Annotated in this window: 54 protein-coding genes and 2 pseudogenes (2 of these 56 only partly in view); 41 read left to right on the forward strand and 15 right to left on the reverse strand. The window is 45.9% G+C overall.

The genetic code is table 11. The features are described 5' to 3' along the window. The 3 genes in view from prmC to AAX10_RS04140 are tightly spaced (at most 22 nt apart) and all read left to right on the forward strand, a layout consistent with a single transcriptional unit that may run on beyond the window. Positions 1-833 carry the 3' portion of a peptide chain release factor N(5)-glutamine methyltransferase gene (gene prmC, locus AAX10_RS04130; protein WP_036362303.1) on the forward strand. The gene continues 7 nt to the left of window position 1, outside the view, so the window shows 833 of its 840 coding nt (coding positions 8-840); the start codon falls outside the window, past its left edge; its stop codon occupies positions 831-833. Then, the gene (locus tag AAX10_RS04135) at positions 826-1,611 is read left to right on the forward strand and encodes a HesA/MoeB/ThiF family protein (protein ID WP_046699914.1); all 786 of its coding nucleotides are present in this window, start codon (positions 826-828) and stop codon (positions 1,609-1,611) included. Before prmC ends, AAX10_RS04135 begins: the two co-directional genes overlap by 8 nt. 22 nt (positions 1,612-1,633) lie before the next feature. Further along, positions 1,634-2,920 (forward strand): ABC1 kinase family protein, encoded by a 1,287-nt coding sequence (locus AAX10_RS04140; RefSeq protein ID WP_226997818.1) that lies wholly within the window; start codon positions 1,634-1,636, stop codon positions 2,918-2,920. A gap of 118 nt (positions 2,921-3,038) precedes the next feature. Here AAX10_RS04140 and AAX10_RS04145 read toward each other — a convergent pair whose 3' ends face one another. Beyond that, complete coding sequence (locus tag AAX10_RS04145; RefSeq protein ID WP_080947034.1) at positions 3,039-4,427, reverse strand: DUF3482 domain-containing protein; 1,389 nt, start codon at positions 4,425-4,427, stop codon at positions 3,039-3,041. A gap of 211 nt (positions 4,428-4,638) precedes the next feature. On the opposite strand from AAX10_RS04145, the gene nspC reads away from it, so the two are divergent. From nspC to AAX10_RS04180, 7 genes are all read left to right on the forward strand, one after another. Then, entirely contained in the window at positions 4,639-5,838 is a 1,200-nt protein-coding gene (nspC, locus tag AAX10_RS04150; protein ID WP_046698096.1) for a carboxynorspermidine decarboxylase, read from the forward strand. Between the two features lie 72 nt (positions 5,839-5,910). Continuing rightward, entirely contained in the window at positions 5,911-7,152 is a 1,242-nt protein-coding gene (locus AAX10_RS04155; RefSeq protein WP_046699917.1) for a saccharopine dehydrogenase family protein, read from the forward strand. A gap of 78 nt (positions 7,153-7,230) precedes the next feature. Then, entirely contained in the window at positions 7,231-7,827 is a 597-nt protein-coding gene (locus AAX10_RS04160) for a 6-pyruvoyl trahydropterin synthase family protein (RefSeq protein ID WP_046698098.1), read from the forward strand. Next, positions 7,824-8,255 carry a tRNA (adenosine(37)-N6)-threonylcarbamoyltransferase complex ATPase subunit type 1 TsaE gene (gene tsaE, locus AAX10_RS04165; RefSeq protein ID WP_046699918.1) on the forward strand — a complete coding sequence of 144 codons (432 nt, stop codon included), beginning with the start codon at positions 7,824-7,826 and terminating at the stop codon, positions 8,253-8,255. Before AAX10_RS04160 ends, tsaE begins: the two co-directional genes overlap by 4 nt. Beyond that, positions 8,252-9,403, forward strand: coding sequence for a tRNA (adenosine(37)-N6)-dimethylallyltransferase MiaA (gene miaA / locus AAX10_RS04170; RefSeq protein ID WP_046699919.1), 1,152 nt, complete (start codon positions 8,252-8,254; stop codon positions 9,401-9,403). Before tsaE ends, miaA begins: the two co-directional genes overlap by 4 nt. Positions 9,404-9,463: 60 nt before the next feature. Continuing rightward, positions 9,464-10,126, forward strand: coding sequence for an RNA chaperone Hfq (gene hfq / locus AAX10_RS04175; RefSeq protein WP_046698100.1), 663 nt, complete (start codon positions 9,464-9,466; stop codon positions 10,124-10,126). A gap of 106 nt (positions 10,127-10,232) precedes the next feature. After that, positions 10,233-11,723, forward strand: a complete 1,491-nt coding sequence (locus tag AAX10_RS04180; protein WP_046700606.1) for a SulP family inorganic anion transporter — start codon at positions 10,233-10,235, stop codon at positions 11,721-11,723. A gap of 119 nt (positions 11,724-11,842) precedes the next feature. On the opposite strand, the gene AAX10_RS04185 is transcribed toward AAX10_RS04180, so the two are convergent. Further along, positions 11,843-12,259, reverse strand: a complete 417-nt coding sequence (locus AAX10_RS04185) for a phospholipase D-like domain-containing protein (RefSeq protein WP_226997819.1) — start codon at positions 12,257-12,259, stop codon at positions 11,843-11,845. A gap of 276 nt (positions 12,260-12,535) precedes the next feature. Between AAX10_RS04185 and sodA the strand changes: the two genes are divergently transcribed. Further along, entirely contained in the window at positions 12,536-13,150 is a 615-nt protein-coding gene (gene sodA, locus AAX10_RS04190; protein ID WP_036362337.1) for a superoxide dismutase [Mn], read from the forward strand. A 65-nt stretch (positions 13,151-13,215) separates the two neighbouring features. Here the strand turns inward: sodA and mnmC are convergent, their stop codons facing one another. The 4 genes from mnmC to lon all read right to left on the reverse strand — a co-directional run bounded on the left by mnmC (position 13,216) and on the right by lon (position 18,645). Then, positions 13,216-15,111 carry a bifunctional tRNA (5-methylaminomethyl-2-thiouridine)(34)-methyltransferase MnmC2/FAD-dependent 5-carboxymethylaminomethyl-2-thiouridine(34) oxidoreductase MnmC1 gene (mnmC, locus tag AAX10_RS04195; RefSeq protein ID WP_046699921.1) on the reverse strand — a complete coding sequence of 632 codons (1,896 nt, stop codon included), beginning with the start codon at positions 15,109-15,111 and terminating at the stop codon, positions 13,216-13,218. Next, positions 15,104-15,409: a YciI family protein gene (locus tag AAX10_RS04200; protein ID WP_036362343.1), complete on the reverse strand. Its 306-nt coding sequence runs from the start codon at positions 15,407-15,409 to the stop codon at positions 15,104-15,106. The genes mnmC and AAX10_RS04200 overlap by 8 nt, the downstream gene beginning before the upstream one ends. Positions 15,410-15,448: 39 nt before the next feature. Further along, positions 15,449-16,072: a septation protein IspZ gene (locus AAX10_RS04205; protein WP_046699922.1), complete on the reverse strand. Its 624-nt coding sequence runs from the start codon at positions 16,070-16,072 to the stop codon at positions 15,449-15,451. A 143-nt stretch (positions 16,073-16,215) separates the two neighbouring features. Further along, entirely contained in the window at positions 16,216-18,645 is a 2,430-nt protein-coding gene (lon, locus tag AAX10_RS04210) for an endopeptidase La (RefSeq protein ID WP_046699923.1), read from the reverse strand. A gap of 273 nt (positions 18,646-18,918) precedes the next feature. Between lon and AAX10_RS04215 the strand changes: the two genes are divergently transcribed. Continuing rightward, a complete protein-coding gene (locus tag AAX10_RS04215) occupies positions 18,919-20,244 on the forward strand; it encodes a Na+/H+ antiporter family protein (protein ID WP_046699924.1) in 1,326 nt (441 codons plus the stop codon). 50 nt (positions 20,245-20,294) lie between these two features. On the opposite strand, the gene AAX10_RS04220 is transcribed toward AAX10_RS04215, so the two are convergent. From AAX10_RS04220 to AAX10_RS10485, 3 genes are read right to left on the reverse strand one after another with little or no spacing between them, the layout of a single operon-like run. Continuing rightward, positions 20,295-21,737, reverse strand: a complete 1,443-nt coding sequence (locus AAX10_RS04220; protein ID WP_158580312.1) for a M16 family metallopeptidase — start codon at positions 21,735-21,737, stop codon at positions 20,295-20,297. Between the two features lie 15 nt (positions 21,738-21,752). Beyond that, entirely contained in the window at positions 21,753-23,150 is a 1,398-nt protein-coding gene (locus tag AAX10_RS04225; protein ID WP_046699926.1) for a M16 family metallopeptidase, read from the reverse strand. A 37-nt stretch (positions 23,151-23,187) separates the two neighbouring features. Continuing rightward, the gene (locus AAX10_RS10485; RefSeq protein WP_264673701.1) at positions 23,188-23,319 is read right to left on the reverse strand and encodes a hypothetical protein; all 132 of its coding nucleotides are present in this window, start codon (positions 23,317-23,319) and stop codon (positions 23,188-23,190) included. Between the two features lie 236 nt (positions 23,320-23,555). On the opposite strand from AAX10_RS10485, the gene AAX10_RS04230 reads away from it, so the two are divergent. The 7 genes from AAX10_RS04230 (at position 23,556) to AAX10_RS04260 (ending at position 30,056) form a co-directional block, all read left to right on the forward strand. Beyond that, entirely contained in the window at positions 23,556-23,771 is a 216-nt protein-coding gene (locus tag AAX10_RS04230) for a hypothetical protein (RefSeq protein WP_036362360.1), read from the forward strand. 47 nt (positions 23,772-23,818) lie between these two features. Beyond that, the gene (ftsY, locus tag AAX10_RS04235) at positions 23,819-24,754 is read left to right on the forward strand and encodes a signal recognition particle-docking protein FtsY (RefSeq protein WP_036362363.1); all 936 of its coding nucleotides are present in this window, start codon (positions 23,819-23,821) and stop codon (positions 24,752-24,754) included. A gap of 53 nt (positions 24,755-24,807) precedes the next feature. Beyond that, positions 24,808-25,335 (forward strand): methylated-DNA--[protein]-cysteine S-methyltransferase, encoded by a 528-nt coding sequence (locus AAX10_RS04240; protein ID WP_046699927.1) that lies wholly within the window; start codon positions 24,808-24,810, stop codon positions 25,333-25,335. Positions 25,336-25,492: 157 nt separating this feature from the next. Beyond that, positions 25,493-26,521, forward strand: a complete 1,029-nt coding sequence (locus tag AAX10_RS04245; protein ID WP_046699928.1) for a quinone-dependent dihydroorotate dehydrogenase — start codon at positions 25,493-25,495, stop codon at positions 26,519-26,521. After that, positions 26,518-27,048: a CvpA family protein gene (locus AAX10_RS04250; RefSeq protein ID WP_226997820.1), complete on the forward strand. Its 531-nt coding sequence runs from the start codon at positions 26,518-26,520 to the stop codon at positions 27,046-27,048. Before AAX10_RS04245 ends, AAX10_RS04250 begins: the two co-directional genes overlap by 4 nt. 16 nt (positions 27,049-27,064) lie before the next feature. Continuing rightward, positions 27,065-28,585 (forward strand): amidophosphoribosyltransferase, encoded by a 1,521-nt coding sequence (gene purF / locus AAX10_RS04255; RefSeq protein WP_046699929.1) that lies wholly within the window; start codon positions 27,065-27,067, stop codon positions 28,583-28,585. A 151-nt stretch (positions 28,586-28,736) separates the two neighbouring features. After that, complete coding sequence (locus tag AAX10_RS04260) at positions 28,737-30,056, forward strand: lytic murein transglycosylase (RefSeq protein WP_046699930.1); 1,320 nt, start codon at positions 28,737-28,739, stop codon at positions 30,054-30,056. A 65-nt stretch (positions 30,057-30,121) separates the two neighbouring features. On the opposite strand, the gene AAX10_RS04265 is transcribed toward AAX10_RS04260, so the two are convergent. Continuing rightward, the gene (locus AAX10_RS04265) at positions 30,122-31,042 is read right to left on the reverse strand and encodes a transaldolase (RefSeq protein ID WP_046699931.1); all 921 of its coding nucleotides are present in this window, start codon (positions 31,040-31,042) and stop codon (positions 30,122-30,124) included. 224 nt (positions 31,043-31,266) lie between these two features. Between AAX10_RS04265 and pheA the strand changes: the two genes are divergently transcribed. The 6 genes and pseudogenes from pheA (at position 31,267) to AAX10_RS04295 (ending at position 37,156) form a co-directional block, all read left to right on the forward strand. Further along, a complete protein-coding gene (gene pheA / locus AAX10_RS04270) occupies positions 31,267-32,376 on the forward strand; it encodes a prephenate dehydratase (RefSeq protein WP_046698109.1) in 1,110 nt (369 codons plus the stop codon). A gap of 69 nt (positions 32,377-32,445) precedes the next feature. Then, the gene (locus AAX10_RS04275) at positions 32,446-34,758 is read left to right on the forward strand and encodes a bifunctional prephenate dehydrogenase/3-phosphoshikimate 1-carboxyvinyltransferase (RefSeq protein ID WP_046699932.1); all 2,313 of its coding nucleotides are present in this window, start codon (positions 32,446-32,448) and stop codon (positions 34,756-34,758) included. Beyond that, positions 34,758-35,654 (forward strand): annotated as a pseudogene (gene rarD, locus AAX10_RS04280) (EamA family transporter RarD). Before AAX10_RS04275 ends, rarD begins: the two are co-directional and overlap by 1 nt. 10 nt (positions 35,655-35,664) lie before the next feature. Then, on the forward strand, positions 35,665-36,018 hold the full coding sequence (gene folB / locus AAX10_RS04285) for a dihydroneopterin aldolase (RefSeq protein ID WP_036362389.1): 354 nt from the start codon (positions 35,665-35,667) through the stop codon (positions 36,016-36,018). A 17-nt stretch (positions 36,019-36,035) separates the two neighbouring features. Then, positions 36,036-36,455: a 2-amino-4-hydroxy-6-hydroxymethyldihydropteridine diphosphokinase gene (locus AAX10_RS04290; RefSeq protein WP_158580314.1), complete on the forward strand. Its 420-nt coding sequence runs from the start codon at positions 36,036-36,038 to the stop codon at positions 36,453-36,455. 47 nt (positions 36,456-36,502) lie between these two features. Then, positions 36,503-37,156: pseudogene (locus AAX10_RS04295) on the forward strand (IS1595 family transposase). Between the two features lie 70 nt (positions 37,157-37,226). Here AAX10_RS04295 and AAX10_RS04300 read toward each other — a convergent pair. After that, positions 37,227-38,207, reverse strand: coding sequence for an LpxL/LpxP family acyltransferase (locus AAX10_RS04300; protein ID WP_226997833.1), 981 nt, complete (start codon positions 38,205-38,207; stop codon positions 37,227-37,229). A gap of 103 nt (positions 38,208-38,310) precedes the next feature. Next, the gene (locus tag AAX10_RS04305) at positions 38,311-40,254 is read right to left on the reverse strand and encodes an ATP-binding cassette domain-containing protein (protein ID WP_046699934.1); all 1,944 of its coding nucleotides are present in this window, start codon (positions 40,252-40,254) and stop codon (positions 38,311-38,313) included. A 78-nt stretch (positions 40,255-40,332) separates the two neighbouring features. Here AAX10_RS04305 and AAX10_RS04310 point away from each other — a divergent pair, with 78 nt between their 5' ends. The 6 genes from AAX10_RS04310 to AAX10_RS04335 all read left to right on the forward strand — a co-directional run bounded on the left by AAX10_RS04310 (position 40,333) and on the right by AAX10_RS04335 (position 44,317). After that, entirely contained in the window at positions 40,333-40,548 is a 216-nt protein-coding gene (locus tag AAX10_RS04310) for a SlyX family protein (RefSeq protein WP_046699935.1), read from the forward strand. Between the two features lie 186 nt (positions 40,549-40,734). Continuing rightward, positions 40,735-42,132 (forward strand): outer membrane protein transport protein, encoded by a 1,398-nt coding sequence (locus tag AAX10_RS04315; protein ID WP_046699936.1) that lies wholly within the window; start codon positions 40,735-40,737, stop codon positions 42,130-42,132. Between the two features lie 113 nt (positions 42,133-42,245). Next, the gene (gene rpe, locus AAX10_RS04320) at positions 42,246-42,944 is read left to right on the forward strand and encodes a ribulose-phosphate 3-epimerase (protein WP_046699937.1); all 699 of its coding nucleotides are present in this window, start codon (positions 42,246-42,248) and stop codon (positions 42,942-42,944) included. Continuing rightward, complete coding sequence (locus AAX10_RS04325) at positions 42,944-43,276, forward strand: hypothetical protein (RefSeq protein WP_046699938.1); 333 nt, start codon at positions 42,944-42,946, stop codon at positions 43,274-43,276. The genes rpe and AAX10_RS04325 overlap by 1 nt, the downstream gene beginning before the upstream one ends. After that, positions 43,276-43,587, forward strand: coding sequence for a hypothetical protein (locus AAX10_RS04330; RefSeq protein ID WP_036362411.1), 312 nt, complete (start codon positions 43,276-43,278; stop codon positions 43,585-43,587). Before AAX10_RS04325 ends, AAX10_RS04330 begins: the two co-directional genes overlap by 1 nt. 61 nt (positions 43,588-43,648) lie before the next feature. Beyond that, a complete protein-coding gene (locus AAX10_RS04335) occupies positions 43,649-44,317 on the forward strand; it encodes a hypothetical protein (protein WP_080947036.1) in 669 nt (222 codons plus the stop codon). A gap of 55 nt (positions 44,318-44,372) precedes the next feature. Here AAX10_RS04335 and AAX10_RS04340 read toward each other — a convergent pair whose 3' ends face one another. Then, positions 44,373-45,014 (reverse strand): response regulator, encoded by a 642-nt coding sequence (locus tag AAX10_RS04340; RefSeq protein WP_046699939.1) that lies wholly within the window; start codon positions 45,012-45,014, stop codon positions 44,373-44,375. 392 nt (positions 45,015-45,406) lie between these two features. Between AAX10_RS04340 and AAX10_RS04345 the strand changes: the two genes are divergently transcribed. From AAX10_RS04345 to AAX10_RS04360, 4 genes are all read left to right on the forward strand, one after another. Beyond that, positions 45,407-46,540 (forward strand): serine hydrolase, encoded by a 1,134-nt coding sequence (locus tag AAX10_RS04345; protein ID WP_046699940.1) that lies wholly within the window; start codon positions 45,407-45,409, stop codon positions 46,538-46,540. Positions 46,541-46,648: 108 nt separating this feature from the next. After that, a complete protein-coding gene (locus tag AAX10_RS04350) occupies positions 46,649-47,293 on the forward strand; it encodes a thiamine phosphate synthase (RefSeq protein ID WP_046698119.1) in 645 nt (214 codons plus the stop codon). 11 nt (positions 47,294-47,304) lie between these two features. After that, a complete protein-coding gene (gene mfd, locus AAX10_RS04355) occupies positions 47,305-50,847 on the forward strand; it encodes a transcription-repair coupling factor (protein ID WP_080947189.1) in 3,543 nt (1,180 codons plus the stop codon). A gap of 84 nt (positions 50,848-50,931) precedes the next feature. Further along, positions 50,932-51,369 (forward strand): HIT domain-containing protein, encoded by a 438-nt coding sequence (locus AAX10_RS04360; RefSeq protein WP_036362425.1) that lies wholly within the window; start codon positions 50,932-50,934, stop codon positions 51,367-51,369. A gap of 208 nt (positions 51,370-51,577) precedes the next feature. Here AAX10_RS04360 and AAX10_RS04365 read toward each other — a convergent pair whose 3' ends face one another. Then, complete coding sequence (locus tag AAX10_RS04365) at positions 51,578-51,964, reverse strand: septal ring lytic transglycosylase RlpA family protein (protein WP_046698120.1); 387 nt, start codon at positions 51,962-51,964, stop codon at positions 51,578-51,580. Positions 51,965-52,229: 265 nt separating this feature from the next. Between AAX10_RS04365 and AAX10_RS04370 the strand changes: the two genes are divergently transcribed. The 4 genes from AAX10_RS04370 (at position 52,230) to ruvA (ending at position 55,876) form a co-directional block, all read left to right on the forward strand. After that, a complete protein-coding gene (locus AAX10_RS04370) occupies positions 52,230-53,435 on the forward strand; it encodes a phosphoglycerate kinase (RefSeq protein ID WP_046699941.1) in 1,206 nt (401 codons plus the stop codon). Between the two features lie 237 nt (positions 53,436-53,672). After that, entirely contained in the window at positions 53,673-53,978 is a 306-nt protein-coding gene (locus AAX10_RS04375; protein WP_046699942.1) for a hypothetical protein, read from the forward strand. Between the two features lie 165 nt (positions 53,979-54,143). Beyond that, complete coding sequence (fba, locus tag AAX10_RS04380) at positions 54,144-55,181, forward strand: class II fructose-bisphosphate aldolase (protein WP_046699943.1); 1,038 nt, start codon at positions 54,144-54,146, stop codon at positions 55,179-55,181. 65 nt (positions 55,182-55,246) lie between these two features. After that, positions 55,247-55,876, forward strand: coding sequence for a Holliday junction branch migration protein RuvA (gene ruvA, locus AAX10_RS04385; RefSeq protein ID WP_046699944.1), 630 nt, complete (start codon positions 55,247-55,249; stop codon positions 55,874-55,876). A gap of 63 nt (positions 55,877-55,939) precedes the next feature. On the opposite strand, the gene AAX10_RS04390 is transcribed toward ruvA, so the two are convergent. Beyond that, on the reverse strand, positions 55,940-56,812 hold the full coding sequence (locus AAX10_RS04390) for a LysR family transcriptional regulator (RefSeq protein WP_046699945.1): 873 nt from the start codon (positions 56,810-56,812) through the stop codon (positions 55,940-55,942). A gap of 349 nt (positions 56,813-57,161) precedes the next feature. Here AAX10_RS04390 and AAX10_RS04395 point away from each other — a divergent pair, with 349 nt between their 5' ends. Both AAX10_RS04395 and leuC read left to right on the forward strand, forming a co-directional pair. Further along, positions 57,162-57,464: a hypothetical protein gene (locus tag AAX10_RS04395; protein WP_046699946.1), complete on the forward strand. Its 303-nt coding sequence runs from the start codon at positions 57,162-57,164 to the stop codon at positions 57,462-57,464. A gap of 143 nt (positions 57,465-57,607) precedes the next feature. After that, on the forward strand, positions 57,608-57,671 hold the 5' portion of the coding sequence (gene leuC / locus AAX10_RS04400; protein WP_046699947.1) for a 3-isopropylmalate dehydratase large subunit. Its footprint extends 1,355 nt past the window's final position; the window shows 64 of its 1,419 coding nt (coding positions 1-64); its start codon is at positions 57,608-57,610; the stop codon falls past the right edge of the window.

Below are 57,671 nucleotides of genomic sequence, written 5' to 3' on the forward strand. Positions count from 1 at the left end.
ATCAATCCATCAAAACCATCAAGCAACAATGTCGCACCATGAGCAGTGAGGCATTGCCTTATCAGTGGCTCGAAGGATGGCTCATGTCTGTGCTAGATAAAGACAAGCTGTTTTTAATAATGCATGATGATTATATGCTGACTGCGGATGAATACGACAGATTCATGCAAGGCGTGGCGCGAATGAGATCAGGCGAGCCGTTGGCATATCTGGTGGGTGAGCAGGATTTTTTTGGGCGTACGTTTAAGGTGAATCCCAGTACGCTGATTCCTAGACCTGACACCGAAAGGCTCATTGAAGCTGTACTTGATTGGCTAAGCGCCCAAACCATAGATTCGCCCAGTATCTTGGATCTGGGTACTGGTTCAGGGTGTATCGCGATCACGCTCGCTAAAGAATTACCAACCTCGGACGTACTGGCAGTGGATATGTCGGTAGATGCGCTTGCGGTAGCGACACAGAATGGGCAGAGATTGGCTGCGGATAATTGTCGTTTTGTGCAGTCGAATTGGTTCGGTGCGGTACAGGGTGAGTTTGATACAATTGTATCTAATCCGCCATATATTGATAAAGCTGATAAGCATCTAAACGCGCTTCATCATGAGCCAATGACGGCGCTCGTGGCGGATGATCTGGGGTTGTCTGACATTATGATGATCATTGGTGGTTCGGTAGAGTATCTAAAATTAGGTGGTCTTCTTGCCATCGAACATGGTTATGATCAGGGGCAAAGTGTGCGTGAATTATTCATACGCCAGGGCTTTGATGATGTGCAGACCATCAAAGATTATGGTGGTAACGATCGGCTAACGATGGGGGTATGGCATGGCTGACCAAAATACACAAGCAAACACTGAGCTGACAGACAGCGAACTCATGCGCTACTCTCGGCAAATTCTACTAAATGATTGGGACATGGATGCGCAAATCCGCCTAAAAAATAGCACCGTTTTGATCGTGGGTGCGGGCGGTCTTGGCTGTCCTGTATCTCAAATATTGGCGCGTGCTGGGGTGGGCAGGCTGCACCTGATCGACCATGATGTGGTGGATGATAGCAATCTACAGCGCCAAACATTATTCACCAAAGAAGACATTGGGCAATCCAAAGCCGAAACCGCCTGCCATAAGCTACGTGAACAAAACGAGCTCATCAGCATTGATTATACGGATGTCAAGCTGAATGATGAAAATATCAGTGGCCATCTCGAGCAGGTATCGCCTGATTTGGTGATTGATTGCACGGATAATTTTGCCGTCAGGGATCTATTAAATCACGCCTGCCGTCAGCGTGGACTGCCTTTATTGTCCAATTCAGCGATCGCGGAGACGGGGCAGATTGCGCTATTTACCAAGGAAACCGGCTGCTATCAATGCCTGTTCGGTGCCGACAGGGGTGATGAACTCAACTGCGCGACATCTGGTGTTCTGGGGAGTACGGTATCCATCATCGGCTCGATGAGTGCTCAGGTGGCACTGGATTTTTTGGGGCGTGGAAATAATCCGATCGCTCATGAACTGGTGCTGTGGCAGGGGCGCAGTATGAGCCTGCGCAAGATGAGATTTGCCAAAGATGAGACTTGCGCCATCTGCTCTGCTACCAATGTTATCTAAACTAAAATTATCAATAAAAACCATGCTAAAAAAATCACCACTATCCTTAGTCAAATCCTCTGTCAGTACATCGCTCAATGTCCTTGGGCGCATCCAAAAAACCGCAAGCGTGGCAGGGTTGTCAGCGCTTAGGGTGGCTCAAGGCGAAAAGATGGATGCACAGCTACTCAAAGAATCATTTGAGCAGATGGGCGTGACTTACATCAAGCTTGGGCAATTCATCGCAAGTACACCGTCTATTTTTCCCAGAGAGTATGTACTTGCCTTTCAAGACTGTCTAGATCAGACCACGCCTGTGCCGTTCGATGAGATTTTGGCGGTGCTGCGCGAAGAACTTGCGATTGATGAGCGTGGTCTGGGCGATATTTTTAATTATATTGACCCAAAGCCCATCGCGTCGGCAAGTATTGCACAGGTGCATAAGGCGGTACTGAGTGACGGCAGGCAGGTCGCCCTAAAGGTGCAAAAACCTAAAGTCGCTGCGATCATTCATACGGACCTGACTGTATTGCACAGCAGTTTTTGGGTGGTGGAGAAAATCATACCGTCGATGCGTGCGGCGAATCTTGCACCTATCTTGGATGAGATGCGTGCGCGCATGCTGATGGAGACGGATTTTTTGGCGGAGAGTCGCCATATTGAACGCTTCACAGATTATCTAAAGAAAATTGGCAATGCTAAAGTTACCGCACCTACCGTGCATAAAGAGTTAACTACCAAGCGTGTATTAACGATGGATCTTTTGGTGGGCAAATCCTTGGTGGATGAGAGCTTAGGACTTGCCAATAATACCGAACACGCCAAGCAGGTGATGAGTGATGTGCTAGACACCTGGTTCTTGTCATTGATGGTGACGAGCGAATTCCATGCCGACCTGCACGCGGGTAATCTGATGATGCTTGAGGACGGTCGGATTGCGTTTCTGGATTTTGGTTTGGTGGGACAGATTGAGCCTAAGAGTCTGCAGGCGTGCTTTATGTTGGTGCAGAGCCTTCAGGTGAGCGACTATCTGGGCATGGCTCAGGCCATGGTAGATATCGGCATGACAGGCAACAAAGTGGACGTGAATCGACTCGGTGAGGATCTGCATCGGATGCTGGGTAAGGTCGGTAAAGACAATCAACCAGAGAGTCTAAATGTAATGATGCTAGAATTGGCCGAGATTGGCAAACGTCACGACATTCATTTTCCTAGAGATTTTGCGCTACTGCTTAAGCAGCTGTTGTATTTTGATCGCTTTATGGTGACACTTGCGCCTGATATGGAGTTATTTGAGGGTGAGCGTCTAAAGATTGTTGGTGATGGTTAAGTGAGCTTCACTAAGGTGCTTACCATTGAGAATTTAACCAATAATAAAGCGTTTAATTTTTACATAACACAACAGAAACCGGCGATATCTTTCGCAGTTTCTGTTGTGTTTTAATTTATCAGCCTAATTTTTCTAGGTGCTCAAGTAGTATTGTGCTGAGTTTATCACTTAAATCTTGGCGCAGTCCCATGTTGTCCTCATAGCGACCATCTAGGCTAGAATAGTGCGGATTGGCGCGCGCTTTTTTTAGGGGGCTTGGCAGTTTATCGGTTTGCCATGGTAGGGTGTTGTCAGGGTTATCCGTTGCGATGGCATTTAGACTGGCATGGCCGCGGTGTCGTAGCGCATGATGTAAATTCTGCGCGCGTGTGGCAAGTAGCGTGAGCGTGGCAGCATCGATGGTCAGTGTCTGAATGCCCATTGCCTTATCCTTGATGGCGCCCGTATTCGGCAGAATTCCGCCAATCACGCCGCCCAGCGCTGTACCCAGCCCCAGACTCGCTCCTAATGTGGCCACGTCAATACCCGCGCCTACGATCATGCCCGTCACGCTGCCGCCAGCCGTGCGAATCCCGTAACGCGTCAATAGATCGGTGTCAAATACGTCCTGTTCTCGACCTTTAACCTCAATATCCACCTCGTCAACGGCGGCGTTATAGAATTGATATAGGTGCAATAATTTGCCCTGCATGATGCCCTCAGACTGGCGCACCGCTGTCTGCATGGCGCTTAAGGTTGGCGCAGGATCTTCATCTTCATCGATTTTCTTACTAAAGCTTGCAACATTCACTAGGAAGTCAGCGATGATGGCAGAGCCTGACTCGGCCATGTCCTGCCAACTGTCTCGTCTGTTGTTTTGTAGGCTAGTGAATGCGTCATCGTGCGTGCTTAGAGTGGCAAGGTTCTGCCAAAGATGCATCTCGCCATCAAAGTCAAACGCCACAGTATCAAAGGCATTTACCACGTGAAGTGCGCGCCGAGACAGCATGTCGCGCCAAGTTGCCATGTTTTCTTCATTGCCTTTAATGAAGTTAAACACAGGCAGGACAGGCGTGCCGCTGCTGGCGAGAATGGCAAGTTCGTCTTTATATTTTGATAGCACAGGTTCGCGAGCATCGATGACATAGATGGCGATATCAGCATCGATGAGGCTGCGGATGACCTTGGTTTCTTGGCTAAAATCATCGCCAAGTCTGGGGTCGTCATTGTCCACCGCTGCTAAGAATCCTTGGAGTCTCTCAACGCCATCGGTGCGCCCATCGGTATGTTCTTGGATAAAATCCATCACGCCTGTCGCATCCTCCAAGCCTGGGGTATCATGCAGCGTGATCAGTGGCTGACCATGAGCGTCCATGATCTGCACTGCAGCGACATGACGTGTGGTGGCAGATTCGTTCTTAACCTCGCCAAATTGTGCATCGCGAAGTAGGGTACGCATGAGAGAGGTTTTGCCGACATTGGTATGTCCGATGACGGTGATGCTGGCTGTGTTCTTAGTGGTGGTCATGATGTGATGATTTTTAGGGTTTTGATTATTATAAGTGCATCAACAGCGAAATAAAAGCTAAAAAATACGGCGAGCTCATTCAGGCTGATTAAAATTAAGTCTAAACATGTGTTTGGGATGAGCTGTGCGGTCAATTTGGCAGTCAATGCATTGGTTTTTGTAAAATTTATGTTACAATGACGGCACTTTATTTTAAGCCTAAGATTATCTCATGAACGATACGAAACTTAATATAAATCCACCACAGATATCCACTCAGCAGGCTTTGCTGTTGCAAGGTCTAACCACGCCTTATTATCTCTTAGATGAACAAAAAATCACCCAGAACCTTGCCATCATAGACCGCCTGTGCCAACTGTCGGGCGCTAAGGCTTTGCTTGCACTGAAGTGCTTTGCGACTTGGGGTGTGTTCGAGGCGATGCGTCCTTATCTGCATGGCACGACATCTTCATCGCTCTTTGAGGTGAGATTGGGTGCTGAGAAGTTCGGCGGCGAGACGCATGCTTATAGCGTTGCGTACAGTCATGGCGAGATTGATGAAGTGCTCGACCATGCTGATAAGATTATCTTTAATTCTATTAGCCAGCTTCACGCCTTTAAAGACAAAGCTATTGCCAAAGGCGTGCCTGTCGGACTAAGACTTAATCCCAATACGAGTAATTCTGCGTTTATTTTGGCGGATCCAGCACGTCCTTTTAGTCGCCTTGGTGAGCACGATGCCACAAAGGCGATGGCGGTGGCTGATGACATCACAGGCGTGATGCTGCATTATAATTGTGAGAATGAGAGCTTTGAGGCGTTTAGCGCAAGCTTAGATGACATCGAACACAAATTCGGTGAGCTGTTTTATCATCTTGATTGGGTGAGCTTGGGCGGCGGTATTCATTTTATCGCAGAAGATTATCCGCTTGAGAAATTGGCGCAGCGATTAAAGGATTTCGCCCAAAAATACAATGTCCAAATCTATCTAGAGCCAGGCGAGGCATGCGTGCATGATGGTGCGGTGCTTGTATCTAGCGTGCTCGATGTCATGGAAAATGGCAAATCGCTCGCCGTCGTAGATGCCGCCACAGAAAGCCACATGCTAGATTTGCTCATCTATGGGCAGTCAGCCAATCTGCAATCCATCAATGGCAAGGATATTAACCTAGCGCCACACACAAGTGATGACAGCACCATCGTCTATGGTAAGACCTGTCTGGCAGGCGATATTTTTGGTGAATATCGCTTGGCTGAGCCACTAAAAGTGGGCGATCAGGTGGCATTTGGTAACGCGGCTGCCTACACGATGGTAAAAAAGAACTGGTTCAATGGCGTGGACATGCCATCCATCATCATTAAGAAACTAGATGGTACGATTGCGATTCAGCGCTGTTTTGATTATGAAGATTACAAAAACAGCTTGTCTTAATACGTGTGATTTAAATAGCCAATCTGATTAAACGACATAAGAGCTGTGTGATGGCTCACAAAAGGAGAGAAAATGTCTAAACCCAACATTTTAATTCTAGGTGCAGGCGGTGTGGCGCAGGTGGTCGCGCACAAGGTGGCAGAGTATCGTGAGTATTTTGGCGACATTCACCTTGCCAGTCGCAGCATTCATAAATGCACCGCCATCACTGATGATGTGGCGACTAAGCGGGGTGTATCCATACACACTCATGCGATAGATGCATTGGATACGGAGGTATTGATAGAATTCATGCGCTCGATAGATGCTAATATCGTGATTAATGTTGGTTCGACATTCATTAATCAAAGTGTGCTAAAGGCCTGTATCGCGGTGGGCGCAGACTACCTAGATACCGCGATTCACGAAGATCCTGCCAAAATTTGTGAGACGCCGCCGTGGTACGAGAATTATGAATGGAAGCATAAAGACGCCTGTGAGCAAGCGGGCATCACCGCCATCTTGGGTGTTGGATTCGACCCTGGCGTAGTGAATAGCTACGCGCGCCTTGGGGTTGATTATTTTGATAAAGGAACAACGACCGATATTGACATCATCGACATCAATGCTGGCAACCACGGCAGATATTTTGCGACGAATTTCGACCCTGAGATTAACTTTAGAGAATTTACAGGCAGGGTTTATACTTGGCAGAATAATGCTTGGCAGACCAATCAGATGTTTGAGGTCAAGCGCACCGATGATCTGCCTGTGGTCGGCATCCAGAACAGTTATCTAACAGGGCATGATGAGATTCACTCATTGCATAAGAACCTAGACGTGCCGAACATTCGTTTTTGGATGGGATTTAGCGATCATTATATCAATGTCTTTACCGTGTTAAAGAATCTAGGCTTGCTGTCAGAGCAGTCTGTGACGACAGCAGAGGGCTTAGAAGTTGTCCCGCTAAAAGTCGTCAAGGCAGTACTGCCAGACCCAAGCTCACTTGCGCCAAATTACACCGGCAAAACCTGCATCGGCAATAAGATGCGTGGCAAAAAAGACGGCGTGGAAAGTGAGATTTTTATTTATAACGTTGTCGATCATCAAGAGGCCTATGCGGAGGTTGGTAGTCAGGGCATCTCGTACACCGCAGGTGTGCCGCCAGTTGCAGCTGCCATTTTGATTGCCAAAGGCTTATGGCGCACACGCAAAATGGTCAATGTCGAAGAGCTTGATCCACGTCCATTTATTAATCTTTTGAACACCATGGGGCTGGTGACGCGCATTGTCGATGATGGCGGTGATCGCTTACTTGAATTTGATGGGGTGTGATGGGCGCAGGAAAATCGTTTCATAAAAAAGGTGCTTTATGTTAGAATAAAAAGTTATCCTAATAAATAATACATTATCATGCGTATCCGTAAACTTTTTAAATTTGAAAACGCCCACATCGTCCGCAACTGCACGTCCGACCGTTGCAGTCGCTCCATCCATGGGCATAGCTATCAGGTCGAACTTATCCTAGAAGCCCATGCCCTTGATAACGGGCAAATGGCCTATGATTTTGGGCTATTAAAGTCGCACATTAAGGACTTGATTGACAGTTTTGATCACGCAATTACCTTTTGGGATAAGGACGATGGCGATTATATCCGTGCGTGCAAGGACTTTTCGGCTCGTTGGATAAGCCTGCCTGTGTCGCCGTCTGCCGAGCAGTTTAGCCGTGTGATTTTTTATTGGGCGGACAAAGTCATGCAAAACACCACCACTCAAAATGGCGAAACAGACGTATCAGTCTATTCGGTCATCGTCCACGAGACCGCCACAGGGTACGCCCAGTGCTTTCGTGAAGATGTTGAAAGCGAACGCATGGGCAAATTGTCGCTTGATATGTTTGAATTTAGCGAGCAAGTCAAAGCCGAGTGGGGCGATAGTGAGCTGTTTGATAAGCTAAAACGTGGCGAGAAATTTGTCAATCCAAAGCCGTTAAGACAGGTTGAAGTATGACAATCATCTTAAAAGACGAAACCGACACCCAGCGCCTTGCCAACGCCCTTGCCAAAACCAACCCCGCAGGCAGTTTGTGGCTATCGGGCGATTTGGGGGTGGGCAAGACGACCTTTACCCGTTATCTTTTGCGTGCATTGGGACATACAGGGGCGGTAAAAAGCCCAACTTATACCTTAGTTGAGCCGTACAATATCAAGGGTAAGCCTGTGTACCATGCCGACCTATATCGGCTAAATGACCCAGAAGAGCTGGATTTTATTGGTTTTTTTGAATATTTTGACGAGACAGATTCGCTGATTATCATTGAATGGGCAAGCCGTGCCGAGACTGTCTTGCCAAAGCCTGATATAACGATAAACATCACAAGAAAAGCCGATGAAAGGCGGGTGGTAGAGATTACTGGGGTGGATTTGGATTTGTCATGAATTTACATTATAAATCCCTGCCTGATAACACTGTCCTATCGCTTATCGCTCCAACGGCAAGCGGTAAGACTGATTTGGCGTGCCGTCTGTATGAGACAGGGCGGTTTGAGCTGATTTCAGTGGACAGCGCGTTGATTTATCAGGACATGAACATCGGCACGGCAAAACCGACCGATGACGAGCTTGCTCGTTTTCCGCATCATCTCGTTAATATCATCAAGCCCACCGAAACTTATAATGTCGCAACTTTTGTGGCGGACGTGGAGCGACTGATTACAGGCATTCACGCACGGGGTAAGATTCCGCTACTTGTGGGTGGTACGATGATGTATTATATGGCACTCCTGGACGGCCTGTCCGCCGTGCCTGACACCGACCCTGCCATTCGTGGGCAGGTCATGGCGTGGCTGTCTGACAAAGGCATTGGCGAGCTGTACGTCTATCTACAAACGCACGACCCCAAGATTTGTGAACGTCTAAAAATCTCTGACACCCAGCGTATCACAAGGGCGGTGGAAGTGCATATGCAAACAGGCACGCCCATGAGCGCATGGCAAGATACGCCCAAAGTCGCCCCTTGCCATAATACACGTCAGCATTGGCTGACCCTATCGGTTGAGCCTGAGCGTGCGTGGTTACATGAGCGTATCGCCAAACGCCTTGGTATTATGTGGGAGCAGGGCTTGGTGGATGAAGTGATTTATATTTTGCAAAAATACCCCGATTTAACGCCTGACATGCCGTCCATGCGGTGCGTGGGCTATCGACAGGTATTGGAATTTTTGGCGAAAATCAATCACAAAGCCATGCAAGTGAACCCTGCAATGGCAGAGTTTAGCGACAAAGTGCGTTCTAAGATGACTGATAAAGATAGATTGTTTTTTGATCAAGGGGTGAATTTGGATGAGTGTTCACCTTTTTTGGTTAATAAATCGACAGATTTGACAATAAATTTACAAAAACAACAGCCAAATCTCTTACAAATGGCTTGTCAAGATATGAAAAATAAGGCATTATATGCAACAAGACAGTTAGCAAAACGCCAATCAACTTGGCAGCGTAGCCTTGCTCGTCTGAATGTTTCATCGCATGATGCGGTGATTATACCATTTTCTAGCATACAACAAGTAGAAAAGCAGTTATTATAAAATCCAATCCTGCTTACGCATTGCATATTTGCATTATTTACTTTCGTTCGGAGAATTTTTATGTCAAAAGGGCAAAGTTTACAAGATCCATTTTTGAATGCGCTGCGCAAAGATCGCATTCCTGTGTCGATTTTTTTGGTTAATGGCATAAAGCTACAAGGACAAATTGAGTCTTTTGACCAATATGTAGTACTTCTAAAAAACACCGTCAGTCAAATGGTTTATAAGCATGCCATCTCGACGGTGGTGCCAACGCGTAACCCGCGTACAGACGGCGCACCTGCTTCTGGCTCACCGACAGGATACCCAAATGCCCCGATCGGTGTGATGTCATCGAGCAGCTATCAATCGGGCTCTATGTCTGGTGGCATGAATCCAGGTTTTGACCGTGGTATGAATCAGGGCTTTGAGCGTCAAGGTGGCTTTAACAATCGTCCTGCTGGTGGTTTTACACGCACGCCGCCCGCTGATGGTTTTGGCTCTCGCGGTGGATTTGATCGCGGCGGCTATCCACAAGGCGGCGGCATGAATCAAGGCTTTGACCGCGGTATGAATAATACAGGTTTTGATCGCAGCTTCGATAGAGCGGCATTTGATGAGCGCGGCTTTGATGGCAAAAACTTTGAAAAGAAAGAAAACCGCAATCTAGATCGCGGTGGATTCAATGATAAAGGATTTGATGCCAAATTTGGCAACGAAGGTGATGACAAATTCAATGGCTAAATGATAATTCACAAAAACCGCATGGCAAATCATGCGGTTTTTTTTGTTTTTCCATACTGGTCTTTGTGATAAGATAGCTGATTTTTTTATTGTCGGTTGGTTGATTATGAATTTTGAAAATATCAAGCAAGCATGGTTTTCGAATGTGCGAGGCGATGTGCTATCTGGCTTGGTGGTGGCGCTTGCACTCATTCCAGAGGCGATCGCCTTTTCGATCATTGCAGGCGTTGATCCTAAAGTTGGGCTTTATGCGTCGTTTTGTATTGCGGTGGTGATTAGTTTTGTCGGTGGTCGTCCTGCCATGATATCGGCAGCGACGGGCGCGATGGCACTTGTCATGGTGAGTCTAGTGCGATATCATGGTTTGCAATATTTATTGGCAGCGACATTACTAACCGGTGTGATTCAACTCGTTGCGGGATTTTTCAAGGTGGGATATTTGATGAAGTTCGTCGCCCGAGCTGTGGTGGTGGGCTTTGTGAATGCTTTGGCGATTTTGATTTTTATGGCGCAGTTGCCTGAGTTTTTGAATGTCACTTGGCATACTTATGCGCTTGTCGCAGCAGGCCTTGGTATTATTTATCTGTTCCCATACCTACCTAAGATTGGCAAGATTATCCCATCACCTCTGGTAACGATCGTGACTTTGACGGCTGTTACGGCAATATTGGGTATTGATGTGCGAACAGTTGGTGACATGGGCGCGCTGCCTGATACATTGCCTGTGTTTTTGCTGCCTGACATTCCATTGAATCTTGAGACGCTTTTGATTATCTTACCTTATTCTGTGAGTCTGGCGGCGGTGGGCTTGCTTGAGTCTTTGATGACGGCGACCATCGTTGATGAGATGACTGAGACGGACAGTGATAAGAATCGCGAAAGCAAAGGTCAGGGCATTGCGAATATTGTCAGTGGTCTGTTTGGTGGTATGGCGGGCTGTGCGATGATTGGGCAGTCGGTGATTAATGTTAAATCAGGCGGTCGCACGCGCCTATCGACATTGCTGGCGGGTATAATTCTACTGATTATGGTGGTGTTTTTGAGTGATTTGATTTCAATCATCCCCATGCCTGCGCTTGTCGCTGTGATGATTATGGTGGCGATCGGTACGTTTAACTGGCAATCCATCAAGGAGCTAAAGACGCATCCGCTTGGGTTTAATGTGGTGATGCTGGCAACAGTTGCGATCGTTGTATATACGCATAATTTGGCGCTGGGTGTGGGCGCTGGTGTGCTGCTGTCTGCATTGTTCTTTGCCAATAAGATTGGTAGATTCATGACGGTGCAAAGCCTGCCGACAGGTCGTGATGACAGTTTGGCTTATGGCGTCCTTGGGCAAGTGTTTTTTGCGTCTGCGGATCGCTTTATGGATCAATTTGAATTCCACCCACAAGTTAGGTCAGTCAGCATCGATGTCAGTCATGCGCACTTTTGGGACGTGACGGCGATATCAGCACTTGATAAAGTGGTGTTAAAATATCGTAAAATGGGTGCAGATGTGGAAGTATTCGGGCTAAATGAAGCCAGTCAGACGCTGGTTGATAAATTTGGTCAGCATGATAAGACCGAAGACGTGGATGTGATCTTTAAGCACTAAACATCTAATTATTTAAAACCATCTTGTCGGATGGTTTTTTTATTTAAAGTGGCCATTCGATGGGCAGCTACTTTAACAGCCAGACGCCAACGCGTTTGTGCCAAGATGCAGCGGGGTCTTTATGGTAGGTTGTTTAAGATGTGCTCATCAGCAGCCTGCGCCATCTCTGGGCTGTTGATGATGCCCATCTCGTTATTATGAATGGCGGAACGTGGGTCTAGATTGTACGAACCCACGAACATATATCGACCATCAACGGTAAAAGTTTTGGCGTGAAGGCTTGAGCCACTACCGCCACGATAGATACTTGCCAGACCTTGTTTTTTCTTTTGGGTGATGGGTGCGGCATCGGGCTTTAGTTCAAATAGCTTGATATCTGCCTTTAGTAGCGGTTTTCGGTATTTGGCGTAGCCACTATGCACAGCAGCGACATCATTCGCCGCCAGTGAATTGGTGAGAATATGAATGGATGTGCCTGATTTTGCAATATCGACAAGCAGCTTTTGACCGTATTTGGTCGGGACGAAATAATGCAATAAACAGTACGCCGCATAATAGATAGGCAATGATCATGATGGTCCGCCAAAAGGTTACTAGGATTATAAAATAATCGCAAATTTTTTAAAAGTGAATTTAAGATACATACATCAAAATACGCCAAATCCTTGGTATGTGCTCTATGTAACGCTTGTGTTGATTTTACGCAACTTTTGGTTTTTTACTTGATTTTGTCATACTAAACCCTTATATTACAATGAACAGTTAAACACTGTTGTAACATCATTCATCATTAATTTATAAGGAATACCGTTATGGCATTTGTATTACCAGAATTAGGCTATGCATACGACGCTCTAGAGCCACATTTCGATAAAGAAACCATGGAAATCCACCACAGCAAACACCACCAAGCTTATGTAAATAACGCCAATGCTGCGCTAGAAGGCACTGAGTGGGCGGATAAATCTGCTGAAGAAGTAATCGCAAATCTTGACAGGATTCCTGCTGACAAGCAAACCGCAGTCCGCAACAACGCAGGCGGTCATGCGAACCACAGCCTATTTTGGACCATCTTAAAAACTGGCACAGAGCTTAGCGGTTCACTAAAAGAAGCCATCGAGCGTGATTTTGGTTCTGTAGATGCGTTCAAAGAAGAATTCGAAAAAGCAGCGCAAACTCGCTTCGGTTCAGGCTGGGCATGGTTGGTTAAGCAGGGTGATAAGCTGGCTGTTGTCTCTACTGCTAACCAAGATAGTCCATTGATGGGCAAATCAGTAGCAGGCTGCGAAGGTCAACCGATCATCGGTCTTGACGTTTGGGAGCATGCTTACTACCTAAAATACCAAAACAAACGCCCAGACTACATTAAGGCATTCTGGAACGTGGTAAACTGGGATGAAGCACAAAAACGCTTTGAGGCGCTATAATCATTAAGTTGATTCCAAATAAAAAAACGGCTAGTAAATCTGGCCGTTTTTTTGTATTTGACGAATTATTCATTGTCCGATAAAGGGGTTTGAAGTCGTGGACGATTTGGGCTGATTTTATTCAGCAGGATTTCACTGATGGGCAGAACCTCATCACAGATCATGCCTGCGATCATCTCACCGCATAGTGGCGCGAAAGTAAAACCCTTTGATCCCATGCCATACATCGCATAGACGCCACCTTCAACCTGTCCGACGATGGGGTGGTAGTCAGGTGTTTGCGCGCGAATGCTGGCACGCCCAGATAGGCGATCAGGAGATGGATTTAGATGCTTAGAAATCGTTGGCAGTCCTTGGGAGAATTTATCAATATTAAATTGGTGTTCTTCATTATTAACGTCCGTATCTGTACAATTACGCACAAAGCTGGCACCCATCAAGAAATAATTCTCATCATCATTGAATTTGGCGCAGTAGCCATCGTATTTGATCGGCTGATTTGGCAGCTTGGAGTTAGTATCATCATCAATGGCTAGCCATGAGACTTGACCGCGAATTTTACGTGGGTTAAACAGCTTGTCATGCAGTAGATGGCTTTCATAACCTGATGCGATGATGACGCCATCGGCAAAATGAGTATTGTCGCTTGCGTCTAATATCACGTCGCTATCGGCACCAGCTATCTTTGTGATTATCTCTTGTTTAAATGAGATGAGCGGATGGGATAGGATGGCTGTAGCAAGGTTCTTGGGATGGATGAGACCTGCCTTTGGCACGAGGGTATGGATTTTCTGATTTGGATAGACTGATGTGATCTCATGGATGAGTTCGTCAGGGTAAGGACTGATCAGCGCTTGTAGCTTGTCCGTGCTTTTTTGGGTGGGTAATAAAAAATCCATCACGCCCGACTGCACGAAGACATCGCCATGTTTATTTAATGCTTGATAAAACCGCTCGGCATATAAGAATGAAACCGTGGATAGATGCTCCTTGGCGTGTTCGATGAGTGAGAGCTTGGGGGCGAACAGCGCTCTGGGATTTGCCGATGCACCTGTTGGTGGTGTGTTCTTATCAAAAATAGTCACCTGAATACCGCGTCTGGCAAGTGCCAAAGCGGCACACAGCCCTGATACACCTGCGCCAATGATGGCGATGTGATTGTGAATTTGCTTAGGTTTACCGTCTTGACAGGATAATTTACCTGTCAGCATTTCGCGCTTACGACCAAATCCTTGGCGCTTAGTCATCTCAAAGCCGGCAGCTTGCAACCCACGTCTGACAAAGCCTGCTGCGGTGAATGTCGCGAGCGTCGCACCTGAATTAGACAGCTGACTGATGGCGCTAAACAGCTCATCTGACCATAGGTCACTATTCTTGCTGGGAGCAAAGCCATCTAAGAACCACGCATCAACCATCAAGGTAGGCTTATTCTGTACACATCGAGATTGAATTAAGTGGTCAAAGCTCTCTTGGGCATCACCTAGCCACAGATCAAGAGTAATGTCATCTTGAATGTGAATGCGATGACAGCCTGGCAGGGGTAGCGGGTATTGATGGATGAACTGATCGATGAAGTGTTGAATTTGTTTATCATCTTGCCATGCTAAAAGAGCGGTGCGCAAATCATCTTGGCTTAGGGGGAACTTTTCAGTACTAATGAAATGCAGTCTGGCACTGGCATTTAGTTGTTGATTTTGTTTTAAGGTTATCCAGAATTTGCACAATGCCAAGAAGTTTAGCCCTGTGCCAAATCCAGTCTCGGCGACGACAAAGGTCTGCCTGTCGCCAAGGTTGGCCAGTCTATCGGTAAGGTCATTGCCTTCGATGAATACATAATGACTTTCGTGTATTCCACCTGCATGCGAAAAATACACGTCATCAAATGCGTGCGAGACTGGCACGGTGTTGCCCAGATGGTCAGTTTGCCATGTGATGTCGGCAACACTCAGCGTGTTAGTCATTGCTGTCTTTGGGCAGTGCTTGGATGAAAGGCTTAACATCGACGTGACTGTAAACGCCACTGTGTAGGTATGGTTCATCGCCCGCCCATGTGCGCGCTTGTTCGATGTCGTCAAAATGCGCGATGATCAGGCTGCCACTCATGGCAGGTTCACCGTGATTGATGGGTGTAGGACCTGCGATAACGAGGCGGTTCTGAGCGTGTAGGGCAGTCAGTCGCTCTAAGTGAGCAGGGCGAATCTCGGCACGCTTGGCGGTGCTGTCGGCGACGTCATGACCGATGATGGCGAATAATGGCATGGTGTATTCCTTGTGTGATTGATGTTGTGATAAAAGTTATTATTTAGTAGTTGTTTCTTCAAATTTAAAATGCTTACGCAGCACGACAAACATACCCACCATAAAGCTCATCATGACAATAATATCACCAAAAGCGGTAAATTCACCCCAGTACTCGCCGTTCATTAATACAAAGGCAAAAAAGGCGTGTAGGCTTGCCATAAGCGTGAATAGCCCAACCCATGCCCAGTTCAATTTCATCCAGCCCTGAGCGGTTAAATTTAATACAGGGTCTAGCAGCTTACGAATGATTGGCTGGCGTGCTTTATTAAATAATGGCGAGATGGCAAGACCTAGGGCGAAGGCAAGATTAATCAATATCGCCTTTAAGCGGATGTAATAATCGTCACTAAGCGCAAGGGTTAGCCCACCAAAGACGACAGTCATCAGCAGAACGAACCATTGTTGTTTTTCTAGGCGGAATTTTTGACTAAAAAACAAATAACCATAAATGATAGTCGTCGCAAGTATGAGCCCAAGTGTACCTACCAAGATGTGATTATTATCCACACCACCAGACAGCCCAAAGATTGACAACAGGGGGTGGTTGGCGTCTGTCTTATCCGTGTTCTTATAAAGAACATAAAAGATGATGAGCGGTAGGAAGTCGAGTAGGGATTTCATGAGTTTAACTGTTTTATTTAAACGTCATATTTTACATGGTTTTGGCCGAAAAATCAGCCTTTAGTTGCTGGTTTCGCCGTAATTAAACCATCGAATCTAAAATAACAAATAAGCCCAAATCAATTGGGCTTATTTATCGTTCATTAGCTTCTTAGTGTCTTATCGTTCGCATCAACGACCACACTCGGCTTTAAAGGCATAAGTGGGGCGACTAGGGCGACTTTTAGGACTTCGTCAATGGTCTCAACCGCTTGAATGGTCAAGCCTTCTTTGACGTTGTCAGGAATGTCGGCAAGGTCAGGTTCATTGGATTTGGGGATAAGCACGTGCTTGATACCGCCACGATGTGCGGCAAGTAGTTTTTCTTTTAGACCGCCAATTTTTAGCACCTTACCACGCAAAGTAACTTCACCCGTCATGGCGATGTCGGCACGAATGGCAATGCCTGTAAAGGCGGACACCAAAGCGGTGGTCAGAGCAATACCTGCGGACGGACCGTCTTTTGGCGTGGCACCTTCGGGCATATGCACATGAATGTCGGTGTCTTTGAATTTGTCATAGCTGATGCCAAAGCGTTCGCCCCCAGCGCGCACCACGCTCATGGCGGCACGGATAGACTCTTTCATGACATCGCCAAGCGACCCTGTAAAAACAAGCTCGCCCTCGCCCTGCATGGTGGCGGTCTCAATGGTGAGTAGCTCACCGCCCACCGAAGTCCACGCAAGCCCTGTAATCCGCCCGATTTCAGGTTCTTTTTCGGCAAGTCCAAAGTCAAAGGGTTTAACGCCCAGATAGTCAGCGATGTTATCGTCCGTTACCGACAACGGCTCAATTTTCGTGCCTTTTTTGGGTTTAATGCCATAAGTCTCAACTTGCGAACGCACCGCTTTACGGCTGATTTTGTTAATCTCACGCTCCAAGTTACGCACGCCTGCTTCACGGGTATAGTGGCGGATAATGCTAAGAATGGCATCATCGGTAATGTCTAGCTCATCTTTACCAAGCCCATTTTGTTCTAGGGCTTTGGGGGTGAGATAGTTGTGAGCAATGTTCATTTTTTCGTCTTCGGTATAGCCGGGCAGACGAATGACTTCCATGCGGTCAAGCAGGGCAGGCGGTATGTTCATGCTGTTGGCAGTGCAGATAAACATCACCTCCGACAAATCCAAATCTAAGTCAAGATAATGGTCATTAAAGCTGTTGTTTTGAGACGGATCAAGCACTTCTAGCAGGGCAGACGCAGGGTCGCCACGATAGTCCTGTGCCATTTTGTCAATCTCATCAAGCAAAAACAGCGGATTTTTGACTTCTACTTTTGCCAAAGACTGCACGATTTTGCCGGGCATGGCTCCGATATAGGTGCGTCTATGCCCACGAATCTCAGCTTCATCACGCACACCGCCCAACGCCATACGCACAAACTTACGCCCTGTGGCACGAGCGATACTCTCGCCAAGCGACGTTTTACCAACCCCCGGCGGGCCTACTAGGCATAGGATAGGACCACGCAGTTTTTTGACGCGAGATTGTACCGCTAGGTACTCAACAATGCGGTCTTTAACATCATCTAGCCCATAGTGGTCTTTATCAAGAATATCTTTAGCTTTATTTAGGTCAATGGATACCTTGCTTGCTTTTTTCCATGGGGTGTCAAGTATCCACTCCACATAGCCGCGCACGACAGATGCCTCAGACGAGCTTGGGGGCATTTGCTTTAACTTTTTAAATTCGGTTTCGGCTTTTTTGCGAACATCATCAGGTAGGTTGGCTTCTTTTAGACGTTTTTCAAGTTCGCCATCTTCTTCGTCGGCGCCATCGTTTAGGTCAGAAAGCTCATTTTTGATGGCTTTCATTTTTTCGTTCAAGAAGTACTCGCGCTGATTATTTTCCATCTGTTTGCGTACAGTGTCTTGAAGCTCGTGCTCTAAGGTGCGCTCTGCTTTATTACTGGTGAAATATTCAGTCAGCGCGGTGTAGTACGCCATCATATCATCGCGCTCTAGGATGTTTTGTTTGTCCTCGAGCTTCATGGAGATGCGTGTGGCGATAAAATAAGTCAGCTCAAGAAAATCATCAATGCGACTGGCAACACGAATAATCTCACGCGCATTACGCAATGAGGTCTCAGCATAATCGGCAAAGAAATCAAGCAATACAGCACGATGCGCATCGCTCTCGTCATCACTCATCGGGCTCTTGACAGGCGCTTCGTGGAAGCGAGCGATGAATGTATCGGCATCAATGTCGTCGATTTTGGCGCGGTATAGACCTTCAATGAGGACTTTTAGGCAGCCATCATCATTGTCGTGTGGCATGGTGCTAATCACACGGCAAACTGTGCCGTACTCGTACAAGTTATCAATGTCCACCTCTTCGCTCAGAGAGTCTTTTTGAGAGACGACAAAAATCTTCTCGTCGTATTCATCTTGGGCAGTCTTAATGGCGGCCAGTGACTGCTCACGACCGACGAACAGGGCGATCTGCATGTGCGGATAGACCACGACATCGCGCACCGCCAATAATGGCAAAGTGTTTTCGTTTTCGTTGTCAGAAGTTAGGACTTCATCAGTCATGAAGTTCTCCTTAATATCGTTAGTTATCGTGCTTTGGTTTATGGTGGCGATATTTTAAAAATGCAAGCAAGTTGGTTAATTTTTACTAAAATGAAATCAAAAACTTCTCAGATTTATTGAGTTATCATGAGTTATATTTTTGCTATTTTGTTAGTTTTTGTAATTTGTCTAGACCAATATAATTGATAACTTATTGATTTTTATTATTTTTTAATTAATTTAAAAAATCAAAAATCCGCTATAATTAACGACTTTTCTTATTAGGAGTTAATCATGAATGCAGTATTGATTGCTGTTATTGTCATGGTCGGTCTGTCATTGGCACGCGTGCATGTCGTGCTAAGCTTAATCATCGGTGCGCTCGTTGGTGGTTTGATGGCAGGGCTTGGGGTGGCAGACAGCTTAAACGCCTTCCAAGAAGGCATCAAAAATGGCGCGCAAATCGCGCTTTCCTATGCGATCTTAGGTGCGTTCGCGATGGCAATCGCTCATTCAGGCGCACCAAAGTTGCTTGCGGACAGTCTGACTGCACGCCTAAATGGTGCTGGCACAACTGGTGCGGTGAAGTGGGCGTTATTTGGGATTATCCTTGTGATGGCGGTGTTTAGTCAGAACTTGATTCCTATTCACATTGCTTTTATTCCGCTGATTGTGCCGCCGCTGCTGTTGCTATTTAATGGCTTGCAGGTGGACAGACGATTGGCGGCGTGTATCATTACCTTTGGTCTGGTGAACACTTATATGTTCATCCCTTATGGTTTTGGTGATATCTTCTTAAACCAAATTATCCTAAAAAATGTCGGCGATGCAGGCATGGATACCACAGGCGTATCGATCATGCAGATCATGATGATTCCTGCTTTAGGTATGCTACTGGGTCTGCTGACGGCTATCTTTATTAGCTATCGTAAGCCAAGAGTTTATAAAAACATCCAAGTTCAAACCAGTCAAGAGCATGATAATACAGCATCTGATAAGCCAAGCACTTACCGTGCAGTGGTGGCGCTGATTGCCATTGTGATCGCGTTCGTGGCGCATCTATATACAGACTCGCTGCTAATTGGTTCGATGGCAGGCTTTGCGGTGTTCATGGCATCTGGTGTGGTCAAATGGCGTGAAGCGGATGGTGTGTTTAATGACGGCATCAAGATGATGGCGATGATTGGCTTTATCATGATTAGCGCGCAAGGCTTCGCCGAAGTGATGAAGGTGACAGGGCAGATCGATGCATTGGTGGCAGGTGCGATGGACATCTTTGGCGGTAATAAAGGTGTGGCAGCGCTCGTGATGCTGATCATTGGTCTTGTTGTGACTTTGGGGATTGGCTCGTCATTCTCTACTGTGCCGATTCTGGCGGCGATTTATGTGCCATTATGTATGGCGATGGGATTTAGCATGCCTGCGACTGTGGCGCTGATTGCGACAGCTGGCGTGCTTGGTGATGCTGGTTCTCCTGCTTCGGATTCAACACTGGGTCCGACCATGGGTCTTAACATCGATGGACAGCACGACCACATCAAAGACACGGTTATCCCGACTTTCGTGCATTATAATATTCCGCTGATCATTTTTGGCTGGATTGCGGCGATGGTATTGTGATGCCTTATGTTTATAATAAAAAGCGGATGTCATCATCCGCTTTTTTGTTTTTATTCTTGGAACAAATGAGATAAATCAGGCTTATCTTGACCCACTGTTACGATGATAAAATCATCGGGCTTGATGGTGCTTTTAAGCGCTTGATTGGCGTCGTCTAATTCTGTGCTTTGGATGCGTTTGATTTCATCGGTTGCATAGCTGTCAGGGAGGTTATGCAAGTTTAGCGTCGTTGCTATGCCATGAATGGCGGCATTACTGGCAAAGCTCATTGGATAACGATGCGTTTGTTGGTTTTTTACCAGATTTAGCTCATCTTCGCCGATGCCTTGGCTGATCGTGTCATTAACTATTTGTAAGGTATCATTGATGGCATTGATAGCTTGATTGCTGGCGGTTGAGAAGCTGATTTGATAACTGCCGGCATTCTTAAGCGATGTGCTTCGACCGTAGATGCCGTAGGTGTAGCCGCGTTTTTCACGAATCTCATCCATCAGACGCGCATTGAAGCTACTGCCTGCTAGGGCATTATTTGCCAGACCAAACTGCGTTTTTTGGACGAATTCTTGCTCATTGGTGGCGAATTTTGGGGCGAGATGTCCGATGATGATGCTCGTCTGGGTGCTGTCATGCGGCACGTGTATGTGAGCTTTGGTCGGATTAGTCGGTGTGGCTATCGCGCTAGATGCTGTGCCATTTGGTAGGCTGCTTGCGATGTCGTTGGCGATCTGGCGCGCACGTTCCTGACTAAGATTGCCAGTGATGGTGATGGTGGCATTTTGACGTACCAAGAACTTATCCATATAGGTGTTTAGGTCATTACGAGTCAGCTGGTCCACGGATTCAATGTCGCCTGTGGTAAGCGTGCCATAGGGATGGTCTTTGAATAGCGCTTGGGTATAAGTACGGTTCGCGATGTAGTTTGGGTTTTGTTCATTTTGTCTAAGGGTATTTTTTAGGGTTTCTTTATTGCGAGCCAATACCGATTCATCAAAGGCAGGCTCTGTCAGCATCTGCTTCATCAGATCAAGGGCGTCATTGAGTGTCTCTTCGTCGGACAGGCTGCGCAGCGATACGCCAAAGCTGTCCTTACCTGCTCCTGCATCTAGCTGTATGCCTAGACTGTCTCTTTTTAATAAGAAGGCTTCTTCATCGAGAGTTTTTGTACCTTTGGTTAGGAGTGTGGCGGTCATGTTGGCGATGCCTTGTGCGTCTGGGCGAATCTTGCCATCATGAGCTGACCCTGCACGAAATTCGACGCTGATATCCACCATCGGTAAGCTGTCTAATTTTGTAAAAATAACAGGTACATTCCCAGCAGCCTGGAATCGCTCAAAGCTGGGTAGATGAAATTCTGCCTGCTTGATATTTTCTAAGCTATCAAGTTTGGGCAAAGGCTGACTAAAATCAATGGGTGTCGTAGCTACATGATCGCTTGCGTGGGCAAGACTAGTCATGCTAAGTAATATACCAAAAGTCAGGTATTTGATTTTCATTGTTTTCATCCTTTTTTATTGAGTGGATTGATCGTCCGAATCGTTGTCTTTAGGCAGTATGTATAATGTCGTTAGGTTGTCTTTGGTGAGATAATGCTTGGCGACTTCTTGCACCTTTGCGGGGTGAATTTGCTTTAGGTCTTCGGGTAGTCTGTCATAACTGTTCACAGGCAGACCCATGTTGGCAAGCCTCCCGATGATCTGCGCCTGAGCGGTAATGCTGTCTTGGGCGAAAGTCAGCTCAGACAGTAGCGATGTGGTGATGCGCGTCATCTGCTGGTCGGTAATCGGTGTGTTCTTGGCGGCATCAATCACATCTAGGATCGCTTGTTCTGCTGTCTGTAGATCGACACCTTGTCTAGGTACAGCCTGAATAAAAAACAGACCATCGCCACGATCAAAGGCATCATAAGAAGCATAGATCTGGCTAAATAGCTGCTTTTCGCGCACCAACACACGCTCAAAATAACTCGACAAGTCGCCATCTAGCGCATACTGAAATAAAGACAGGGCGTGTGCTGTTTGTTTATCGCTGGTGGTGATGGATGGCACATTATACGCCATCATGAGTGAGGGTAATTTTACTGCTTGCTCAGTGGTTGCGTGGCGATAACCTTGATGGGTGGGCTGCGTGGGCATGACGCGCTCTGGGATGTTGATGGCTTTTTTGTCACCAAAATATTTTTTGGCGTTGTTGATGACTTCATCATAATCGACATCGCCGACGACCACGAGCGTGGCATTATTTGGTGCATAATAGGTGTCGTACCACGCCTGTAGATCTGCCGTGCTAAGATTCTCGATGTCTGCCATACTGCCGATGACGGGGCGGAATTTTGGGCTGTCTGGCTGACTTAGCGCGATAAATTCTTCATAAGCCTTAGATAGAGGGTTATCCTCAGTGCGTTGGCGACGTTCTTCTTTGATGACCTCTTTTTCGATGGCGACTTCGCTGTCTTTTAGGTGTAGATCCTGCATGCGAAATGATTCCATCTGCATGGCGAGCGGATAATAGCTGGCAGGAAATAATTCGTAATAAGCCGTGTGCGTATCTGAGGTGAAGGCGTTATTTTGACCGCCGAACTCTGAGATGAGGCGGTTAAAGTCCGTGCGTTTAAGGTGTGCATTATCTTTGAACATCATGTGTTCTAAGAAATGCGACATACCCCCTTTGCCGATGGGCTCATCATTTGAGCCGACTTTATACCACAGCTGTGTCATGGCGATTGGTGCGCGAGTGTCTTTTTTGATGACGATGTGCAATCCGTTATCTAGGGTGGCTTCGTGATAGTTGGTTTGTTTGACTGGGTTGGTTTGTGAGGCTAATGCGGTGTCGCTTGGTAAGCTTTGGCAGGCGGTGAGCGATAATACACCCACAATCATCGCCATGCTAAGTTTGGTTCTTAAAAACATGATACAACCTTATTGTGTTAAATAAAAAATGGAAGAGTTAAGCTCCTGCGCTAGCACCGACACTGCCCGTGGGTTTGATGCCGCTATTTTGAAGGGTTTGGCAGGCGCTAAGCTGAGTTAAACCAATTGCGATAAGGGCGATGGCGATGATTTTGTACAATGATGTCATGGGATGTCCTTGCTAAGTTGGTTGAAATTGCTAAATTTGACCTTATCTAAGGTGCAAAAATAGCATTAAAAACCATCATAAGTCAAATAAATGAGAATGGTTAGCACAAATATTCCTTGTGTGGCGTGATTTGATTGGTATGATGCTCGGCGTGGGATGTATTTTTGTATGATAGACTGATCATCAAAATATCGACAAGACTATGATATAATACAAAACAAAAAGAGGTGGTCATCATGAATGACATAACAAAAAATATACCCAAGAATCAAACAGTAATGCCAAGCGATGATGAGCAGATGCTTGATGAGATTAAGCATGAGGATGATAATTTTGTTCCATTATCAAGCCCGCCAGATTTGACGGATGATGATGAAGATGCTCGTCTTAAGGTTATCAATGAGAGCAACACCAAAAAAGAAATCGTCGTGCCTGTGATGCCATTAGTTTGATGTTGTCTGAGGTTAAGAAAATTTAGTTTGTTGAATGTGAGTGAATAATGAGCGAAAATCAAGGCTGGTTTAGCCGAATGAAACAAGGACTGTCCAAGTCTAGCAAAAACCTAACCGAAGGGCTGATGAATGTTCTGGTTGGGGGCAAAGAGATTGATGACGAGCTGCTGGAGGAAGTCGAGGATCAGCTTTTGGTGGCGGATATTGGCGTTGATGCCACGAATCGCATCATCAAGAGCTTAACCGAGCAGACGGCACGTGGCGATTTGATCTATTCGCATTCATTATATAAAGCCCTAAAAAAAGAGCTGGTCGAGATTCTAGAACCTAAAGTTCATCCTCTACAGATCGACACGTCAAAAAAACCATTCGTCATTCTTATGGTAGGCGTTAATGGCGTGGGTAAGACGACCACCATTGGCAAGCTCGCCAAGCGGCTACAGGGCGAGGGTAAGTCGGTGATGCTCGCAGCGGGGGACACTTTTCGCGCTGCTGCAACCGAGCAGCTGCAGATCTGGGGCGAGCGTAATGGCATTCCTGTGGTTGCCCAAGGACATGGTGCTGACAGTGCTTCGGTCATCTTTGATGCCATGCAGTCAGCGCGCGCCAAAGGCATTGATGTGCTGATCGCAGATACAGCAGGACGCCTGCAGAACAAGATACATCTGATGAACGAACTAGAGAAAGTCGTACGCGTCATGAAGAAGGCAGATGAGACGGCGCCGCATGAGACGATGATCGTTCTAGATGCTGGCACAGGTCAAAACGCCATCAACCAAGTTCAGATATTTGGTGAGGCGACGCCATTGTCAGGCATTACCATCACTAAGCTAGACGGCACCGCCAAGGGAGGTGTGGTCTTTAACGTTGCTCAGAATACCGATGTGCCGATTCGCTACATTGGCGTGGGCGAGCGCATTGATGATTTGCAGGCATTTGATCCTAATGATTTTGTCGATGCGCTGTTTGATGAAGAGCAATAATAATCTACGAACTGCCCACCATTTAGGGCAGTTTCTTATGGATTGAATTTAGCATGGTTTATCTGGCTTATGGACCACCATTTGATTTGCCGATGATGGTATTGTGCGTGCATGAGGGTAGGCTGCGCTCGCTGCATTGGCAAAATGAACCTACTCAGGCGCGATTTAATTTGAGTGCTGAGCCAGTTTATCTGACTTTGCAGGACTTGAATTTCGATGTTGCAGATCATGTACTGGCTCATGAGGTGACAAGGCAGCTTGATGAATACTTTGCGGGCAAAAGGCGAGCGTTCGATGTGCCGCTTGATTTGTCTTGTGGTACGCCTTTTCAGCAGCAGGTGTGGCGAGCACTATGCAGCATTCCTTATGACCGGACCATCAGCTACAAAACTTTGGCGACTATGATTGACAAACCCACCGCCTATCGTGCTTGCGCCAACGCCAATGGTAAAAATCCCATCAGTCTCATCGTTCCGTGTCACCGTGTGATCGCAGCGGATGGCAGTATTGGTGGCTATACCGGAGGCATTGGGATTAAAGAAGTTCTGCTTGGTGTCGAAAAAGGTGAATTAAAATTATGATAAATCATCAAGTTGATGCTCATAGCAACGCCAGAGAATTAAAATACGAACTGATGACAAAAACATTGGCAAAAGCTATCTTAGGTCATGTATCTGTGTTATAATTAAACGATTTTTTTCAATTTTGTATCTTCTTAGGCTTTTTGGGGTTATTTTCATGTCATATGCGTTACTTCGTCCGTTCTTGTTTAACATGGCTCCAGAGCGCGCGCATGAATTCACCTTGAACATGCTTGAAAAAGCCAATAATGCTGGATTGCTGGGCTTTGGCTATGCCAAGCAGGCCTTACCAACCACTTGCATGGGGGTTAATCTGCTTAACCCTGTGGGCTTGGCGGCCGGCTTAGATAAGAACGGCTCACACATCGATGCGCTCAGCGAGCTAGGATTTGGGTTCTTGGAGATTGGCACAGTAACGCCGCGCGCGCAGTCAGGTAACGATAAGCCAAGACTGTTTCGCATCCCGCAGGCGGGCGCGATCATTAACCGCATGGGCTTTAATAATGAAGGCGTGGATCAGATGATTCAAAACATCGAACGCGCCAAATACCAAGGCGTGCTTGGCATTAATATCGGTAAGAATGCCGTTACCCCTGTTGAGAAGGCGCTTGATGATTATGTGTACTGCCTAGAGCGTGTCTATCCTTATGCCAGCTACATCACGATCAATATCTCAAGTCCTAACACTAAGAATCTGCGCAGCCTACAAGGCGGAGATGCGCTGTCCGCACTACTAGATGGCATCAAAAATTGCCACAGCAGACTGGCGAATGACTATGGTTTTTATGTGCCGCTTGCCCTAAAGATCGCACCAGATTTGGATGAGTCTCAAGTCGATGAGATGGCACGCACGGTGATTGAGTTTGATGTCGATGGTCTGATCGCTACCAATACGACACTATCTCGCGTGGGTGTGGAAGATTATCCATATGCTGATGAGACGGGTGGTCTGTCAGGTCGTCCTGTGAGCCACAGCAGCACGCAGATTTTATCGCAATTCCATGATCGCTTAGCGGGCAGGGTGGATCTGATCGGTGTGGGCGGTATTGATGAAGGTGAGCTTGCGGTTAAGAAACTAAAAGCAGGCGCCAAAGCCGTACAGATCTACTCAGGTATGATTTATAAGGGTCCTGCGCTCGTGACAGACTGCGTTCAGGCTATCGCAGGTTACCAAGACGGACAATGACAGCACTTACCGAATCTATGACGCTCATCGATGTTTTTGTTGCCTTTATGGTGCTGATGGGCTTGTGGCGTGGCTTTACTGCTGGTTTTGTCAGGACAGCAGCGTCTTTGGTGGCGTGGCTGTCAGCACTTATCATCGCCTCACGCACCGCTAAGGAAGTAGCGCCATTTTTGGCAGGATTTATCGAAAATCCTGTGCTACAGATCGCGGCTGCTTTTTTGTTGGTTGCGCTTGGTGTGGTTGCTGTGGTGTATCTTTTGACATCCATCATCACAGGCGCATTAAAGACCCTAAAGCTGGGCTTTGTGGATCGTCTGCTTGGTGGTGTATTGGGTGCGGCGACAGGCATTCTAAAAGTGCTCATCATTCTAAGTATCGCATCACCGCTATTGATGCATCTGCCTAACTGGCAACAATCAATCTTAGCTCAAAATCTCTTACCACTTGCCCCGATCGCCATGGAGCTATTACAAGAAGCGCTGGGCGGTGCATGGCAACAAATCCAAAATCCCTACCAATCATCTTAATCAATTGGAGTAAATTATGTGTGGCGTAATCGGCGTTGTGGCGCATGAACCAGTAAATCAGATGCTGTATGATGGCTTAACCATGCTGCAGCATCGTGGACAAGATGCGGCAGGTATTGTCACCTTAAAAGACGATCGTCTATACCTACGTAAAGACAATGGCATGGTGCGCGATGTCTTTTTGAATCAGCACATGGTGCGCTTGGTGGGTAATTTTGGTATTGGCCATGTGCGCTACCCAACGGCAGGCACATCAAGTACGGCAGAGGCTCAGCCGTTGTATGTAAACTCGCCTTATGGCATTGCGCTGGCGCATAATGGCAACCTAACCAACGCTGATAAGCTTGCCAAAGAGATCTATGAGAGCGATCATCGTCATCTAAATACCGATTCGGATTCGGAAATTCTTTTGAATGTTTTTGCCAATGAACTCCAAAAATCCACCAAGCCGAACCTTGAGCCTGATGATATTTTCCATGCACTAAAAGCGGTCTATCAACGCTGTGAAGGTGCGTATGGTGTGGTTGCCATCATCGCAGGTCACGGTCTGCTTGCGTTCCGTGATTCCAATGGTATTCGTCCTCTGGTCTATGGTCGTCGCCTGACAGATCAAGGCGTGGAGTATGTCGTGGCATCTGAATCGGTGGCGATTCAGGCGCTTGGCTTTGAAGTGGTTCGCGATGTGGCGCCAGGCGAAGCGATCTTTATTGACTTACATCACAACCTACACACCAAGCAATGTATTGAAGGCGTTAAGCACACACCTTGTATCTTTGAGTATGTTTACTTTGCACGCCCTGATTCGATCATTGATAACATCTCAGTGCACAAGGCGCGCATGCGTATGGGTGAGAAGCTTGCCCAAAAAATCGTCCGCGAGTGGGGCGAGGATCACGGCATTGATGTCGTCATCCCTATTCCTGATACATCTCGTAATTCAGCGCTTGAGCTTGCTATGCATCTGAATGTCAAATATCGTGAGGGCTTCACCAAGAACCGTTATATCGGCCGTACATTCATCATGCCAGGGCAAGGTCAGCGTAAAAAATCCGTCCGTCAGAAGCTAAATGCCGTACCACTTGAATTTAAAAATAAAAACGTTCTACTAGTGGATGATTCTATCGTGCGTGGCACAACTTGTCATGAAATCATTCAAATGGCGCGTGATGCGGGCGCAAAAAATGTATTCTTCGCCTCTGCTGCACCAGAAGTAAAATTCCCGAACGTCTATGGTATTGACATGCCATCTCGTCATGAGTTGATCTCATCAGGTCGCACAGTGGAGGAGGTTCGCGAGATCATCGGTGCGGATCGCCTAATTTTCCAAGATTTGAATGATCTGATCGAAGCGGTAAATAATACCAAGTACAGCCGTGTTGATGAGTTTGACTGTTCTGTTTTTGATGGTAATTATATTGCAGGTGGTATTGATGAAAAATACCTAAATGACCTGCAAGCCAAGCGTAATGACGCCGCCAAAAAGACCGTAACCGTCGTGGATACGCCTGTGGACATGACCGGCATCACTGGTGTGTAAGATTAGTGCTAAAAATAAGTCGTCGTGTGGCGGCTTATTTTTTTTATGGGTTATAAGTACCAAATGACGAAACGTAGCTTAAAATTATTCGACTTTTGCGTAATTTTACGTTAAAGTGTTGGCGCATTTATTAATTAGTTGTGAAGATTTTATGAAGCGTATCAATGTGAATCCGGCCCTTGCTCTAACTGTGCTGTCTGCAGCAGTATTAACCGCATGTAATAACACAGCGCCAGTTAAGCAGCCACCCATCAAAATCGTACATGGCACTAGCATTCCACAGCCTGCACCGATGCCCAAGCCTGTGGTGATACCACCGCCACAGCCTGCACCGCAAGTTCAAATGCCAACGGCGCGTTATTATGCTAATTTTGATGAATGGAAGCGTGATTTTATCAATCGCACCATCGCCCAAGGATATGAGGCGGGCTCAGTTCATCACCTGATGAGCGGCGCAAGCTTGAATCAAAGAGTAATTGATCTTGATCGTTCTCAGGCTGAATTTACCAAGATGCCTTGGGAATATGTCAATGGCGCAGCATCGTCGAATCGCGTCAATCAAGGACGCGCTAAAATCGGCGAGTATCCAACCACCTTCAATAACATCCAGAATAACTACGGTGTTCCAAAAGAGATCGTCGCAGCGATCTGGGGCATGGAGTCTTCATTTGGTGCAGGCATGGGCAGCATGGATTTGGTCAGCGCCTTATCGACCTTGGCTTATGATGGACGTCGCCGCCAGTTTGCAGAAGATCAGTTGATCGCCATGTTAAAGATGATCAACCGAGGTGATGCATCTATTAGTCAGCTAAAAGGTTCGTGGGCAGGCGGTATGGGTCACACACAATTCATCCCAAGCACTTGGATGAATGAAGGTGTTGATGGTAATAATAACGGTCAAATCAGCCCGTGGAGTATCGGCGATTCACTAAACTCTACTGCAAGCTACCTAAAAAATGCCGGCTGGATCGTGGGTCTGATGCCGTATTATGAAGTAAGATTGCCTGCTAATTTTGATTATAATTTACTTAAGAACAAACAAAGCCTTGACGCATGGCGACAGCTGGGTCTGACTTCAGCAAGCGGTGAATATTTTGGTGGTCAATATCTGTCAGAGTTGTGGCTGCCCGCAGGTAAAAATGGACCTGCGCTACTACTAACGCCGAACTTCGATGTCATCAAAGTCTATAATAATTCATCAAGCTACGCGCTAGGGGTTTCATTATTAGCGAAACGCATTGGCGGTGGCGGTGGGTTGGTGGCGTCATGGCCAACTTATGAAGAGCCGCTGTCTCGCACCCAAATCCAAATCCTACAAAGAAACCTAACCGCTCAAGGATTTGATACTGGCGGTGTTGATGGTGTGGCAGGCTCTAATACGCGCCGCGCTTTTGCCAATTGGCAGTCGGCCAACGGACAAGTTCCTGATGGGTTCATCAGCCAGAACACCGCGCGTAATTTGATCTGGTAAATTAAGCCTATCAATCACTTATAAGAAAAACCATGCTACTTAGCATGGTTTTTCTTTAGTATAAATTAAGCTTGGCTTAGATGATTTGCTAAGGTTTCGCATGCTTGGATAAATCCGTCAATGCCTTTGATCAATAAAGCATTCAAAGGTTCGTTGTCTTGGATGGTGCGAAATTCTGCTTCGGTCAGTGGTGCTGGCTTTGGCAGGATGTCACCTTGATAATCAAGCACTTTAGGAACAAGAAGGCTACTATTAGCCAGCTCATCAAGCAAGGCGGGCGAGATGGTTAGTAGGTCGCAACCTGCCAAGGCGATCAGCTGATGAATGTTCCTAAAGCTTGCACCCATCACCTCGGTACGATAGCCATGTTTCTTGTAGAATTCGTAGATACTTTTGACCGAGTTAACACCCATGTCGTTTTCGATGGCGACGTCATTGACGCCTTCTTGGGCTTTTTGAAAGTCGGTAATGCGACCCACAAAAGGCGAGATGAGTGTGACATTGGCATCTGCACAAGCGCGTGCCTGAGCTTTAGTGAACAGCAGGGTAAGGTTGCAAGCGATGCCTTGTTTTTCTAGGATTTCGGCGGCTTTGACGCCTTCCCAAGTCGCGGCTATCTTGATTAGGATTTTGGATTTATCAATGCCCAATTCTTCATATAATTTAATGAATTCTAAAGCTTTATCGACAGTGCCTTGGGTGTCAAAGGACAGTCTGGCATCCACTTCGGTGGACACACGACCTTCAACCAACTCACTGATTTTTTCGCCGAGGGCGACCGTTAGATGATCGATGGCGACATCAATATCTTGCCCTTTGACTTGGTCGATAAGGTCGTCATGATCACCACTTAATAGGGCGGCGGTGATTAGGCTTGGGTTGGTCGTGGCGTCCTGTGGTCTTAGTCGAGCGATGGCGGACAGATCGCCAGTATCTGCAACGATGGTGGTGTGTTTAGCAAGCTCGGTTAGGCTATTTTGGGTCATAAGTTTTCCTAAATAATCATCAGACAATGGCGTGAAATTAGCATATTTTTGGTGATTTTACCAGTGATTTACTGAAGTTTCATGACAATATCATAAAATGCCGCAATCTAAATAAAGATTTTATAAAAATTATCAAAAAAAGTGCGCGCAAGTCGGTAACAATTGTTCAAAATCATGGTATTATTAACGGTATTTTAGTTATTCAAGCATAAAGGGTTAAATGTATGAGCGATAACCAAGCGACGAACCTAGACACCAACCAAATCAGCGATTTGCGTGGTAAGATTGACAGCATTGATGAACAAATTCAACGACTCATCAACGAGAGAGCAGGCATCGCCCAGCAGGTCGCCATTTCCAAAAAGAACCATGAAGACCACCCCATTTTTTATCGCCCTGAACGTGAAGCCCAAGTGCTAAAAGCGGTCATGGCTCGCAACACAGGCCCGCTATCGGGCGAGAAAATGGCACGCCTATTTCGTGAGATTATGTCGGTGTGTTTGGAGCTTGAAGCTCCGCAAAAGGTCGCTTTTTTGGGACCTGTTGGTACGTTCACCCACGCCGCTGCCCTAAAACATTTTGGCAAGGCAGCGACAACCGTACCGCTTGCCACGATTACCGATGTGTTTCGTGAAGTGGAGGCAGGCTCTGCCATGTATGGCGTGGTGCCTGTGGAGAACTCGTCTGAGGGCGTGGTCAATCATACGCTCGACGCATTTTTGGGGTCAAGCCTAAAAATCATCGGTGAGGTGGAACTGCCCATTCATCATAATTTTTTGGTGGCAGAACATACCAAAGTGGACAGCCTAAGTCGCATTTATTCGCACCAACAGTCGCTTGCCCAGTGCCGTCATTGGCTTGATGTCAATTTCCCCAACGTGGAGCGTGTGGCGGTGTCAAGCAATGGAGAGGCGGCAAAACGCCTACAAAACGAATGGCATTCGGCAGCCATTGCAGGCGATGTGGCAGTGGCAGAATACGACTTGCACAAATTATACGAAAATATTGAGGACAACCCCAACAACACCACTCGTTTTCTTATCATCGGGCATGAAGCGGTCGCCCCAAGCGGGCAGGACAAAACGTCTATCGTCGTGTCAAGCCCAGACCGTGCGGGGGCGTTGATTGAGCTACTAGAACCCCTCAAAAAACACGGCGTATCCATGACCAGTATTGAGACCCGCCCAGAGCGTCCGAACAAATGGGCGTATGTGTTTTTTATTGACATGACGGGGCATATCGCTGACGACAATGTTAAAAGCGCCATTGAAGACATTGCCAAAATCGCCAAAGACGTGCGAGTATTGGGGTCATATCCAAAGGCGGTTTTGTAATCGCCGAATCATCAATCAGGCTTGATGGAGATTGAGCCTGATAAATTGTAACTTATGAATGAATAAAACATGATTATGTTCCAAAAAGTCGCCATCATCGGGCTTGGGCTGATTGGTGCGAGCATCATCAGTGCCATGCGCGATAGAGGGTTGTGCCATCATGTCATCGCCGCCGATCATAATCTTGATGGGCTGGATTTTGCCAAGCGTATCGGTCTGATTGATGAGATCGGGGCGAGTGTGGCAGATGTGTGCCGTGATGATGTTGATTTGTATATCATTGCAGCACCAACCAAGGCAACCACGCAGATCATCAATGAGCTTGCTCATGCTAAGATGGCTGGGCTGATCGCTGATGATGCCATCATCACGGATGTGGCAAGCACGAAAGGTAGTATCTACAAAGCAGTATTGGAAGCCTGTGAGAATGTGGGTCAGCCAACGGATTTTTTGAGCCTTGTGTTGTCGCATCCCATCGCAGGTGCGGAGAATTCAGGCGTCACTGCGCGTAACGCCAAATTATTCGTTGGACGACAGTTTATTATCTGTGATGATAATCCACCCACCGCCCAGAACTGCTTTATCCAAAAAATCAAAGCTCTGTGGGAAGCGATTGGGGCGAATGTCATCATCATGACCAGCCAAAGACACGATGAGATCTTGGCTTATACGAGCCACCTACCACATTTATTATCCTTTAATCTGACTCATCAGCTTGCCAGCCACGATGATAATTTGGACATCTTTAGGTATGCAGCGGGCGGCTTTAAGGATTTTAGCCGTATTTCGGCAAGTAGTCCTATCATGTGGCATGATATTTTTATGGATAATAAGGATGCCTTGCTAAAGTCGCTTGATGATTACGAAAAAAACCTTCAGGATTTTCGCAAACTGATCGAGCAGGGTGATTCTGAAACATTGATAGCATGGTTGACCGCCGCTCGCCATGCACGCCGTCACTTTGGCCACATGCTTGCCCAAAGTCAAATCAGCCAAGCAGGTCAAAACAAACATAACGATTCAACCATACAGGAAAATGACATGACAAGCCAGGCTTATCACATTCGCCCAAGTCGCCATATCAACGGAACAATCACGGTTGCCGGCGATAAATCCATCTCTCACCGTTCTATCATGCTGGGTTCATTGGCGGATGGGGTGACTCATGTCAGTGGATTCTTAGAGGGTGAAGATGCTTTGGCGACCTTACAAGCCTTTAAGGATATGGGTGTAAAAATCGAGCGAGATGGTGATAAAGTTACCATCCATGGTGTCGGTGTGGATGGCCTAAATGCGCCGCAAGATGCGTTATACATGGGGAATTCTGGCACAAGTATGCGCCTGCTTGCAGGGATTCTGTCTGCACAGGCTTTTGATAGTGTGATGACAGGTGATGTCAGCCTATCAAAACGTCCGATGGAGCGTGTGGCGACACCCCTAAGAAGCATGGGTGCAGCGATTCAGACCACGGGAGAAAAAGGCACTGCACCAATCTCTATTACTGGTGGTCAAAAGCTGTCTGCCATTGATTATACGCTACCTGTGGCATCTGCTCAGATTAAGTCTTGTCTAATCTTGGCCAGCCTATGGGCAAATGGCACGACCACCATTACAGAGCCAGAAGTCAGTCGTGACCATACAGAGCGCATGCTGAAAGCTTTTGGTTATCCAATCAAAAAAGATGGTAATTCAATTTCCATCACAGGCGGTGGCCGTCTGACAGCGACAAATATTGTTGTGCCTGCTGACATCTCTAGCGCTGCATTCTTTATGGTACTTGGTGCAATTGGCGGTGGCAATGGTTTGACGATTCGCAAGGTAGGCATGAACCCAACGCGTACGGGCGTAATCGATATTCTACGCCTAATGGGTGCTGATATCACCGTGTCTAATGAGACTGTGGTTGGCGGTGAGCCGATCGCTGATATCACGGTTAAACCATCTGAACTAAAAGGCATTCATATCCCTGAATATCTGGTGCCACTTGCGATTGATGAATTTCCTGTGTTGTTCGTCGCTGCCAGCTGCGCGATCGGTACGACCAAGTTAACAGGAGCTAAAGAACTCCGAGTTAAAGAATCTGATCGCATTCAGGTCATGGCTGATGGTCTAAGCGCTCTAGGTATTGAATGCACCGTACTGGATGATGGCATCATCATACAAGGTAAGGGTGAGCCGATGACTGGTGGCGAGCGCAATACAGTCTTTGGCGGTGGCGAGATCCAAAGTCATCACGATCATCGTATCGCCATGAGTTTTGCGGTGGCAAGCGTACGCGCATCGGACGATATTATCATCCAAGGAACAGAAACAGTAGCGACAAGTTTCCCGAATTTTGCTGAGCTTGCCAATGAAGTGGGTTTAAACATCGCGGTTAGCTAATGGCAAATACAGGCATTCAAGCCACCCCAAAAGGGCTAATGACGGCTCTTTTGGCGTTTTTGATGTGGGGTAATTTTCCCTTTTATTTTAAGCTGTTGGACGGTTATCATGCTGTTGAAGTCATCGTTCATCGGGTGGTGTGGACGTTTGTGGTTTTAAGCCTTGTTGTCATCATCGGCAAACGGACGGCTTGGCTTAGCCAAATCCGCCAAAATCCCAAATGGCTTGGCTTGACCTTTGTGTCGGCTCTCTTGATTGGTATAAACTGGCTAACCTATGTGTGGGCGGTGGCAAATGATAGGGTGCTTGAAGCAAGCCTTGGCTATTTTATCAATCCTTTAATGGGCGTGGGGCTGTCGCTTGTCATCTTTAAAGAACGCTTGCGACTTTTATAAAAAATCGCTGTCGCCCTTGCCGTGCTTGCCGTTGGCATTCAGGTGGTGCTGTTTGGTGGTGTGCCGTGGGTAAGCTTACTGCTTGCGCTGTCCTTTGCTTTTTATGGGGTGTTGCAACGCCAAACGCCTTTTAATGCCATTGACGGCTTATTTATTGAGACGGCTTTATTATTACCTTTATGTCTGATTTGGCTTGTTAGTGCAAGTGTTGTCAGCTCCGATGTGGCATTTTGGCTATCAAGCAGTGTTTGGCTGCTTGCTTTGGCAGGTCCAATTACGCTAATTCCACTGTTATTGTATAATCAATCAACCAAACTCGTGAGTTTTAACACCTTGTCATTTTTGGGTTATTTAACACCCAGTATTGTCTTTATCATTGCGGTGTTTTATTATTATGAGCCGATTGATGTCAAGCGCTTGGCTATCTTTGGTTTGATTTGGCTTGGACTGTTGATATTTAGCGTGGACATGGTTAGATATAGAAAATCTGAAATTAATTAAAGGAAATGTGATGAGCGACATTGTCTTTGTGCAGGGATTAAAAATTGATACGGTGGTTGGTGTGTACGATTGGGAGCAGGCCATTAAGCAAAGCCTAATCATCGACGCCAAAATCAGCTGTGACATCAGCCAAGCGGCTGCCACAGATGACGTCGTGCATGCTGTTAATTATAAAACCGTTTGCGAAGACATCGAGCGCATTTGCCATGAGATGAAGGCAAAGCTATTGGAATCATTGGCGGAGAGTATCTGTCGCCATATCCTAGATCATTACCCTTGTCACAGCATTACACTCACCATCCATAAGCCCAATGCCATCAAGCAAGCCAATAGTGTTGGTGTTAGCATTACGCGTAACAAATAATCACCATGGATAATACTATGGGTGACTTAAGTGATGAATTGATGGTGCGACGCCTTGTGATTGCACTTGGCAGTAATGCTGATAGTGAGCATGCCTTTAGCATCGCCAAAGCTGAGCTTATGAAGCTGGGCAATGTTCGACACTCATCAATGGTCATCGGTCGGGACTTTACAGGCAGAACACAGGCCATCTATCATAACGCTTGCGTGCACCTTAAACTGGATAAGCCTTGCTTGATGAGTGTTATCTATCATAAATTAAAAACCATTGAAAGGCTGTGCGGGCGTACAGATGATCGAAATGCCGTACCCATGGATTTAGATGTCTTGGCGGTGACTGATGGTCATGGGTGGCGCATTAGCAAAAAAAGACTGCCGTTTAAGGCGCATGAAAGGGCAGGCTTATCAGAAGTGGCGGTTTTTTTATTGGCGTACTAAAAAATTATGAGGCTGTACTAGAATAACTCTCATGTTATACTAGTTTTATGAAGATAACCCATTGTAAACTAGGTAAAAAAGTACAAAAAGACTGCTTGAATTTTTTGTACTTGAAGTTACTGCTCGTTCGGCAGCTGATTTGCTACAAATACACTCAAATTCATCAGCGCTATTCTATCACAAAATCAGACTTGTGATAGAATACCATCTTAATCTTGAGGCTAAAGAATTGTTTGATCGCGAAATAGAGCTTGATGAAAGCTATTTTAGCGGCATTCGCAAAGGCAAGCGTGGTCGTGGAGCAGGTGGCAAAACAGCTGTCTTTAGTCTTTTAAAACGCAGCGGTAAAGTCTTTGTGGTTTTGGTTAAAGACACCAAGACTAACACCCTAATGCCCATTATCGTCGGTAAAATCAAACCTGACAGCATTGTCTATACTGACAGCTATAAAAGTTACAATGCGCTTGATGTAAGTGATTTTAAGTATTTTGGAATTAACCATTCCAAAGAATTTGTCAAAGGCCATAATCACATCAACGGCATTGAGAATTTCTGGCCACAAGCCAAGCGTGTTTTAAGAAAGTACAATGGCATTGACAAAAAAACATTTTCACTTGTTTATCGAGGAAGGTGAATTTAGATTTAACTATGATACACCCTTTAATCAACTTAAAGTGTTGGGAAAATGGTGTGGGGTTTAGGCTAATCTAGTACAGCCCCAAAATTATTTAAGCGCGAAAAAGCGGATAAAAATCTTATCCGCTTTTTGCTTTATTGATAATAATCCGTCCCGTCCGCCTGTGTTTTAAACCGCCGATGAAACCACATCCATTGGGTAAGGTCTTTTTTAATGTTATTTTCTATCATATCATTAATACGCTGTGCGTCCGCCACTTCATCATCGCTTGGATAATTTTCAATGACAGGCGATAGGCTAATATGATAATGCGGACGTTTGCCTTTGGGGATATTATCAGGCGTTTGGCGAATCATGTCAAAGGCAATAAATACAGGCGGATTTTTTTTATTCATGCTGGCAAATCGCCTTTGGGCGGTAATGGTTGCAGACGGCACACCAAAAAATGTCGCCATAACCCCATGCTCTAAGCCAAAATCTTGGTCAGGGCTATACCATATCACTTTGCCGTCTTTAATCCGACTAATGAGTTTTTTCATATCACGGCTGCTGATTTGTTCGTCAAAAATATGACGGCGACCATTATAAATAAACCATTCCAAAAGTGGGTTGTTTTGTTTGCGGTACATACAATCGGCAGGGAAAAACTGCGTACATAACCGCCCACCCAAATCTAATGTGGTAAAATGCCCACCCAATAATATCACAGCTTTATTTTCTTTTTGGGCGGTGATTAAATGCTGCAATCCTGAAATGCTAAATGTGCGTTTAAAGACATTGGGGCGGAACCATGCGTTTAACGTCTCAAAAATACCAATGCCTTGATTGACAAAAACTTGTTTGGCGATTAGCACTTTTTCATCATCAGATTTATCAGGGAACGCCAAAGTCAGATTGGTGAGCGTATCTTTGACCCGTCTTTTGATAAGTATATATGCCAATTCGCCAATTTTTCTGCCAAGCCAAAACTGCATACGCAAAGGCAAATAAATAAGCGGTAAAAATATCATTAACGCAAACCAAATTCCCCAATATTTTGGTAATAAAAATTCCCATTGGAATACAGCTTTATCCACCACGTTTGTTTGCTTGTGCGTGGCGGTCAAATCGGGCATTTTTTTAATGTCAATTTGTGGGTTATTTGATTGTGGGGCTTGGTTATCGGTGTGGCAATTACCCCCACAACAGTTTTTGTTGCTCATTGTTTTTTGCCTATGTTTATTTTACCAAATTTTCCAATTCGTCCCAACGCTCCAACTTCTCCATTAAAATCCCATCAATCTCGCCAAGTCGTTCACTGTATTGGGTCGCCAATGCCAAATCGCTAACGAATAGCGAACCGTCCGCCAGTTTGTCATTTAGCTCGCTTTGCTCGTTTTCAAGTTCGGCAATTTCATTGGGCAGGCTTTCTAATTCACGTTGTTCTTTATAGGAGAGTTTGCGTTTTTGCTCAGGCTTGGACGTGTCGGATTTTGGTTTGTCGGCTTTGATTGTTTCTGATTTTTCAACTTTATCCGCTTTGAGCTTGGTTGGTTCACTCCGTGCTTTTTGGGTGAGATAATCTTGATAACCGCCCACATATTCGTCAATCACGCCATGACCGTCCTTGTCCGTGCCAAATACCCACGTTTGTGTTACCACGTTGTCCATAAAGGTGCGGTCGTGGCTGATGAGTAAAATCGTACCGTCAAACCCTGCGACAAACTCTTCCAAAAGCTCTAAAGTTGCCATGTCAAGGTCGTTGGTCGGCTCATCAAGCACCAAGACATTGGCAGGTTTTAGCAAGTTTTTGGCGAGCAATACACGGGCTTTTTCGCCCCCTGATAGAGCCTTGACAGGCGTTCTGGCACGGTTTGGCGTGAACAAAAAGTCCTGCAAATACCCCAAGATGTGCGTGCGTCTTCCGCCCACGTCCACATAGTCCGAGCCTTCGGAGACGTTTTCGGCAACGGATTTATCAAAGTCTAATTGGTCTTTTAATTGGTCAAAAAAGGCGATATTTAGGTTCGTACCAAGCTTGACTGTACCGCTCACTTTGGCAGAGTCATCAAGCCCAAGCACGGTGCGGATTAGGGTCGTTTTGCCCACGCCATTATTGCCGATGATGCCAACTTTATCGCCACGCATGAGCAGGGTTGAGAAGTTTTTGACCAGTATTTTGCCGTCATATTGCAGGCTTAAGTCCTTGACTTCACACACGATTTTTCCTGATTTTTCGGATACGTTTTGGGTGAGTGAGACGCTCCCCACCACATCACGACGCTGCTTTCGCTCTTCACGAAGTGCCTTTAACGCACGCACACGCCCTTCGTTGCGAGTACGCCTTGCCTTAATGCCTTGGCGAATCCAGACTTCTTCTTGGGCAAGTTTTTTGTCAAATTCTTCAAAGGATTTGGCTTCGCTGGCAAGCTCCAATTCCTTTAATTCTTGATAACGAGCATAGCCCTTAACCCCTTGCGTTACGTCATAAGTGGAGAGTTTACCCCTATCCAATTCCACAATGCGAGTGGCAAGATTGTCCACAAATTTGCGGTCGTGCGTGATAAACAGCACGGTCAAATTTTGCCCGAGCAGGTAGTTTTCTAGCCAATCAATACTCTCCACGTCCAAATGGTTGGTCGGCTCATCAAGTAGCAATACATCAGGCTTAACCACCAACGCCCGAGCGAGCAGTACACGGCGTTTTCGTCCGCCTGATAAGTCGGCAAGGCGATCTGTGGGATTTAGCCCCATGTTGTCAAGCAAGGTGCGGGCACCTCGCTCCAACTCCCAGCCGTGCAAAGCATCAATCTCATGTTGCACGTCCGTCATACGCTCGCAGGCGGTCATGTCGCCCGCTGTGCATTTGTCCGATAGGTCGTGGTATTGGCGAAGCAAGGTTGCTACTTTTTCATCGCCATTCATGACAATGTCAAGCAAGGTACCGTCATCGCTTGGCACGTCTTGGGCAAGCATGGCAATCTTAATGCTGTCTGCGATGATAATCTCGCCGTCATCAGGAGCTTGCGTGCCGTCAATGAGCTTAAAGAGCGTGGATTTGCCTTCGCCATTTCGTCCGATGAGACACACCCGCTCGCCTTTATCAAGGCTAAAATTGACATGGTCTAAGACAGGAGCAACGCCAAAGGCAAGGGAGATGTTTTTTAGATGAATGAGTGCCATAATTTATTTTCAATACGGATTTTCAATGATAAAATAGGTCAATTATAGCAAATTTTACACTTTAAAGGGGAAAATAAAATGAGCGATACTCGTGCTGATATTACCGATTTGCAAATCAAAATCTCCTATCTTGAAAATACGGTAGATACGCTAAATGATGTCATCGCCCACCAAGATAAAGCATTAAAAGATTTGCAAGATCAGTTAAAGTTATTGTATAAATTCTTAGAAAGTCGTGATGATGACGGTATTGCTCCGTTTGATTTATTGGCAGACAGACCACCACATTATTAAGAAAATTGCCGATAAATAAAATACAAATTGTAATTAAATTACCTAAGTTTATCTCTTGTATTGCGGTAAAATTTGTTTTAATATGTACAAACGCAAGTTGTTACACTATTATGTCTAGGATGATGTCTTGCGTATCAACGGGTTGGTGAATAAACCCCACAACAAGGACAAACTTGGAGAATGACGATGTCTAAATTTAATTATACAACGCTTGCCGTTGCAGTCGCTTCTATTGGGGCGATTGGCTCAGCGCATGCGGCAGGTCTTGATCGCTCGGGTCAGGATGTATCAGCGTTTTTGCAGGATGGTACATATGCTGAGGCAGTCTATACTTATATCGATGCGGATATATCCGGCAAGGATAACAGTGGACGCTCAACGGGGGATGTCGCAGAAGCCTATGATTTCTTCCGTTATGGGATAAAAACGGACATTAATGACACATTTAGCGTGGGTCTTCTCTATGATGAGCCTTTTGGGGCGGCAGTTGATCATTTTGGCAGCAGTAATTTTATTACTGAAGGCGGCGATGCAACTGTAAATGCTTTAACAGGTGGAAGGGCGCCAACTTTGGCGGCCGCTCAAGCAGGCCTTGCCCAAGCACAAGCTGGTATTGCTCAATTGCAAGCCGCCATCGCGCAAACAAAAGCAGCAGGTGGTGATACTACTGCGTTGCAAGGACAGCTTGCATCTGCTGCAGCGACTGCACGTCAGCTGGGCGGGGCAATTAATGCGGCAACCACAGCTGAAGCGCAGAGTGGGCAAGGAACTAATGTAGAAATTCGCACGAATAATATTACCGGTCTTTTGGGTGCAAAATTTGGCACTAATAAAAATTTCCAAATTTATGGCGGTCCTGTTGCACAGCGTTTAAAGGGTGAGGTTCACTTGCGCGGTGTGGCATACCAAGCTGCGACAGGCTATGATGCAAAAATCTCAACTGATACTGCACACGGTTGGGCTGCGGGCGTTGCTTATACTAAGCCAGAAATTGCCTTAAAAGCCGCGCTTACCTATCGTTCGGAGATTGAGCATGAAAGTAGCATCTCTGAAGTAATGCCTGCACTAGGCGCTGCTGGTGTAACCACACGTGATTTTAGTGTAACCCTACCAGAGTCTTGGAACTTAGACTTCCAAACTGGCATTAATCCAACTACATTACTAACTGCTAAAGTTCGCTATGTACCTTGGTCTGATTTTGATATTCGTCCGCCAACATATGGCGATGCGACCCTTGCCAGCATCGGTAATTCATTACCTATCATTGACTATAGCAAAGATCAATGGTCGGGCGAATTGGGTCTTGCTAAGAAGCTCTCTGATAAAGTGGCGGTATCTGGTAGCGTTGGTTACGACAGTGGCGCGGGCAATCCTGCCAGCAGTTTAGGGCCAATTAAAGGCTATTACAGTGTCGGCTTGGGTGGTCGCTATAACTTTACGCCAGAATGGTCATTCTCTTTGGGCGCTAAATACTTGAAATTTGGCGATGCTACAGCGCAGTTGCCAACTCGTACTACCGTCGGCGAATTTGACGATAATGATGGTTTCATCTTAGGTGCTAAATTGGCTTACCACGCCAAATAATCCGATAACAATCCCAGATAAACAAGCCAAAGCCGTGCGTTTTGGCTTGTTTTTATTTTCAAAAATATCTAAAATCTGTTATCATAAGCCCAAATTTTTAATCATTTGACCTTATGAAAATCCTACCTGAAAAACAATTTCTTATCGCGCCATCCATTCTGTCTGCTGATTTCGCCAGACTTGGTAAAGATACTGCAGCCGTGCTAGACGCAGGGGCGGATGTAGTGCATTTTGATGTCATGGATAATCATTATGTGCCAAATTTGACCTTTGGTGCGATGATTTGTAAAGCCTTAAAAGACTACGGCATCACCGCGCCGATTGATGTGCATCTTATGGTAAAGCCTGTGGATAGAATGATCGAAGAATTTATCAAGGCGGGGGCAGACATCATCACGTTCCACCCAGAAGCAAGCGAGCACATTGATCGCAGTCTACAACTCATCAAAGATGCAGGTGTTAAATGCGGACTTGTTTTCAACCCTGCCACGCCACTGCATTACTTGGATTATACCATCGATAAACTTGATCAGATTCTTATCATGAGTGTCAATCCTGGTTTTGGCGGCCAGAAGTTCATTGATGGCACGCTTGATAAAGTGCGTGCAGTTCGCAAGATGATCGACGAGCGTGGGCTTGACATCCGCCTAGAGATTGATGGTGGTGTCAATCCTGATAATATCCGTGCGATTGCGGATGCAGGCGTGGATATGTTTGTGGCGGGTTCGGCGATTTTTAATAAGCCTGATTATAAAGCTGTCATCGATCAGATGCGTGCAGAACTTGCCTTAGTGCAGACGAAGGTAATCTAATGAGCGATAAACATAATTCAAGCGCTGCCAACATTGCGCCAAAAAGCGTCATCCCCTTGGGTGTGACCATCTCTTTATTTGTCGCATCGCTTGTGCTAAGCTTGGCAGGGTATGGCTTTCGTCTGATGGCGGGTGATGATGTGAATGACGTGCTGAGTCATGCGATTAAGGTCGTGCCTTTTTTCTTATTTGTCATGCCGGCTTTGATTTGGCTTGGTAGCGTAGTACTGAACAAAATAGGTAAAGCTGCCATTCATCCGCGTAATGCGTGGACGTTGGGCTGGCTGTTATCCACGGTCTCCATGCTGTCCATCATGGGAGTGTATAGCTAATGTCAGGTCGTCTCATTCCTGATAGAATCGTACCCAAAGACATCCCAAAAGGCTTAATCGCAACCTTGATCATCTTGGTGATGCTGATTGGGCTGTCAGGTTTTCGCTTAGGTCAAGGTAATCGCCTACAAGGTTGGCTGCATGTGCTTGAAAATTGGGTCATCTGTCTGATTCTTATTCCTGCCTTTACTGCCTTGGTCGCGGCACCCATCAAATACCGCGATCGCAGTTTTGACCTTAAGATGGCGTACTATCTTGGTATGTTTGTCTCGTTTTTATTTATGATGGCAAAGCTTCGCTATTGGCGTTAAGACTTGAAAATTTTGTCATTGTCTTTATTATAGTTATAACTGCAAAATTTTGGAGTGGTCGATGTTTGATAAAGCTGATAATGAATTGATTAAGCGTCTAATAGAAGAGGCTGAGGTCATTATTGAAGAAGAAATTCAAAAAAGATTATATCAAGAAAATAACGCTGTTAGCACAAAAAATCAGGAAGAAATTACCCATACGGATAATTCTGATGATGTTCAGGAGTCTGTACCAAAAAAATCACGAAAAAGAACCACGAAATCTAACGATGCCTCAAGTGAGTCTGTAGATGGTTTGGCTGCCGAATCAAGCGACCAAGACCCGCCTAAGCGTCGTCGCAGTCGCCCAAGAAAGGTAGTTAAACCAGAAGTCGTCGATGATGAGGCTGATAGCGCAGATGCTAACTTGTCATCACCTACCGCCAACAAAAAACCTATTGCAAAAAGCCTTATCAAAGAGCGAGTTGATGGTGAGATGATGATAAAAGAGGCGATATTAGAATTTGTTGAGCGTGAAGATGGCGTGCTGACCTTGCAGGAGGTGGGTAATGAAGATGAGCCGATGGTAACCATTCATTTCTCAGAGCAAGTGAAGGCAATGATTGGCAAAGATGAGATCCAGAATGTCGGTCAGAACATGATTCATGCCGCCATCGCTACTGTCATGCAGCGCCAAATGGATTCATGGCACGCTCACATCTATGACGAACAGCCGACACATTATAGTTAATATAAATAAACAAAAAGCCACGGATTGTGGCTTTTTGTTTGAGCGATTCGGTTGGTTAATTGGCCTCAATGAGTCCGTGTCTGATAGCAAGATGCGTGAGCTTAACGTCGCTATTAACACCCAATTTCTCAAAAATACGATAACGATAGGTGTTCACAGTCTTAACGCTAACGAACAGCTGATCGGCAATCTCTTGGGCGCTTTGGCAATTCACAACCATCATCGCAACTTGTTTTTCGCGTTCAGACAGCGCATCAAAAGGTGACTCCGCCTGTTCGCCAAGTACGGTATCTGCCAGCTGTTCGGCGACATCGTGGCTAAAGTACTTACCGCCACCATGCACCTTTTTGATGGCGCGAATCATCTCGTCGAGTGGTGTGCCTTTGGTGATATAGCCATTGACACCTGCCTTTAGTAGCATCGAAGGGTAGGGCTGTGCTGATAAGCTGGACACAGCGAGCACTTTGATGTTCTGATCGATCTGCTTGATGCGGCGAGTTGCCTCAACACCGCCCACATTTGGCATGTTAACATCCAATAACACGACATCAGGACGATGCTGGCGCGCAAGTTGAACCGCGGCATCGCCATTGTCAGCTTCGGCGATCACTTCGATCTGAGCATCATCATCAAGCATTCGCGCAATACCCATGCGCACTAAATCGTGATCATCGACTACTAGCACTTTAATCGACATATGTGTTCCTTCGATGTTATTTCATTTTTTGAAAGTTTAGCACAATTTGTAATGATTACAACCAAATATTACAGATTTTAAGATTCATCAATTTTATTGAAAAATACCAAATTATTACCAGAAAATTACCCATTATAATTACTTACAATATTATTAATCTTTTGGGATGTTTTTATGGGTTTTCGTGAAAAATATACGCTTTTGTCACACATCGGACAATTTGATGTGTTAGAATAAAGACATCAAAAATTGTCTTTATTTTGGGTGGATTGCATAGGCAATCTAATAAATAACCAAGGGTGTCGCTTGTGCTTTTCTAAGATGTTTCATCATAAATCACAAAAATGCGGCAAATCAATAGGCGAGTGGTCGCCCATAGTTAAGGATTTATCATGAAAAATGCTAAATTAATGAAACGTGCTAGTACTCAGATTGCTGTTTTGGCTTTAATGACCTCAGGTGCTTCAGCGAATGCATTTACTGTAGATAGTAGCAATCAACGCACGGTGACTGTCACTCGTGCCACACCTTCAGTAACAACCACTGTGACGCGCGCTGTGCCTACGCCACCACCTAGCAATACGGTCAAAACTACCAAAACCATCACACCAGCAACAGCTCCTACTGTTAGTTATCTTTCACAGCCCACCCAGACGACATATAACGCACCAACATACACCGCACCTGCTATTCCTGTAGCGCCAGCTACCATCATGAATACAGTTAATGCTAACAATTACAATGCACCTGTGTTTGACCAGCTTGCTATTAGCACCAATTCATCAGCAGTGGCGGTACTTGACCTACAGTCAGGCGATCTGATTTATTCTAAGAACATCGACGCAACCCGATCTATCGCCTCTGTGACCAAAGTAATGACTGCAATGGTCATCTTGGATGCTGGGCTTGACATGCGTGAAGACATCACCATTATTCCATCAGACCTGGTGGGTGCCAAAAAAGCAAGTACGAACCTGCGGGCAGGCGACCGCCTAAGCCGCTCAGAGTTCACCTTAATGATGCTGATGAAATCAGAAAATCCAGCTGCTAAAGCGCTTGCTCGTACTTATCCAGGTGGCTACAATGCATTCATCCGTGCGATGAATGATAAGGCTGCCAGCCTAGGCATGTATCAGACTAGCTTCTCTGATTCATCAGGCTTGGACCCGCGCAATGTCGCTTCTGCCAATGACCTTGTGAAGATGATGAAAGCGGTTAGTGAAGAGGGTCGCTATCAGCTGATCCGCAATTTCTCAACTGCGCCTAGTTATGATTTTTACATTACTAACTTTAACAGCGGTAACAGGACATACAAAGCCAACAATACCAGCCGTCTGGTACGCTCAGGTGGTCATCCTATTGGTGTGTCTAAGACTGGCTTCATCCGTGAGGCGGGTTACTGCGTGGTGATGGAGACGCATGTGAACAACAAGCCGGCGGTTATTGTTCTACTTGGTGCTAACGCCTCTCAGTCTCGCTGGAATGACGCAGAGAACATCTTGACTGAGCTTGCTTATCGTCGTTAATAGCTGATGATTTGAGCATGAATATTAAGCCTAGATTTATGGATCTGGGCTTTTTTGTGTTGGTAATTTACGTTATAATGATGTGATTTTTTATGATTAAAATGCCTTATGTCAAGCCCAAAACTCTACCTACTCACCAATGATGATGAGATTACAACACTCATAGATAAATTAGAACGCGCATTAGACACAGGCGTGGTATCGCTACTGCAGATCCGCCGAAAGGCAACGCTTAAACAATATGACTTGGCGACAGTTTACCAAGAAGCTGAGCTTTTGGTCAGCCTTGCGGATAAATATGATGTCGATGTGGTGATAAATGATGATTTGGAGCTGGCATCGCATTTTTGTACGGGACTGCATCTGGGGCAGCGAGACGGCAGTGTGGCGGTGGCACGAGAGATTTTAGGCGATGATGTGGTGATTGGTCGCACTTGCCATTCGGACATCGCATTATTCAAGCAGGCCAAAAAAGAAGGTGCAACCTATGGGGCGATGGGCACCGTGTTTGCTTCTTTCACCAAGCCAAAAGCAGGGTTGGTATCCATTCCGACACTTCAAAAAACCGCCAATCTAGGCTTGCCATTATGCGTAATAGGTGGCATCGCACTTGATAACGCCTATCAGCTTAGAGATGGGTTGGCAGGCACGCCACTAGAATACATCGCAGTGACGGCAGACATCATGTCACACAGTAGTGATACCATCGCCGCCAAATGCCGAGCATGGCAACTAAAATTGCAAAATTGGTAACCTATATTATCATGACAGACATTCATATCCACACGCCTAGTTTTACACCCAACCTCCACACCCACTTTACTGCCCAAGCGGACGCAAGTTTTACCTTGTGGCTTGCCACTCTTGCCAAAGACAGCACGGATTTGACCTTAGTCATTTGCCAATCCCAAAGCGAATTACAACGCCTTGCCGATGAGCTGCATTTTTTTGGTATATCCGCCCATGTGTTTGCCGATTATGAGACGCTTGTTTATGACAATCTGTCGGTACACCAAGACATCATCTCCGAGCGGATTGACCTTTTGACGCATATGCCGACAAGGGGCGTGCTACTGGTGAGCGTGCAGACACTCATGCAAAAAATCATACCCCCAAGCTATCTTTTGGGGCGGTTTTTTGATTTGAATGTGGGCGATACCTTTGATATAGAGCATGAGCGTGAACGTCTTGCCAAGGCGGGCTACAAGGCGGTGGATAACGTCTATATTGCGGGCGAATTTGCCGTGCGTGGGAGTATTGTGGATATTTTTGCGGTGGGACAAGCCTTGCCGTTTCGTTTGGAATTATTTGATGATGAAATAGAAACGATTAAATTTTTTAATCCTGATACTCAGCGAACTGTTACCGACGAAGAGCTTGATAAGCTCAAAAAAGACGGCGTATTTGACGACAAAACCGCCCTAACTTCGCCCAAAGTGGCAAGTTTTCGCCTACTGCCTGCCCGTGAATTTGACTTAGACGACAAAGAGACGTTCCGCCAGAATTTTGCCAGCCTATTCCCCAATGCGTCCGCTCGCAAAGTGGAGTTTTATAATGATGTCATGAATGGCATACAGCCGTCTGGGGTGGAGTATTACGCACCGCTATTTTTTGATTTGCATGAATGGCAGGCGGCAGGCACGCTGTTTCATTATTTGCCCAAAAATACGCTGGTTGTCTGTGATGACAATTTGTCCGCTCATCATCACAACTTTTGGGAGCAGGTAAACGCACGCTATCATTCTCGGGCGTTTGATAAGGACGTGCCAATCCTGCCCCCTGATTATTTGTATTTGCCAAGCAATGAATTTTTTCAAGCCTTAAAAGTGTATCCAAGGGCAGTATTTGGCGATAAAGAAAATTCACTTTCCTTATTTTGTCAATTTATCGCCCACACCGTCCCCAATTTGCCAATCAATCATCAAAAAGACGAACCCTTGGGCGAGTTTTTGGACTTTGTGGGGGCGTGTGATGAGCCGATTTTATTGGTGTGTGAAAGTGCAGGTCGCCGTGAGATTATTTTAGAATTATTAAAAGGCAAACTTGACAGCGACACGGTGGCGGATTTTGACGAGTTTTTGGCAAATTTGGATAAATTTACCCAAAAAATTGCCTTAACTGTTGCCCCGATAGAGCGTGGATTATGGCTAAAAAATAAGCAAAATCAAGGCTTTTGTGTCATTAGCGAAACCCAAATTTTTGGGCGAGTGGTCGCCACCACCAAACGCAAACGCCAAAATGCCTTATCGCAAGCCTTTTTGATAAAGTCGGTAAGCGAGATGACCGAGGGGTCGCTTGTCGTGCATTTGTCCTATGGCATTGGGCGGTATCAGGGGCTTGTCGTGCTTGACGTGGGTGAGGGCGAGCAGGAATTTATCCATATCAAATATGCCGATGATGCCAATGTTTATGTGCCGATTACCAATCTTGCTTTAATTGGGCGGTATAGCGGTACCGATAGCGAGGCGGTGCAGTTGTCAAAACTTGGCTCGGGCAAGTGGGACAAAGCACGCCAAAAGACCTTGACCGACATTTATGACGTGGCGGCGGAGCTATTGAATGTGCAGGCTCGCCGTAACGCCAAGCAGGGCATTAGTTTTGACATTGATATGGCAAGTTATGAGCTGTTTGCCAGTGGGTTTTCCTATGACGAAACGCCTGACCAGCAAAGTGCCATTGAAGCGGTGATGTTTGACATGAAACAGACTAAGCCCATGGATAGGCTTATCTGTGGTGATGTGGGTTTTGGCAAGACGGAGGTCGCCATGCGGTCAGCATTCATTGCGGTGCAGGCAGGTTATCAAGTGGCGGTGCTTGTGCCAACTACGCTACTGGCGGGGCAACACGAGGACAGTTTTAAGGACAGATTTGCCGATTGGGCGATTAAGATTGAAAGTCTGTCTCGTTTTGTCGGTAAAAAAGCCCAAGATAAAGTGCTTGCTGACCTAGCAGACGGTAAGGTGGATATTGTCATCGGTACGCACCGAATTTTGCAAGATGATGTTAAATTTAAAAACTTGGGCTTGATGATAATTGACGAAGAGCATCGTTTTGGCGTACGCCATAAAGAAAAAATCAAAGCCATGCAAGCGGACGTGGACACGCTCACGATGACCGCCACGCCCATTCCACGCACGCTGAACATGGCTTTGTCTGGTATGCAGGACATTTCTATCATTGCCACACCGCCAGCCAGAAGGCTTGCCATTAAAACTTTTGTCGCTGAAAAAAACGAGCAGACAACCAAAGATGCGATTTTGCGTGAGATTTTGCGTGGGGGGCAGGTGTATTATTTGTACAATGACGTGGCGAGCATTGACACGGCGGCGGAGAACTTGTCCGAGCTTATCCCTGAGGTGCGTGTGGGCGTGGCTCATGGGCAAATGGCGGAAAAAGAACTCCACGATGTCATGAGTGATTTTTATCACAAAAAAACGAACGTGCTTGTTGCCAGTACCATTATTGAGACAGGTATTGACGTGCCAAATGCCAATACGATTATCATCAACCGAGCCGATAAGTTTGGACTTGCCCAGTTGCACCAACTGCGTGGGCGAGTGGGGAGGTCTCATCATCAGGCGTATTGTTATTTGTTTGTGCCGTCCATTAAGGGGCTGACGGCTGATGCCAAAAAACGCCTTGATGCCATTAGCCGAGCCAATACGCTTGGGGCAGGGTTTATGCTGGCGAGCGAAGATTTGGAGATTCGTGGGGCGGGCGAGATTTTGGGCAAGGAGCAGTCGGGCAATATGCAGACCATTGGTTTTGGGCTGTATATGGATATGCTAGAACGTGCCACAAAGGCGATAAAATCGGGCAATACGCCAAGTCTAGCGACCCCACTTGATTTGGTGAGTGATATTAACATTCATGCGTCTGCCTTGATACCGAGCGATTATTTGGCGGACGTGCATGAGAGGCTTTTGTGCTATAAGCGTATCGCCAATGCCGAGACGGTGGACGAGCTAAATGAGATGCGTGCCGAGATGATAGACCGTTTTGGGGCGATGCCAACCGCCCTTGCCAATTTCTTTTTGGTGCACAAAATGCGAGTGCAAAGCATACCGCTTGGCATTAGCAGAATTGACGTAACTGCTCATGGGCTTAGTATGGAATTTAAAGCGGATACGCCTGTGGACGGTTTGGCGATTATCAAGCTCATTCAGTCTAATGACGGCTATCGTATGAACGGGGCGACAGGGCTAAAATACACCTTTAAAGATGAAAAAGACGTGGTGGGGCGAACCAATGCGGTGTTTGAGCTATTAAGTTATCTGAGTGGTAATTCATCAAAAGATAAAAGCTAGCTTGCTATAAATACTCAACACACCCCAAATTTTATGTTACAATAGCACAATTTATAAGATTTGATTAATTAAAAGAGAAAAGTAATGTTTCAACTACATCCAACATTAGCCAAAGATACGTTTTTGGTGGGGGATTTTCCATTATCTACCGTTCGTTTGATGAACGATTGCCAATTTCCTTGGCTGATTCTTGTACCACGCGTGTCGGGCGTTAAAGAAATCTACGAGCTATCACCTGCTGATCAAGTGCAGTTTTTGCGTGAGTCAAGCTGGGTATCTAGCCAAATGGCTAAAATCTTTGGTGCGGATAAGATGAACGTGGCAGCATTGGGCAACCAAGTACCACAGCTGCATTTTCACCACATCGTCCGCTACCAAAATGACAGTCGCTGGCCGAACCCCGTATGGGGCGTGCCTGCGATTCCTTATACCAAAGAAGTTTTACAGCACATGCAGCAGACCTTGATGATGGCACTGCGTGGACACCATGAAATGCCCTTTGACTGGAAGATGAGTGTTTAAGGTTTAGGCTGTTGATTGGTCTTAAATTATTTTAAAAGTATGTCATACATACTACTAAATATATTGCCATTAAAGCCCCGTTACTCAAGCGGGGCTTTTAACTGATCTAATATTTACTGCTTATTACTCATGTGATTTGATTGAATTGCTCTGTCTTATAAGCATTAAAAATCCCCAATCATTCGGTTGGGGATTTTTATGTGGGTGATTATTCGTTGTAGGCTAAGCTAATTTGTTCTTCTTGCTTAGGCTGGTTCTTTTGAACAGGTTTTACAGTAACTTTAACCAGACCTTGAGACAGTGGCGCAAGCTGAGAGAAGCCATTTTTGGTGAGGTCGATGCGACCTGCTTTGCCGATGCGGTCATTAACCTTGCAGATGATGGAGTTGCCATTTTTTTGGTTGGTTACTTCCACATAAGTGCCAAGTTTGTATTGGTTCGATGCGCAGGTCATGCCTCGGTTGCTGAACGTTTCGCCGTTGGCGGTTTTGCGACCGTTGAACTTGTCTGCATAATAAGATGCAGTCGTTGATTGAGCATGAGCGGCTTGTGTAGCAAGCATGATTGCTAAAAAAGCACCAAAATAATTTCGCATAAATACCTTGTTGGTTAAAATGGACGCTTATTATACTGTATTTGCAAGCGATATGCAACAGCTTTACTTTGTCTTTACAAAATGATAACTTTTAGATGGATTGGACTAAAGTAATAATTATTTTGTGAAAGCTAAGTCTGCGCCTAGCAAATTATTGGTGTATTTGTTGCAGGGTAGCAGTGAATTGTTTATAATAATTCGCGCAAAAATATGGTAATTTTAGGTGAAAATCCTAAGTCAATATAACTTAACAAGGTGGATAGACATGACAGTTTTATCAATGAAGGATGTGGATTTATCAGGTAAGCGTGTACTGATTCGTGAGGATTTGAACGTGCCAATTAAAGATGGTGTGATTACCAGTGATGTACGCTTGCAGGCGGCATTGCCCACCCTAAAAGATGCGCTTAATCAAGGTGCGGCGGTTATTGTCTGTTCACATCTAGGTCGTCCTACTGAGGGTGAACCTGAAGAGAAATATTCGCTAGCACCTGTGGCGGACTACCTTGCCAAGGCGTTGGGCTGCCCTGTGAACTTCTCAAAAGATTATCTAAGCTTAGGCGTCGATGCTAAGGCGGGTGAGATTACTTTGCTTGAGAATGTTCGTTTTAACGCAGGCGAGAAAAAGAACAGCGAATCGCTGTCACAGCAGTACGCCGATCTGTGTGATGTGTTTGTGATGGATGCATTTGGCACCGCCCACCGTGCCCAAGCCTCAACCGAGGGCGTGATTCGCGCAGCGGCAGCGGCAGGTAAGCCTGTGTGCGCAGGCAATCTACTATCAGAAGAGTTGTCGGCATTGTCTCGTGCGCTGGATAAGCCTGACGCGCCTGTGCTTGCCATTGTTGGTGGCTCAAAAGTCTCAACCAAGCTGGATGTTCTATTAAGTCTGGCTGACATCTGTGACAGCATCGTCGTGGGCGGTGGTATTGCCAATACTTTCTTGGCAGCGACAGGCGTGAACGTGGGTGCGTCTTTATATGAGGCGGATCTGATTGATACTGCCAAGACCATCATGACGAAGACGAACATTCTATTGCCGACCGACGTCGTGGTTGCTAAGAAGTCTCAGATTGATTTTGAAGATTTTTTAGGTTCTTTAGAAAAGGCGGATGCCATCACCAAGTCTGTCAATGACATCGCTGATGATGAGATGATCCTAGATGTAGCAGAAAATAGTGCCAACATCATTGCAGATGCCATCAAGGGTGCTAAGACTATTTTATGGAATGGGCCAGTGGGTGTCTTTGAAGTTGATAAATTCGGTAAAGGCACGCAGACTCTGTCATTAGCAGTGAAAGACAGTGCAGGCTTTAGTATTGCAGGCGGTGGTGATACATTGGCCGCGATTGATAAATATGGCGTGGCAGATGATGTCAGCTATCTATCAACAGGTGGCGGTGCGTTCCTAGAATTCGTCGAGGGTAAGGTATTGCCTGCCATTAAGGCTCTAGATGAGGCGAATGCTTAATCATCTAAGCGAACCTTTGTTATTTACCAACGAATTGTTATTTTTTGTTGCGTTTGTCAGATTTAGCCTTGTAAATTTTATTTGACAAGGCTAAACTAACGACATTATTTTTAGTAATGTGCTCATTAGAAGCTTAAAAGCAAGTCATGATTAAATTGACTGTTCATTTTTGAATGATGCTATAAACTATCTAAATAACCATGCACAAAAACCAATAACTAACTAAAGAGAATTCTTATGAAAAAATTACTTGTCGTGACTGCTGTTATCGGCGCATTTGCTTTGGCAGCTTGCAGTCAAAACACTAAAGACAAAGCTGCAGAGACAGCCGATGCTGCCAAAACTGACATCGCAGCGAACACCGCTGCAGTAGCTAAAGAAGCAGAAGCTGCCGCACAGAATGTAGCAGAAGCTGCTAAGTCTGGCGTAAAAACTGCTGCTGATAAGACTTCTGAAGCAGCCAAAGAAGTTGGTGCTATGGCGGATGCCGTGACCAATGTTGATAGTGCAGAAGCAAAAGTTCCAGAAGATCAAAAGTACTGATCTGATGAATAAAAAAGCTCAACTTGATTGGGCTTTTTTATTGCAAGTTATAAAATTTCCAAAAATCAACTAGGCGATAATATGATAATTTGTTATAATGCATCCTGTTGAAATTTTGGTATTTTTAGTTAGATTCTAGAAGATTTATCGCATTAGGAGATAATAATGGCACTAGTATCATTGCGCCAACTACTTGATCATGCAGGCGAGCACGCTTATGGATTGCCTGCCTTTAACGTGAATAACTTAGAGCAAATGCGTGCCATCATGATGGCAGCAGACAAGACCGATTCACCAGTTATCGTACAAGCATCAGCAGGTGCTCGTAAATATGCGGGTGCGCCATTCTTGCGCCACCTTATCCTATCTGCAGTTGAAGAATGGCCACACATCCCTGTAGTAATGCACCAAGACCACGGTACCAGCCCAGCCGTTTGCCAACGTTCTATCCAGCTTGGCTTTAGCTCGGTGATGATGGATGGCTCACTGCGTGAAGATGGCAAGACGCCTGCTGACTATGACTATAACGTGAGCGTGACTCGTGAAGTGGTTAAAATGGCGCACGCGTGCGGCGTATCGGTAGAGGGTGAGATCGGCTGCCTAGGCAGTCTTGAGACTGGTATGGCAGGCGAAGAAGACGGTGTGGGCGCAGAAGGTGTTCTTGATCACAGCCAGCTATTGACTTCTGTTGAAGAAGCACGTCAGTTCGTTGCTGATACGAATGTCGATGCGTTGGCGATTGCGGTAGGTACTTCACACGGTGCTTATAAATTTACTCGTCCACCGACAGGCGATATCCTAGCGATCGACCGCATCAAAGAGATTCATGAGGCACTGCCAAATACGCACCTTGTAATGCACGGCTCAAGCTCAGTACCACAAGAGTGGCTACAGATCATCAATGAGAACGGTGGTAACATCGGTGAGACCTATGGTGTGCCAGTTGAGCAGTTGGTAGATGCCATTAAGCACGGTGTGCGTAAGATTAATATCGATACCGACCTACGTCTAGCCAGTACGGGTGCAATTCGTAAATTCCTAAACGACCATCCTGCTGAATTCGATCCTCGTAAATACCTAGCAGCATCAATGAAGGCGATGGAGGAGATTTGTGTGGCGCGCTATGAAGCATTCGGTGCAGCGGGTAATGCCAGCAAGATTCGCCCAATTTCTCTTGAAAAGATGGTTGAATATTATCAATAATTTCAACTCATCGAATAAGGGCGTAATGATTTGCGCCCTTATTTTATTGATATTAGGACTATAATATGATTGGATTAATCAAAGGTGAAGTATGCTATCTAAATGCACCCTTGGTGTGTGTGATGACTCAAAGTGGTGTGGGTTATGAGATTGAATTGCCCATCCCTGCATTCTGCCAACTTAACCTAAATGAGCCGGCCAGCATCTATACGCATCTGCATGTTCGCGAAGATGCGAAGCTACTGTATGGCTTTGGCACAAAAGAAGATCGCGATGTCTTTAGAAAGCTCATCAAGATTAACGGTGTTGGTGCGAAGATGGCACTTGCGATGTTATCGACATTATCAGCAGGTGAATTAAAGCGCGCTGTTGAGCACGAGGATGATTCGGCACTTGTGCGCATTCCAGGCATCGGCAAAAAGACCGCTCAGCGTCTGATCATCGAGCTAAAAGGCAAACTGCTAGAATTCGGCTCAGACATCAGCGAGCTTAGTGGACAGGGTGAGTTCTTTGATGTAAGCCTGCAGGCGGATAATCAAATGCAGATCATCGCAGAGGTTGAAAGCGCCTTAATCGGGCTGGGCTATAAAGAAAAAGAAGCTCAAAACGCCATCAAGCAAGCTCAGCTTGATCTGGATGATGTAAATATCTCAAGTCTGCTAAAAGCATCATTAAAACAGCTATCAGGCTTTTAACCATTGGCGTAATAATTGTTCATTAAAAAAAAAGACAGAATAAGATATTCTGTCTTTTTGTATTTAGTCGCTGATGGATAGCAGATCTAAGAGTGCCTGTGTGCTGGCGGAGCGCGTAAGATTCGGGTTGGTAACCAGACCTAGATGACGCTGTAGCTCAAAATCTTCAGCCATGTCAATTTTAACTAGTTCGTGATTAATCAAGGTCTCTGGCAGTACAGACCAACCAAGCCCGATAGAGACCAACATTCGAATCGATTCGAGTGGGTTTGTGGTCATTGTCGCGTAGGGGCGTAGATTGTGGCGGTTAAATTCTGATAGGGTAATCTGACTGGTAAAGGTATTCACCGCGGGCAGAATGGCGGGGTGGTGCGCTAATTGTAGTAGCGTGACGTCGCTTTTTTGGGCGAGTGGGCTTAGTGTGCCAGTCACGAAATACAGAGGGTCTGACCATAACGTATGGTAATTCAAACGCAGGTCATAAGTAGGCGGCAGGGTCAAGAATGCCAAGCCGACTTCACCTTCAAGTACCGCTTTATGCGCTTCTTCAGAATCCATGAATTTCACTTCTAGCTGTACCGCAGGATAGGTCTGAATGAATTGCTTCAATACGGGCGCTAGGTGATGCAGCCCGATATGATGGCTGGTGCCGATGACCAATCTGCCGCTGGCGGTTTCTTTTGAGTGTTGAAGACTGGTGCGGCAAGATTCATAATCTTCAAGCCATCTTTTGGCGTAGGGCAATAGATCATGTGCAGCAGGAGTGGCGATGATGCCGCGCCCGACGGTATCAAACAGCGTCACGCCAAATTCACTCTCAAGGTTCTTGATGCGCTTACTGACGGCAGGCTGGGTGATAAAAAGCTTCTCGGCAGCGCCAGAGATACTGCCGGTCTGCATGACGGTGACGAAGGTGATTAGGTTTATGGTGTTCATGATAATAAGTATCAAATAAATTTGGTTTATTTTAATAAAAAAAAGTTTGTAAATAAATAATAAAATTGATTTTTTATTAAATTTACGTAAATTTTTATCAAAGAATGCGCGATGTTGTATAAAAATTCATCGACTGTCACCAAAACCACCAAAAGCTGCCTGAATAATGATATGGTGATGGCATCTTATGTAATTGGATAGTGCGATGAAAAGACACCCGCATTTACAGCCATTATCTCGCGAGCATCACCCTGGGCTTTTGATTAGTAATAAGGCGATGCAGGCGGATGAATCAGATTATATGATGCATTGGTAGGCGTTGATAAATTGTCTGACCATACAGATCCCAATGCACTTTAATGTTGAGAAGACGTATATTGCTGATGTCATACTCGCCAAGTTCAATGAAGACGAAGCGAAGATGCTCGCTACAGAGATGCTAAAGCAGCACGATGATATTGAAGCCTTGATGGGCATAAAGCAGCCCGGCGTATCTGATGTGCAGGCGCTGGCTTGGGCATTGTATGATCATATCCGCTTTGAGGAGTGTGAAGTGTTTGCGAAGGCGCAGACGGTATTAAGCGAAGCTGAATTAAAGGTGATCTATGATGCGTCTGATGATCGCGTCAAAAGATATGCCAAGAATCGCTAATTTATTAAAATTAAGCTAATAGAATGGCTCTTATATATTCCAATAAATTAATTAGAATATAAAAATTATAAATTATTTTTATAAAAAAATATGTGATATAATCACATAAAACCAAATAAATGCCCAGACCATAGGAGTATGATATGGCAGGCAAAACCCTTTACGATAAACTTTGGGACGACCATTTGGTCAAACAACGTGATGACG

Source organism: Moraxella bovoculi (assembly GCF_000988745.2).
GTDB classification, from domain to species: domain Bacteria; phylum Pseudomonadota; class Gammaproteobacteria; order Pseudomonadales; family Moraxellaceae; genus Moraxella; species Moraxella bovoculi.

Coding starts and splice junctions, on each gene's coding strand:
- AAX10_RS04135 (WP_046699914.1), top strand. CDS start 826: ATGGCTGACCAAAATACACAAGCAAACACTGAGCTGACAGACAGCGAA.
- AAX10_RS04140 (WP_226997818.1), top strand. CDS start 1,634: ATGCTAAAAAAATCACCACTATCCTTAGTCAAATCCTCTGTCAGTACA.
- AAX10_RS04145 (WP_080947034.1), bottom strand. CDS start 4,427: ATGACCACCACTAAGAACACAGCCAGCATCACCGTCATCGGACATACC.
- nspC (WP_046698096.1), top strand. CDS start 4,639: ATGAACGATACGAAACTTAATATAAATCCACCACAGATATCCACTCAG.
- AAX10_RS04155 (WP_046699917.1), top strand. CDS start 5,911: ATGTCTAAACCCAACATTTTAATTCTAGGTGCAGGCGGTGTGGCGCAG.
- AAX10_RS04160 (WP_046698098.1), top strand. CDS start 7,231: ATGCGTATCCGTAAACTTTTTAAATTTGAAAACGCCCACATCGTCCGC.
- tsaE (WP_046699918.1), top strand. CDS start 7,824: ATGACAATCATCTTAAAAGACGAAACCGACACCCAGCGCCTTGCCAAC.
- miaA (WP_046699919.1), top strand. CDS start 8,252: ATGAATTTACATTATAAATCCCTGCCTGATAACACTGTCCTATCGCTT.
- hfq (WP_046698100.1), top strand. CDS start 9,464: ATGTCAAAAGGGCAAAGTTTACAAGATCCATTTTTGAATGCGCTGCGC.
- AAX10_RS04180 (WP_046700606.1), top strand. CDS start 10,233: ATGAATTTTGAAAATATCAAGCAAGCATGGTTTTCGAATGTGCGAGGC.
- sodA (WP_036362337.1), top strand. CDS start 12,536: ATGGCATTTGTATTACCAGAATTAGGCTATGCATACGACGCTCTAGAG.
- mnmC (WP_046699921.1), bottom strand. CDS start 15,111: ATGACTAACACGCTGAGTGTTGCCGACATCACATGGCAAACTGACCAT.
- AAX10_RS04200 (WP_036362343.1), bottom strand. CDS start 15,409: ATGCCATTATTCGCCATCATCGGTCATGACGTCGCCGACAGCACCGCC.
- AAX10_RS04205 (WP_046699922.1), bottom strand. CDS start 16,072: ATGAAATCCCTACTCGACTTCCTACCGCTCATCATCTTTTATGTTCTT.
- lon (WP_046699923.1), bottom strand. CDS start 18,645: ATGACTGATGAAGTCCTAACTTCTGACAACGAAAACGAAAACACTTTG.
- AAX10_RS04215 (WP_046699924.1), top strand. CDS start 18,919: ATGAATGCAGTATTGATTGCTGTTATTGTCATGGTCGGTCTGTCATTG.
- AAX10_RS04220 (WP_158580312.1), bottom strand. CDS start 21,737: ATGAAAATCAAATACCTGACTTTTGGTATATTACTTAGCATGACTAGT.
- AAX10_RS04225 (WP_046699926.1), bottom strand. CDS start 23,150: ATGTTTTTAAGAACCAAACTTAGCATGGCGATGATTGTGGGTGTATTA.
- AAX10_RS10485 (WP_264673701.1), bottom strand. CDS start 23,319: ATGACATCATTGTACAAAATCATCGCCATCGCCCTTATCGCAATTGGT.
- AAX10_RS04230 (WP_036362360.1), top strand. CDS start 23,556: ATGAATGACATAACAAAAAATATACCCAAGAATCAAACAGTAATGCCA.
- ftsY (WP_036362363.1), top strand. CDS start 23,819: ATGAGCGAAAATCAAGGCTGGTTTAGCCGAATGAAACAAGGACTGTCC.
- AAX10_RS04240 (WP_046699927.1), top strand. CDS start 24,808: ATGGTTTATCTGGCTTATGGACCACCATTTGATTTGCCGATGATGGTA.
- AAX10_RS04245 (WP_046699928.1), top strand. CDS start 25,493: ATGTCATATGCGTTACTTCGTCCGTTCTTGTTTAACATGGCTCCAGAG.
- AAX10_RS04250 (WP_226997820.1), top strand. CDS start 26,518: ATGACAGCACTTACCGAATCTATGACGCTCATCGATGTTTTTGTTGCC.
- purF (WP_046699929.1), top strand. CDS start 27,065: ATGTGTGGCGTAATCGGCGTTGTGGCGCATGAACCAGTAAATCAGATG.
- AAX10_RS04260 (WP_046699930.1), top strand. CDS start 28,737: ATGAAGCGTATCAATGTGAATCCGGCCCTTGCTCTAACTGTGCTGTCT.
- AAX10_RS04265 (WP_046699931.1), bottom strand. CDS start 31,042: ATGACCCAAAATAGCCTAACCGAGCTTGCTAAACACACCACCATCGTT.
- pheA (WP_046698109.1), top strand. CDS start 31,267: ATGAGCGATAACCAAGCGACGAACCTAGACACCAACCAAATCAGCGAT.
- AAX10_RS04275 (WP_046699932.1), top strand. CDS start 32,446: ATGATTATGTTCCAAAAAGTCGCCATCATCGGGCTTGGGCTGATTGGT.
- folB (WP_036362389.1), top strand. CDS start 35,665: ATGAGCGACATTGTCTTTGTGCAGGGATTAAAAATTGATACGGTGGTT.
- AAX10_RS04290 (WP_158580314.1), top strand. CDS start 36,036: ATGGGTGACTTAAGTGATGAATTGATGGTGCGACGCCTTGTGATTGCA.
- AAX10_RS04300 (WP_226997833.1), bottom strand. CDS start 38,207: ATGCCCGATTTGACCGCCACGCACAAGCAAACAAACGTGGTGGATAAA.
- AAX10_RS04305 (WP_046699934.1), bottom strand. CDS start 40,254: ATGGCACTCATTCATCTAAAAAACATCTCCCTTGCCTTTGGCGTTGCT.
- AAX10_RS04310 (WP_046699935.1), top strand. CDS start 40,333: ATGAGCGATACTCGTGCTGATATTACCGATTTGCAAATCAAAATCTCC.
- AAX10_RS04315 (WP_046699936.1), top strand. CDS start 40,735: ATGTCTAAATTTAATTATACAACGCTTGCCGTTGCAGTCGCTTCTATT.
- rpe (WP_046699937.1), top strand. CDS start 42,246: ATGAAAATCCTACCTGAAAAACAATTTCTTATCGCGCCATCCATTCTG.
- AAX10_RS04325 (WP_046699938.1), top strand. CDS start 42,944: ATGAGCGATAAACATAATTCAAGCGCTGCCAACATTGCGCCAAAAAGC.
- AAX10_RS04330 (WP_036362411.1), top strand. CDS start 43,276: ATGTCAGGTCGTCTCATTCCTGATAGAATCGTACCCAAAGACATCCCA.
- AAX10_RS04335 (WP_080947036.1), top strand. CDS start 43,649: ATGTTTGATAAAGCTGATAATGAATTGATTAAGCGTCTAATAGAAGAG.
- AAX10_RS04340 (WP_046699939.1), bottom strand. CDS start 45,014: ATGTCGATTAAAGTGCTAGTAGTCGATGATCACGATTTAGTGCGCATG.
- AAX10_RS04345 (WP_046699940.1), top strand. CDS start 45,407: ATGAAAAATGCTAAATTAATGAAACGTGCTAGTACTCAGATTGCTGTT.
- AAX10_RS04350 (WP_046698119.1), top strand. CDS start 46,649: ATGTCAAGCCCAAAACTCTACCTACTCACCAATGATGATGAGATTACA.
- mfd (WP_080947189.1), top strand. CDS start 47,305: ATGACAGACATTCATATCCACACGCCTAGTTTTACACCCAACCTCCAC.
- AAX10_RS04360 (WP_036362425.1), top strand. CDS start 50,932: ATGTTTCAACTACATCCAACATTAGCCAAAGATACGTTTTTGGTGGGG.
- AAX10_RS04365 (WP_046698120.1), bottom strand. CDS start 51,964: ATGCGAAATTATTTTGGTGCTTTTTTAGCAATCATGCTTGCTACACAA.
- AAX10_RS04370 (WP_046699941.1), top strand. CDS start 52,230: ATGACAGTTTTATCAATGAAGGATGTGGATTTATCAGGTAAGCGTGTA.
- AAX10_RS04375 (WP_046699942.1), top strand. CDS start 53,673: ATGAAAAAATTACTTGTCGTGACTGCTGTTATCGGCGCATTTGCTTTG.
- fba (WP_046699943.1), top strand. CDS start 54,144: ATGGCACTAGTATCATTGCGCCAACTACTTGATCATGCAGGCGAGCAC.
- ruvA (WP_046699944.1), top strand. CDS start 55,247: ATGATTGGATTAATCAAAGGTGAAGTATGCTATCTAAATGCACCCTTG.
- AAX10_RS04390 (WP_046699945.1), bottom strand. CDS start 56,812: ATGAACACCATAAACCTAATCACCTTCGTCACCGTCATGCAGACCGGC.
- AAX10_RS04395 (WP_046699946.1), top strand. CDS start 57,162: ATGCACTTTAATGTTGAGAAGACGTATATTGCTGATGTCATACTCGCC.